Source organism: Mycobacterium gordonae, assembly GCF_001417955.2.
Classification (GTDB): Bacteria; Actinomycetota; Actinomycetes; order Mycobacteriales; family Mycobacteriaceae; genus Mycobacterium; species Mycobacterium gordonae_B.
The window spans coordinates 113118-170788 of record NZ_LKTM01000350.1; the positions used below are offsets into that span (position 1 = coordinate 113118).

Sequence of the window (57671 nt, forward strand, 5' to 3'; positions counted from 1 at the left end):
GGCCGGGCGATTCAGGGGCTTGACCGAACGGGTGAGGAAGCGGTCGTCTGGGAAGAGCAAGTGGTCGGGCAAGCTCGGTGCCGCCCTGGTGGCACTGGTTGTCGTGACCTCACTTTTGGTTCTGGGATTGTCGTTCTGGTTCTATTACCGCCCGGACCGCGCGGTCGACGCCGAGGCAGCCAAGTCGGCCATCGCGGCCGCCAGCGACGGAACGATCGCCATCCTCTCGTATTCACCGGACACCCTCGACCGCGATTTCTCCAGCGCACGATCTCATCTGACGGGTGACTTTCTCTCCTACTACGACCAATTCACCCAGCAGATCGTCGCACCGGCCGCCAAGCAGAAGGCGGTGAAGACGACTGCCGTGGTGTTGCGCGGCGCGCTTACGGAGTTCCATCCTGAATCGGCCACCGTGCTGCTGTTCATCAACCAGAGCACGCAGAGCCGCGACCGCCCGGAGCCGACGACGACGTCCAGCAGCGTGCTGGTCACGCTGACGAAAGCCGATGGGAAGTGGCTCATTTCGCAGTTCAATCCGGCTTAAGGAGTGCGATGACCGACGGCGACATTCACTCGATGGTGATCGCGTCGGACTACCGGATCCCGGATCCGACGCGGGTGTGGCCGTTGCTCGAGCGAAACAAGGCGGCTCTGGCGGACATCGGCGCACACCACGTCCTGGTCTATGTCTCGACGCACGACTACGGCCGCGTCCTGGTCATGATCGGCGTGCACAGCCGCGAGCCGATCGTGGAGTTGCTGCGCTCACGGGTGTTCTTCGACTGGTTCGACGAGGCCGGTGTCGAGGACATACCGGCGGTGTTCGCCGGGGAGATCGTCGAAAGATTCATCACCACCCCGCCCGCCGCACCCAAGGCTCCGGGAGTAGTGCTGGCCGCATTCGCATCGGTAGACGACGTGTCCGCCCTCACCGCCCGGGTCGGGCACGCGATGGACCGATTCTCCTCAGCTGGTGTCCGAAAGACGTGGGTGTTCCAGGCTTTTGACGATTCCCACGAAGTGCTGATCCTGCAGGAGTTTCCCGACGAGGAAAGTGCGCGTCAGTGGATCGATCACCCGGACGCGACCGCCCAATGGATGGGGGGCGGTGCGGGGGTGGGCGCTTACCCGCCGTTGTTCGTCGGCCGCTATTTCGACATGATGCGGATCGACGTGGAGTGATCGGACCACTCGATGTTCGTGTGCCTGTGTAACGGCATCACCAGCCAGATGGTGGCCGATGCCGTGGCGGCTGGGGCGGCAACCACGAAGCAGGTCGCCGCAGCCTGCGGCGCGGGGGCCGACTGCGGTCGCTGTCGACGCACCGTCCGGGCCATCATCACGTCGCGCACCGCGGACCGGCCTGCCGAAGGCATGACACCGCCGTGTTGCCGCGGCCACGGCTCCTGATCTCCCTGCCGGGGCTTACGCAAAATTTAGAAATTCTGTTCACGCCGGATAGTTGACACGCCCGGATGTGTCCGCAATTCTCCTTGTGATGTTCTCGTTATAAACAAGTTATTGACACGTGATTGAGGAAGATGGGCATGTCATATCTGACCACAACGCCGGACGCACTGGTAGCGGCTGCAAATTCTATTTCAGAAATCAGTTCTAATTTAGGTGTCGTGAATAATGCCGCCGCGATTCCTACGGCGAAGATACTGGCGGCTGCCGCCGATGAGGTCTCAGGGGCGATCGCGGGGCTGTTCAGTTCGCACGCGCACGAGTATCAGGTGCTCAGCGCTCAGGCCTCGGCGTTCCAGGCGCGGGTGGTGCAAGGGCTCACTGCGGCGGCCGGGGCGTACGCCGGCGCCGAGGCGAGCGGTGCCGCTCTGCTGCGGAGTGCCGGTCAGCAGGTGGCCGGCGCGGTGAACGCCGCCAGCGGCCGGGCCGGCAGTGGTGGCGCTGCGGCCGCTTCGACGCCCGGTGACTCAGCGAAAGCCCAGCTGAGGCCCAGTGCTGCCGACGCAACTACCGCCGCGACGGTGCCGGCCCAGTCTGCCGCGGGGCCAGCTGCGGGCGCGGCCACGGCGACTGGCGGTACGGCCGCTTCGGCCGGCGCGACGGGAAGCACGGCTGCGCCATCGGTGCCGGCCGCGACCGGCGCCGCGACGACCACGGCCGGCGGTGCCGGTACCGGCCTGACGGCCACGTATGCGACCTCGTCGCAATGGAGCAATGGGTTCGTCGCCCATTACACGATCACAAATACCGGCACCGCGCCCATGAGCAACTGGCAGCTGCAATTCAACCTGCCGGGAAATGAATCCATCACGAATCTGTGGAACGGGCAAGTTTCGCAGTCGGGCACCCAGTACACGGTGACCCCGGAAAGTTATAACAGCACCATTGCGCCGGGCAGCTCGGTCACCGTCGGCTTTCAAGGGGCGCATTCCGGGGACTACTCGGCTCCCACCAATCTTCTGGTGAATGGACACCCTTTCGGTGACACCGGCGCCGGTTCCGGACCCGGCAGCACGGGAACCGGGACGGGAAGCACGGGCAGCGCCGCCACCGGTGGCACCGGTAGCACCGGTGGCACCGGGACCGGCTCCGGCGCCGGAACCGGAAGCACGGGCACCAGCGGTGGGACGGGGACGGGGACCGGCGGCGGTACCGGGACCGTCCCCACCGGGGGCGCCGGGACCGGCGCGAGTACCGGCGGCAGTGGCCTGACCGCGACGTACACGCCGACGTCGCGCTGGGACAGCGGTTTCGTGGCCGACCTCAAGATCACCAACGCGGGCACGGCGCCGGTGACGAACTGGAATCTCCAATTCGATCTGCCGGCAAATGAATCCATCACCGGCGCCTGGAGTGGGCAGCTGGCTCACTCAGGTACGCATTACACGGTGACACCGGAGTCCTGGACGCAGACCATCGCTCCCGGTGGCTCGGTCACCGTCGGCATCCAGGCGACGCAGACCGGTGCCTACGCCGGGCCCACCAATCTGCTGCTCAACGGGCAGCCGACGGCCGGCGCCGGCGGCACCTCGACGGGGGGCACGTCGACCGGCGGCACGTCGACCGGTGGCACCTCCACGGGCGGCACGTCGACCGGCGGCACGGCCACCGGAGGCACCGGCACGGGAACCGGAGGCACCAGCACGACCGGGTCCGGCGTGTACTCGCCCTATGTCGACATCACGCTGTGGCCCGGCCCCAACGGATACGACTTCGCCACCGCCGCACAGAACGGGGTCACACACGCCACGCTCGCCTTCGTCAACGCCGACCCCGCCGGCCACCCGGCCTGGGGTGGCTACTCGGCGTACGACGTCACGGGCGGATCGCAGAGTGCCTTCATCGACAACCAGATCGCCGGCATGCGCAACGCCGGCATCAGCGGGACCATCTCGTTCGGCGGCGCATTCGGCACCGACCTGTCCGCGGTGAGCGGGCAGACCCCGGCCGCACTGGCGCAGCAGTACGCGTCGGTGGTGAACACCTACCACATCTACAACCTCGACTTCGATGTCGAGGGCGCGCTGCAGGGCAACACGCAGGCAATGTCGACACAGTCGAAGGCCATCGCCCTGCTACAGCAGCAGATGGCGGCAAACGGCACACCCGTCTCCGTCTCCTACACCCTTCCGGTGCTTCCGACCGGCTTGGTCCCGGGGCAGGGTGGGGGCTTGAACGTGCTGCAGACCGCTACGGCCAACGGCGTGAACATCTCACACGTGAACATCATGGCGATGGACTACGGCCCGGGCTTCGATCAGGCCGGCAACCCGGGCATGGGCCAGTACGCGATCGACGCCGCGACGGCCACCCACGGGCAGTTGATGACGTTGTATCCGTCGATGTCGAGCCAGCAGGCCTGGTCGATGCTCGGGGTGACGCCGCTGGTGGGAATCAACGACGACCCGCTGGAGATCTTCACCCTGGCCGACGCGCAGAAGCTGACCACCTTCGCCGTGCAGAACCACATCGGCGAGCTGTCCATGTGGGAGTTGCCCCGCGACATCTCCGGCACGCTGGGCGCTGTCGATGCGGTCGACGGCAGTGGGATCGCGCAAACGCCGTTCCAGTTCTCGAAGATCTTCGAGCAGATCGAAGGCGCGCCCCGGCTATGAGCGGGGCGTGGGGTGCATGTTCCCGACGAGTTGGGCTAGCAGCGGCGGGATTTCGAGCCGCGGCAGCACCACCTCGACGAAGACCATGCGGTCCTGGTTCTCGGCGGCCGCGGTGAGTGCGTCGTCGAGTTCGCCATAGGTCTGCGCCCGGAACGCGAGGTGGTTGGCCACCCCCAGCGTGGCGGGGACCTGGGTCCAGTTCCAGCCGGCGATGTCGTTGTACGGGGCGGTTTCTCCGTGAATCGCGCGTTCGACGGTGTAACCGTCGTTGTTGACCACCACGATGACGGGCGAAAGTCCCTCGCGGGAGAAGGAGCCGAGTTCCTGCACGGTCAGCTGTGCCGCGCCGTCGCCGATCAGCAGCACCGTCCTGCGCTCGGGATGCGCCACCGCCGCGCCGAAGGCCGCGGGCAACGTGTAACCGATTGAGCCCCAGAGGGGTTGGCCGATGAAGGTGACGCCCTGCGGCAGCACGTGGTCGGCCATCCCGTAGAACGACGTGCCCTGATCGGCCAACACCACGTTCCCGGGCGTGAGTGCGGCACAGAGCCTGTCCCACAGCATTCGTTGGGTCAGCGGCTCGTCATGCGCGGGCGTGGGCGCCGGCGGCGGGGCCACCGGTTCCGGGACGGCCGGCGACGCGATCCCGCGTTCGGTGAGAATCGCCGTCAGCGCGGTGAGCGCGGCGGTCATTTCCAGTGGCGCGAACACCTCATCGGCCACGCTGCTCTGGTACTGGCCGATGTCGATGGTTCGAGCCGGGTCGATCCGCTGGCTGAAGAAGCCGCTGACCATGTCGGTGAAGACCACCCCCGCTGTGACCAGTACGGGTGCGTCCTCGACGGCCGTGCGGACCCGTTCGGTGCTGGCCGTGCCCGCGTAGATACCCATGAAGTTCGGCGAGCTTTCATCGAGCAGGCTCTTACCCCACATCAACGTGGCATGTGGCACAACGTCTGCGTCCAGCAGGGATTGAAGTTCTTCGACCGCCTGCAGACGGTGCACCAACAGGTCGGCGAGCACGGTCAATTGGTGGTCACCGATCAGCTTGGTTGCTGCCTCGGTGAACATGGCCAGGGCGCGGGGGCTGGTACCCCCGCTGGTGCCGGGTAACGGGTTCGCGGGAGGTTCGGTGGGGAAGCGCGCCACGTCGGTGGACATCAGGATGTAGCCGGGGCGCTTCTGTTCCCGGACTTCGCACAGCACCCGGTCGATTTCCCGGCATGCTGTCGCCGGCATGAGATTGGTTTGAGCGCAGGTGATTTCGCGACTTATCCGGAGGAAGTGCTCGAAGTCGCCGTCGCCGAGCGAGTGGTGCAGGGCGCGGCGGGTGGCCTGCGCGTCTTTGGACGGTCCGCCGACGATATGGACAACGGGAACGTGTTCGGCGTAACTGCCCGCTATGGCATTGGCGAGTGATAGCTCACCGACACCGAAAGTCGTTACCACAGCTGATAATCCGCGAAGACGCCCGTAACCGTCGGCGGCATAGCCGGCGTTGAGTTCGTTGGCGTTGCCGACCCAGCGCAGCTTCGGGTGGGTCACGATGTGATCGAGGAACGCCAGGTTGTAGTCGCCCGGAACGCCGAAGATCTCCGAGATCCCGAGTTCGGCAAGGCGGTCGAGAAGATAATCACCGACGGTGTAAGCGGGATCTGTCACGAAAACGACGGTACCCCGGCAAAGAGCCTATTCCCGCCGGGCGCTGCCCGCGATATCGTGCGGGCCATGGCAATCAAAGAATCCCGCGAGATCGTCATCGAAGCCAGTCCCGAGGAGATCCTGGATGTCATCGCCGATTTTGAGGCGATGCCCGAGTGGTCCGAGCCGCATCAGAGCGCAGAGATCCTCGAGACGGGCGCCGACGGACGTCCCAGCAAGGTCAAGATGAAGGTCAAAGTCGCCGGGATCACCGACGAACAAGTGGTCGCCTACACGTGGAAAGACAACGAGGTGAGCTGGGAGTTGGTCAGCTCTGCTCAGCAGAAGGCCCAGGACGGGAAATACGTGCTGGTTCCCAAGGGCGACTCCACTCTGGTCAAGTTCGACCTGCTGGCAGATCCGAACGTGCCGCTGCCCGGTTTCGTACTCAAGCGGGCCGTCAAGGGGACGATCGATTCGGCCACCAAGGATCTGCGCGAGCGCGTGCTGAAGGTGAAGAAGGGGAAGTAGCCGGCAGTGGTTGGCGGGGGGCCACTGGCCGGGGTCAGGGTCATCGAACTCGGTGGCATCGGTCCGGGTCCGCACGCGGGCATGGTGCTGGCTGACCTTGGGGCGGACGTGGTCCGGGTGCGCCGGCCTGGCGGCCTGCAGATGCCCGCCGAAGACCGGGATCTGTTACACCGCGGCAAGCGGATCGTCGACCTCGACGTCAAGACGCAGCCCGGAGCGCTGCTGGAGCTGGCGGCCAAGGCAGACGTGTTGCTGGACTGCTTCCGGCCGGGCACCTGCGAGCGCCTCGGCATCGGTCCTGACGAGTGCGCGGCCGTGAACCCGCGCCTGATCTACGCGCGCATCACCGGCTGGGGCCAAGATGGGCCGTTGGCATCCACGGCGGGTCACGACATCAACTATCTGTCGCAGACCGGCGCGATGTCGGCGCTCGGCTACCGCGACCGGCCACCGATGCCGCCGCTGAACCTGGTGGCCGATTTCGGTGGGGGTTCGATGCTGGTGCTGCTGGGCATCGTGACGGCGCTGTATGAGCGGGAGCACTCGGGTCTGGGGCAGGTGATCGACGCCGCCATGGTCGACGGGGTCAGCGTGCTCGCCCAGATGATGTGGACGATGAAGTCGACCGGGTCGCTGCGTGACCAGCGCGAATCGTTCCTGCTCGACGGCGGAGCCCCGTTCTACCGTTGCTACGAGACCGCCGACGGGAAGTACGTCGCAGTCGGTGCCATCGAGCCTCAGTTCTTCGCCGCGCTACTGGCCGGCCTGGGACTGTCGCCCGACGAGGTGCCCGCTCAACTGGACGCCGGCTCCTTCCCCCGGATGCGTGAGTTGTTCACCGAGAAGTTCGCCAGTCGCACCCGCGACGAGTGGTCCGAGGTCTTCGCCGGCACCGATGCCTGCGTGACGCCGGTTCTGACGTGGGCCGAAGCCGCTTGCGATGCTCACCTGACCGGCCGGTCGACGGTGATCACCGCGCACGGCGTCGAGCAGGCCGCGCCGGCGCCGCGGTTCTCCCGCACGCCGGCCCCGCCGGTGGGGCGGCCGCCGGTGCAGACCACGACCCTCGCCGAAATAGGCTGGTAACAAGGTATTTGCCGGAACCGTGTCCGGGTGCGCGGCGGCGTTGCTAGCTTGAACTCGGTGGCTGTAAAAGCGTCGCGAGAATTCGTCATTGATGCGCCCCAGGAAGTGATCATGGAGGCGCTGGCAGACGTCAGCAATCTGACGTCTTGGTCGTCGCTGCACAAAAGCGTCGAAGTGATCGACTATTACCCCGACGGCCGGCCACACCACGTGCGGGCGACGGTCAAGATTCTGGGCCTGGTCGACAAGGAGATTCTCGAATATCACTGGGGTCCGGACTGGGTGTGCTGGGATGCGGACAAGACCTTCCAGCAGCACGGTCAGCACGTCGAGTACAAGCTCACCCCCGAAGGCCTGGACAAGACCCGGGTGCGGTTCGACGTCACCGTCGAGCCGTCGGGACCCATTCCGGGATTCATCGTCCGACGGGCCAGTGAGCAGATTCTCGACGCCGCGGCCAAGGGCTTACAGAAGCGGGTCATGGGCGACACTTCGGAGCAGGACGAGCAGTGACGTTTTCAGCCGGTCGATGATTGCTAGTTTGAACAACAGTGGCCATTCAAGCTTCCAGTGAAGTCGTTATCGACGCGCCGCCGGACGTCATCATCGACGCGCTTGCCGACATGCAGGCGGTGCCGTCGTGGTCGTCGGTGCACAAGCGGGCCGAGGTCGTCGAAACCTGGCCGGACGGTCGTCCCCGATATGTGAAGGTCGCCATCAAGGTCGTCGGGATCATCGACCGGGAGCTGCTCGAGTATCACTGGGGCCCGGACTGGGTGGTGTGGGATGCCAAGAAGACCAAGCAGCAACACGGTCAGCACGGCGAGTACAACCTGAGCCGCGAGGGCGACGACAAGACGCGGGTGCGGTTCACCATCACCGTCGAACCCTCGGCGCCGCTACCGGAATTCCTGGTCAACCGGGCCCGCAGGAAGATCCTGGACGCGGCCACCGAGGGACTGCGACGCCGGGTGATGGGAAGCCTCGGCTAACTGTCGCGCAGTGCCCCGAGTCGGCTGATCGCCTCGTCCAGGGTGTCCTCCCGTTTGCAGAAAGTGAAGCGCACCAAGTGATTCCACAGGTCGGCGTGCTCCGCGGCCGGATCGCAGAAGGCCGACATCGGGATGGCCGCCACGCCGACTTTCTCAGGTAGTGCCGCGCAGAACGCCGAGCTGTCGTCGTAGCCCAGCGGACGTGGGTCGGCACACAGAAAGTAGGTGCCGAAGCTGTCGTGGACCTCGAAACCGATTCCTTTGAGTCCCGAGGCCAGCCGGTCCCGTCGCGCCTGCAGCGAATCGCGCAGAGCCCTCACCCAGTTGTCTTCGGTATCCAGAGCCAGCGCCACCGCGGGCTGGAACGGTGCCCCGCCGACATAGCTGAGGTACTGCTTGGCCGCGCGCACGCCGGCGATCAGGTGCGCGGGGCCACACGCCCAGCCGATCTTCCAACCGGTGCAGTTGAACATCTTGGCGGCACTGGAGATGGTGACGGTGCGCTGTGCCATGCCGTCGAACCCGGCGAGCGGTACGTGGGTGTGGTCGTCATACACCAGGTGCTCGTAGACCTCGTCGGTGATCACCAGGAGGTCGGCGGCCACCGCGAGTTCGGCGATGGCCTGCAACTCCTGCGGCCTCAGGACTGCGCCGGTGGGGTTGTGGGGTGAGTTGACGATCAGGGCACGTGTTCGCGGGGTTATCGCGCGGCGCAGTGCGTCGGCGTCCAGCGCGAAGCCGCGGCCGTCGGCGACCAGGGGCACCGCGACGCGGTGAGCGCCGGCCATCGCCACCACGGGGGAGTAGGAGTCGTAGAACGGCTCGATCAGCACTACCTCCGAGCCGGGCTCCACCAGGCCCAGCACGGCGCTGGCGATGGCCTCCGTGGCGCCGACCGTCACCAGCACTTCGGTGCCGGGGTCGTAGTCGATGCCGAACTGCCGGTGGCGCTGCGCGGCGATGGCCTCTCGCAGCGGTGCGATGCCCAGCCCGGGTGGGTACTGGTTGACGCCCGCGGCGATCGCGTCCTGGGCGGCCTTCAGCATTGCCGGGGGCCCGTCCTCGTCGGGAAAGCCCTGGCCCAGGTTCACCGCACCGATCCGCGCGGCCAGCGCCGACATCTCGGCGAACACCGTGGTCGCGTAGGGCTGCAGCCGCGTGACCGTCATGGTGGTCGAGCTTAGGGCGCGCCGCCGTCGCCGAGCGTGCGGCCAGCTTCACGTTCGACATCCAACGTGCGGCCAGCTTCACGTTCGCGGTCGAGGTAGGCCGCCTGACCTGCGAACTCCCTCCCAACCAACAGGTTGGCCGAGGCCCCTGTTAGTGTTCCTTTCCTGGACCTACTCTTGAAGACGGATCCAAACCCTCCCTTTTTGGAACAGGAAACCGACATGTCCGAAGAAGCCTTCATCTATGAGGCCATCCGCACGCCGCGCGGCAAGCAACGCAACGGCGCGCTGAACGAAGTCAAGCCCCTCGACCTGGTCGTGGGCCTCATCGAGGAGCTGCGCAAGCGCAACCCTGACCTCGACGAGAACCTGATCAGCGACGTCATCCTGGGGTGCGTCTCACCCGTGGGCGACCAGGGCGGTGACATCGCGCGCGCCGCGGTGCTGGCCTCCGGCATGCCCGTCACCTCGGGCGGCGTTCAGCTCAACCGGTTCTGCGCATCGGGCCTCGAGGCCGTCAACACCGCCGCGCAGAAGGTGCGCTCGGGCTGGGACGACCTGGTGCTGGCCGGTGGTGTGGAGTCGATGAGCCGCGTGCCGATGGGATCCGACGGTGGCGCCATGGGCCTGGACCCGGAGACCAACTACGACGTGATGTTCGTCCCGCAGGGCATCGGCGCCGACCTGATCGCCACGATCGAGGGCTTCACCCGCGACGACGTGGACAACTACGCCCTGCGCAGCCAGGAAAAGGCCGCTGAGGCGTGGTCGGGCGGCTACTTCGCCAAGTCCGTGGTGCCGGTCCGCGACCAGAACGGTCTGCTGATCCTCGACCACGACGAGCACATGCGCCCGGACACCACCAAGGAAGGCCTGGGCAAGCTCAAGCCGGCGTTCGAGGTCCTGGCTGCGATGGGCGGCTTCGACGACGTGGCGCTGCAGAAGTACCACTGGGTCGAGAAGATCAATCACGTGCACACCGGCGGCAACAGCTCCGGCATCGTGGACGGCGCCTCCCTCGTCATGGTCGGTAACGAGAAGGCCGGGGCGGCCATCAACGCGACCCCGCGCGCCCGCATCGTCGCGACCGCGACCAGTGGGGCCGACCCGGTGATCATGCTGACCGGCCCCACCCCGGCCACCCGCAAGGTGCTCGACCGCGCCGGCCTGACCGTCGACGACATCGACCTGTTCGAGCTCAACGAGGCCTTCGCCTCGGTGGTGCTGAAGTTCCAGAAGGACCTGAACATCCCGGACGAGAAGCTCAACGTCAACGGCGGCGCGATCGCCATGGGCCACCCGCTGGGTGCCACCGGCGCGATGATCCTGGGCACCATGGTCGACGAGCTGGAGCGCCGCAATGCCCGGCGCGCCCTGGTGACGCTTTGTATTGGCGGCGGCATGGGTGTCGCGACGATCATCGAGAGGGTTTAAGTACATGACCGACAACACGATTCAGTGGGACAAGGATGACGACGGCATCGTCACGCTGACGCTGGACGACCCGTCGGGGTCGGCCAACGTCATGAACGAGGCGTACATCGAGTCGATGGGCAAGGCGGTGGAACGCCTTGTCGCGGAGAAGGATTCGATCACCGGCGTGGTGATCACCAGCGCGAAGAAGACCTTCTTCGCCGGCGGTGACGTGAAGAGCATGATCCAGATCGGCCCGGAGAACGCCGGCGAGGCTTTTGACCTGGTCGAGAACGTCAAGAAGCAGCTGCGCACGCTCGAGACGCTGGGCAAGCCAGTGGTCGCCGCGCTCAACGGCGCAGCCCTGGGCGGTGGCCTGGAGATTGCCCTGGCCTGCCACCACCGCATCGCGGCCGACGTGAAGGGATCGCAGTTCGGCTTCCCCGAGGCGACGCTGGGTCTGCTGCCGGGCGCGGGTGGTGTCACCCGCTCGGTACGGATGTTCGGTATCCAGAACGCCTTCATGAATGTCCTGTCGCAGGGCACCCGGTTCAAGCCGGCCAAGGCCAAGGAACTCGGTCTGATCGACGAGTTGCTGCCGACGGTCGAGGAGTTGGTGCCCGCCGCCAAGGCGTGGATCAAGGCCAACCCCGACAGCCACGAGCAGCCGTGGGACAAGAAGGGCTACAAGATGCCCGGCGGCACCCCGTCGTCGCCCGCGCTCGCGTCCATTCTGCCGTCGTTCCCGGCGTTGCTGCGCAAGCAGATCAAGGGTGCGCCGATGCCGGCGCCGAAGGCCATTCTGGCCGCCGCGGTCGAGGGCGCGCAGGTGGACTTCGACACCGCCAGCCGCATCGAAAGCCGCTACTTCACCACGCTGGTCACCGGCCAGGTCTCGAAGAACATGATCCAGGCGTTCTTCTTCGACCTGCAGGCCATCAACGCCGGCAAGTCCCGCCCGGACGGCATCGAGCCGGTCAAGATCAACAAGATCGGCGTGCTCGGCGCCGGCATGATGGGTGCGGGCATCGCCTACGTCTCGGCCAAGGCCGGCTACGACGTGGTCCTCAAGGATGTCAGCATCGAGGCCGCGCAGAAGGGCAAGGGCTACTCCGAGAAGCTGGAAGCCAAGGCGCTGGAGCGGGGCCGCACCACGCAGGAGAAGAGTGACGCCCTGCTGGCGCGCATCACTCCGACGGCCGACCCCGCTGACTTCAAGGGCGTCGACTTCGTCATCGAGGCGGTGTTCGAGAGCCAGGACCTCAAGCACAAGGTCTTCCAGGAGATCGAGGACATCGTCGAGCCCAACGCGCTGCTCGGCTCCAACACCTCGACGCTGCCGATCACCGGTCTGGCGACCGGCGTCAAGCGGCAGGAGGACTTCATCGGGATCCACTTCTTCTCGCCGGTCGACAAGATGCCGCTGGTGGAGATCATCAAGGGCGAGAAGACTTCTGACGAGGCGCTGGCCCGCGTGTTCGACTACACGCTGGCCATCGGCAAGACCCCGATCGTGGTCAACGACAGCCGCGGCTTCTTCACGTCCCGGGTCATCGGCACCTTCGTCAACGAGGCGCTGGCCATGCTGGGCGAGGGTGTCGAGCCGGCCAGCATCGAGCAGGCGGGTTCGCAGGCCGGTTACCCGGCGCCGCCGCTGCAGCTGTCCGACGAGCTCAACCTGGAGCTGATGCACAAGATCGCCGTCGCCACCCGCAAGGGTGTCGAGGACGCGGGCGGCAAGTACGAGCCGCACCCGGCAGAAGCCGTGGTGGAGAAGATGATTGAGGTCGGCCGCTCGGGCCGTCTGAAGGGCGCCGGCTTCTACGAGTACCCCGAGGGCAAGCGTTCCGGCTTGTGGCCGGGTCTGCGGGAGACCTTCAAGTCGGGTAGCTCGGAGCCGCCGCTGCAGGACATGATCGACCGGATGCTGTTCGCCGAGGCGCTGGAAACCCAGAAGTGCCTCGACGAGAACGTGCTGATGACCACGGCCGACGCGAACATCGGGTCGATCATGGGCATCGGGTTCCCGCCGTGGACCGGTGGTAGCGCGCAGTACATCGTCGGTTACGAGGGTCCGCTCGGCCGGGGCAAGGAAGCCTTCGTGGCCCGCGCCCGCGAGCTGGCCAAGAAGTACGGCGACCGTTTCCTGCCGCCGGACTCACTCACCTAAGTACTGCCGAGCAGACACAAAATCGCCCTTTCGCCTAGCGAAATGGGCGATTTTGTGTCTGCTCACCCAAGTAGAGTCACCGCTATGCGCTTCGGTCTCTTCATCCCGCAAGGCTGGCGGATGGATCTCGTCGGCATCGAACCCGAGCGGCACTGGGAGGTGATGCGCGATCTGGCCACCTATGCAGACGGCGGCGCCTGGGATTCGCTGTGGGTCTACGACCACTTCCACACCGTCCCGCTGCCCAGCGACCAGGCCACTCACGAGGCATGGTCGCTGATGTCGGCCTACGCGGCCGTGACATCGCGGATCAAGCTGGGCCAGATGTGCACCGCGATGAGCTACCGCAATCCGGTGTATCTCGCCAAGGTCGCGGCCACCGCCGATATCATCTCCGGCGGCCGCGTCCAGATGGGTATCGGCGGTGGTTGGTACGAGCACGAGTGGCGCGCTTACGGTTACGGATTCCCGTCAGCCGGAGTGCGGCTGGCGCGGCTCGACGAAGGCGTGCAGATCATGCGGGACGCCTGGCGCGATGGCAAAGTCAGCTTCGACGGGAAGCACTACCAGGTTGACGGCGCGATCGTGGCACCGAAGCCATTGCAGCGCAATGGTATTCCGCTGTGGATCGCGGGGGGCGGGGAAAAGGTGACGTTGCGCATCGCCGCTGCCTATGCGCAATACACCAACTTCACTCCGGAACTCGAGGCATTCGCCCACAAGTCGCAGTTACTCGCCGAGCACTGCCGCAAGCTGGGCACCGACTTCGACGCGATCGTGCGGTCGGCCAATTTCACCGCCGTGGTCGGCAGCTCTGAAGCCGACGTCGACGACCGCAAGAAGCGGGTGCGTGACCGCCTGGACGGCTATGTGCCGGACGCAGTGGCGGATTCGATGGTGGGTGGCATGCCCGATTCGACGATGGGCACCACGGAGCAGGTGATCGAGCGACTGTCCAAGGTCCGCGATCTCGGCTGTGAATACGCGATCTGCTACTTCCCCGAGGCGGCATACGACCGCTCCGGTATCGAATTGTTTGAACGCGAAGTAATCCCCGCGCTGAGTTAATCGCCGGTGCGGGTGAACGTTTGGTCGAAGGGTGTGTCGACCGCGCACGCGCGGGTTTGCGTCTGGTGCCCGTGCCCACTGAGCCGCTGAATGGGATTCTCCGTCGGCTGCGGCAGCGGAAACTCGGCGATGACATTGAAATGCAGTGTGCCCCCGGCCGGACACGGGTAATCGGCGTCCGAAGTCAATGCCCAGATGCCGTTCTGAAAAACCAGGGGGTTGTCGCCCCCATTGCCGTGGAAATAGCTCATACAGCGATCGCCGGTGCGCAGGCAGGTCGTGACGACGGCGGTATCTACGGGCTCCGTCGGAATGGCTGATGTGGGGTAAGTCCGCAGGACTTGGTACCGGCCGTGTAATGCTTCGGCCGGGGACGCAACCCGCGGTGCGACGGTCGCCGGGTCGACGACCGTGTCGACATCGAGATCGCCTGTGCGCGTGAGGGTTACCGGTCTCTTGTCCCGGCAGTTGGTGGCGCTGGTCCGGGTCATCTCTCCGGTGAGGGTGCCATCGGCGCCCAGCTGCAGGGAGAACGCCAGCCAGAATTCAGACTTCGTCGAAAGGCACTCATCGTTGATCACCGCTACAGCCAGCCACCGGCCGTCGATTTCGTCGAACACCATCGTCTTAGCCAGATCATTGGGCCTACCCAGAGATTCGGCCGTCGCCACACAGGCGGCGCCTCGGCACGCCGAACGGAGCCCGTAGCTGGCGGTGGCCGGCGGCGCGCCGTGGCCGTTGCCATCGAGATCGGTGGCGGCGCCGAAATCCGCTTTGTAGCGGCCATTCAACGGGCCGGGGGTGAGCGGCGCAACGGAGGTGGTGGTCGGAGCGCTGACCGGCGTCGCCGATGTGGTGGCGGAGGTGGTGCTGGTGGGCGCGGGCGCTGCGACCGGCTTGTGCGTGAGCTTGAAACCGGCGAAGATCCCGCCGCCGACCAGGAGCGCAACACCCACGAGTGCGGCGATCAGCAGACGGGAACGTCTGCGGGGCGCGCGGGCGACGGGCGCGGTGAGGAGGTGGTCCGGCGCGGTGATCGGGGCGCCGCCTTCGAGGTGCCTGCGCAGTTGAGAGGCAAACTCGCTGCAGGTGGCGAACCGGTCGGCTGGTTCCTTGGCCATGGCCCGGCTAAATACCGGGTCAAGACTCCGCAGCTCGTCATGGTGTTCTCCCACCGACGGCGGCGGAGCGTACAGATGATGGGTGATGACGACGGCGGGGTTGTCGTCCGGATACGGCGGCGCGCCGGTCAGCAGATGAAAGGCCGTGCACGCCAACGCATACTGGTCGGCGCGTCCGTCGATCGGATCACCTCGGAGTTGTTCGGGCGCGGCGTAGGCAACGGTGCCGACCGCCACGTCGGTCTCGGTCAGACCGGCAGAATCGTCGATGCGCCGCGCGATGCCGAAATCGGCCAGGTACACGCGGCGGTCCTGCCCGTCGGGATCGGCCAGCAGGATGTTGGCCGGTTTGACGTCGCGGTGTAGCAACCCGCGGTCATGGGCGTAATCCAGCGCGGCTGCGACCGCGGCGACGATGGACAGCACCTCCTCGGCGGGCATGCCCGACGGATACTGCTCTTTGAGCAATCGGGAGGCGTCGGTGCCGGCCACGTAATCCATCGAGATCCAGAATTGGCCGTCGAATTCGCCCCGGTCCTGAACCCCGACGATGTGCTGATGGGACAAACCGGCGGCCAGTTCCGCCTCGCGATTGAACCGCGCCCGGTACTCGGCATCGTTGGTGAACTCCGCGGGCAGCACTTTGAGCGCGTCCTCGCGCGGCAGCCGCGGATGCGTCGCCAGATACACCGTGCCCATGCCGCCCGCACCCAGCACGCGCAGGATCGTGTACCCGGCAAAAGCTTGTCCAACATCCAGCGGCACGGGGCTAATCGCCTGTTCGAGTGAACGTGTCGTCAAGATCTACGTTGACCGAGCACGTCCCCGTTTGCGCCCAGTGCCCGTGGCCGGTCAGCGACGGCAGCGGATCCGCAGCCGGTTGTGGCAGCGGGTACGTGGCGCTGATCCGCAGCGTCGTCGGGCTCCCGTCTGGACACTTTCCGCTGCTCACTTCATCCCACGTCCAGCTGCCGCCCGCGAATATCAGGGGAGCATCGCCTGAATCAAAGTGAAAGAAGCTCATGCACCGATCACCGGTACGCAAGCAATTGGTGACGCCCGGGGAATCGCCCTCCGGCTGGGAGCCCCGGCCCGCCACCGTGAGGGTCCGCGCATAGCGGCCGTGAAACGCCTCGGCCACTGACGGCACCCGCGGCGGCAGGGTCGCCGGGTCGGGAAGGCCGGCCGGGGCATCGCCGGTGCGGGTGAAGGTCACGGTCCGCCGCTCTTCGCAATTGTTGCGGGCGGTGCGCGTTTGTTCGCCGACCAGAGTCCCGTCTGGACGTGCCTCCAACGTGAAGACCTCCCAGATCTCACTGGTCGTGTCATTGCACGGTTGGGTGGACAGCGCCACCGCCACCCAGCTGCTGCCCAGCTGATCGAAAACCATGCTCGCGGCGAAAAATCTTTCGCCTTTAAGGCGCGAACCCGTTGCCACGCAACCGGTGCCCCCGCACATCGAGCGCATGCCATAGGTGCCCGTGGTGGGTTGCGCATTTGGAACTTGCTTGCCGTTGATCAACGTAACCGGGCCGAAGTCGGCGCGGTAGGTGCCGGTGAACGGGCCCTGCGCCGCTGGGGGCGTGGCCTGCGGCGCCGCAGTGGACGACCCGAGCGGCGCGGCGGTGTGCTTGCCGGAATGCCTGAATTTGGTGCCGGCGAAGACGCCGCCGACGACCAGCAACGCGACGGCCACCAGCACACTGAAGAGGACGGCCGGCCGCCGCGCCCAGCCTCTGGGGTCCGGCTCGCTCGACTTGATCAGCGAGATCGAGGGCTGAGTTTGCCGGGCGTGCAAATCGACCGGGGTGTCGTAGTTTTGCGTGGCGAGGTGTTTGGTCAACTCCAGGGCGAAGTCGCTGCAGCTGCTGTAGCGGCCGTCCGGGTCCTTGGCCATGGCGATGGCGAAAACCGGGTCCAATGACGACAATTCGGGTCGACGTGTGCCGATCGGCGGCGGCGGGGAACTGATCTGCTGGGTGATGACCACCGTCGGACTGCTGTCGGTGAACGGGGGGGCGCCGGTCAACAGGTGATAAGCCGTGCAGGCCAACGCATATTGGTCAACGCGCCCGTCAACCGGCGCGCCCTTGAGTTGTTCGGGTGCGGCATAGGCGACGGTGCCTACCGCGACGTTTATGTCCGTGATGGACGACGCGTCATCGATGCGGCGCGCGATGCCGAAGTCCGCCAGATATATCCGGCGCGCCTGCCCGCCGTCGGGTTCGGTGAGCAGGATGTTGGCGGGCTTGACGTCGCGGTGCAACAGGCCGCGGTGGTGGGCGTAGTCCAGCGCGGAGGCGACCGCGGAGATGATGGCGACCACTTCGTCGACAGGCATGCCGCGCTGGTAGCGCTCGGACAACAAATGGGACGCGTCGGTGCCGGCCACATAGTCCATCGAGATCCACAGCTGGCCGTCGGTCTCACCGCGGTCGTAGATCCGCACGATGTGGGGATGGGACAGGCCGGCGGCCACGTCGGCTTCGCGCGCGAACCGCTTCCGGTATTCGGGGTCGTCGGTGTACTCCGCGGGCAGCACTTTGAGCGCGTCCTCGCGGGGCAGGCGCGGATGTGTTGCCAGATAAACCCTGCCCATGCCGCCTGCACCCAGCACGCGCAGGATCGTGTATCCGGCGAATACCTGGCCAACGACGAGGGACATGGCCAAATCGTAATTGCTGGCAATTTTCCACGACACCGAACGACTCGTCCGTGTCGAGTCGCACGAGAATGCGATTTCCATTTTTGCGGAACGCTGTTGTACCGTTCAGTGAGTCGGACTTTTCCCGTGCTCCACGGAGGTTTGTCGATGCAGAAGGCGCTGGCCCCTGAAATCTCTACCTGGCCGGACGCGAATCCCCAGCTGATCGGCAGCCGATGCGGCAGTTGTGAGGCCACGACGTTCCCGGTGCAGCGGTACTGTCCGCGCTGCAGCCGCAGCGAGATGACCGAGGTGTTGCTGCCGCGGCGCGGCACGCTGGTCGCATGGACCACCCAGGGGTTCCCGCCGGGCGCCCCTTACGCCGGACCTGTCGGCAAGGACTTCGTGCCGTTCGGAGTCGGCCTGGTTCAACTCGGTGACGTGATCCGGGTGGAAGGCAGGCTCACCGAGAGCGATCCGGCCAAGCTGGAGTTCGGTCAGGAGGTCGAACTCACCATGGTGCCGCTGAATCGCGACGGCGACGGCGCCGAAATCATGACCTTCGCGTTCCAGCCGGTCGCAGCGACAGGAGCATGAGATGACCAACGATGTCGCCATCATCGGCGTCGGCCTGCACCCCTTCGGCAGGTTCGAGAAGACCGCGATGGAGATGGGTGCCGAGGCGATCCAATCCGCCCTGACCGACGCCGGCGTGGACTGGAAGGACATCCAGTTCGGCTTCGGCGGCAGTCATGAGGTGTCCAACCCGGACGCCGTGACGCGCCTGGTCGGGCTCACCGGGATCACGTTCACCAACGTGTTCAACGCCTGCGCCACGGCGGCGAGCGCCATCCAGCAGACCGCCGACACCATCCGGTTGGGCAAGTACGACCTCGGAATCGCGATCGGGCTGGACAAGCATCCCCGCGGCGCGTTCACCGACGATCCCGCCAAACTCGCGCTGCCGCAGTGGTATGCGCAGAACGGGCAGTTCGTCACCACGAAGTTCTTCGGCATGAAGGCCAACAAGTATCTGCACGACCACAACATCTCTCAGGCGACGCTGGCCAAGGTGGCAGCCAAGAACTTCCGCAACGGCGCGATGAACCCGAACGCGTTCCGCCGCAAGGCAATTCCGGAGGAAGAGATCCTCAAATCGGCGGTGCTCAACTATCCGCTGACGCAGTACATGTTCTGCGCGCCGGACGAGGGGGCGGCGGCGGTGATCATGTGCCGCGCCGACCTGGCGCCTAAGTACACCGACAAGCCGGTGTACGTGCGCGCCTGCGAGATTCGCACCCGCCGTTACGGCGCCTACGAGGTGCACGCCACGTTCGCTCCGCTGGACGGTGACGCCTCGCCGACGGTGTACGCGGCCAAAGCCGCCTACGAGGCCGCGGGCATCGGGCCTGAGGACGTCGACGTGGCCCAGTTGCAGGACACCGATGCCGGCAACGAGGTGATCCACATGGCCGAGACGGGTCTGTGCGCTGACGGCGAACAGGAGAAGTTGGTGGCCGACGGCGCCACCGAGATTCACGGTTCGATTCCGGTCAACACCGACGGCGGTCTCATCGCCAACGGCGAGCCGATCGGCGCGTCCGGGTTGCGTCAGATGCATGAGTTGGTGCGGCAGTTGCGCGGTGAGGCAGGCGAACGGCAGGTGCCGGGCAACCCGCGGGTGGGTCTGGCGCAGGTCTACGGCGCGCCGGGCACCGCCTCGGCGACCATCCTGTCGCTCTAGCTTCCTGCCGAGCAGACGCAAAATCCCCAAGGAGCACGTGTTCCGAGGTGATTTTGCGTCTGCTCGCGGTCCTAGATCGCCGGGCCCAGCAGGTCGTCGGCGTCGCGAATGATGTACCCGTAGCCCTGCTCAGCCAGAAAACGCTGCCGGTGCGCGGCATATTCGGCGTCCAGGCTGTCGCGCGCCACCACCGAATAGAAGATGGCGCCGCCACCGTCAGCCTTGGGCCGCAGTAGCCGGCCCAGGCGCTGGGCCTCCTCCTGTCGCGACCCGAAGGTGCCCGAAACCTGAACCGCAACAGAGGCTTCCGGCAGGTCAATGGAAAAGTTGGCCACCTTGGACACCACCAGGGTCGCGATCTCGCCACGCCGAAACTGGTCGAACAGGTCCTCGCGTTCCCGGGTCTTGGTCGACCCCTGGATCACCGGGGCGCCCAGCTCGGCACCCAGCTCGTCGAGCTGATCGAGGTATGCGCCGATCACCAGGGTCTGCTCGCCAGGGTGATTCTTCAGGATCGACTTCACCACAGCAATTTTGGTGTGCACGGTCGAACACAGCTTGTAGCGTTCCTCGGGCTCGGCGGTGGCGTAGATCATCCGCTCGTTGTCGGTCATGGTGACCCGGACTTCCACGCACTCAGCAGGTGCGATCCAGCCCTGGGCCTCGATGTCCTTCCACGGGGCGTCATATCGCTTCGGCCCGATCAGCGAGAACACATCGCCCTCCCGGCCGTCCTCGCGGATCAGCGTGGCGGTGAGGCCAAGGCGCCGCTTGGACTGCAGGTCGGCGGTCATCCGGAACACCGGTGCCGGCAGCAGGTGCACCTCGTCATAGACAATCAGGCCCCAGTCGCGGCTGTCGAACAGCTCCAGATGCCGGTACTCGCCCTTGGTGCGTCGCGTGATCATCTGGTACGTCGAGATGGTGACGGGCCGGATCTCCTTGCGCTCGCCGGAGTATTCGCCGATCTCCTCCTCGGTGAGCGAGGTCCGTGCCACCAGCTCGCGCTTCCACTGCCGGGCCGCCACGATGTTGGTGACCAGAATCAGCGTCGTGGCCTGCGCTTTTGCCATGGCGGCCGCGCCGACCAGCGTCTTGCCGGCGCCGCAGGGCAGTACCACCACTCCCGAGCCGCCGGCCCAGAACGAGTCCGCGGCGAGCTGCTGGTAGTCGCGCAGCTCCCACCCGTCGGGTTCCAGACTGATCGGGTGGGCCTCGCCGTCCACGTAGCCGGCGAGATCCTCCGCCGGCCAGCCGATCTTGAGCAGCATCTGCTTGACCCGGCCGCGCTCGCTGGGGTGAACGGCGACGGTGTCGTCGTCGATGCGGGCGCCGAGCATCGGCGCGATCTTCTTGTTGCGCAGCACTTCTTCGAGGACGGCGCGATCGAAGCTCAGCAGCGTCAGGCCGTGCGCGGGGTGCTTGACCAGTTGCAGGCGGCCGTACCGCGCCATGGTGTCGACGATGTCGACCAGCAGGGGTTGCGGTACCGCGTAGCGGGAGAAGCTGACCAGCGCGTCGACCACCTGCTCAGCGTCGTGTCCGGCGGCGCGGGCATTCCACAGCGCCAGCGGTGTGATGCGGTAGGTGTGGATGTGCTCGGGTGCGCGTTCCAGCTCGGCGAACGGCGCGATGGCGGCGCGCGCCGCCCCGGCCTGCTCATGGTCGACTTCGAGCAGCACCGTTTTATCGGACTGCACGATCAACGGCCCGTCTGTCATGGGCGCTGCTCCTCCAATCGTTGCTCCCCGGCAAGCGGTCGGCGGGGAGCAACGTCCATTATCCTTCGTCCGCCGACATCACCGATGTGATGCGGTGGATGGCGAAGTCCCGCATCCGCCCGGACCCTGAATCGAAAGCCACCAGCTGGCCACCCCGGACGACGATCGGGGACACCACGCGCTGGGTGGCCACCCCTGCGGCGTCGAGGTAGCCGATGAGCACCGTGTCCTGGTCTTTGGCGGCGCGCTGCAGCAGCGACATCGACACCGCGGGATCGACGCGGATGTTGCCGAACGGGGCCGCGGTGACCTTGCGCAGCACACCGACCACGGCGTTCAGCGTTTCACTACTGGGCCGGGGGACCGGCCGATACGCCCGGCGCTGGGGCGGAGCGGCGACTCGGGCGCCGCGGGTCCGCACGTCGACGATCGCGCCGGTGGAGTCTTCAGCGGCCGGGGCGAACCCCGCGGTTCGCAAGGCGGCGAGCACTTCGGCGATGGTCGCCGGCGACACCGCCACCGTGGGGGCCAGCGCCCGCAGCTGCAGTCCCTCGGTAGCCGGTGCCGCCACCGCCTGCGCAAGTAGGGCGGGATCTTCGCAGCGCACGAATGAGGATGCCATCCCGATACGGAGTTGACCGTGCCGACGTGCCACGTCGTCGATCAGGTAGGTGAGACCCTGAGGCACCGGGGTTTTGGAGTGCTCGGCGAAAAAGGCCTGCATCCAGTCGCGCGTCTTGCCGATGTCGAGTGCATGCCGGATGGACTGTTCGCTGACCCGGTAAACCATTGCCGCACCGGCCGATTCGACGGTCGCGACGGTGGCGAGGTCGTCGGCCAGGTCGCGTTCCAGCGGACCCGGCACCACCACCGTCAGGTCGGCCTGGACCAGGAAGTGGTCGATCGGTTTGGGCAGCGCCCGAGTCATCGCGTCGACGACGACGTCCGGGCTCTCGTCACCGAGCAGTGCGCGGCCCGGCGTGCTGATCGCCCCGCGACCGATCAGTCCCACTGCCTGGCCCTCGGCCAGCAGGTCGGCGACCGGCTCGGGCTGCAACCGCCGGGCCCAGCGCGGGCGTCGCCAGATCAAGGCCGCGGACGCCGTTCTCGCATCGACGCCGGCGCCGCCCGGTAGGCCGGCGAGCAGTGTCAGGAGAAGCCGCCGGTCCAGTGGGGCCGCCGTGGAGAACAGTGAATTGGAAAGCGCGCCAAACGGTTTGCCGTCCGGACCGCGGCTGCCGATCAGCGTCGGGCGGCAGGTCAGGTCGAGCCAGGTGATGGCCAGCAGATACCAACGGTCGGCGGCGGCCAGCGTGCTGAACCGATCGGCTGTCGCCGTGGGCGCCCAGTAGGGTCCGTCCCCGTAGGCCGGGTCGGGATCGGGCATGCCACTGGCGATCAACCCCGCCGCCGCGGCAATCTCCAGGATCAGGCCCAGTCGGGCCTCGTCGATCCCGGTCACTTTGGCCAGCCGCTTGAGTTCGCGGATACCCAGGCCGCCGCTGCGCAGCTCGGAAACCGGTGCGGTGCCGAGGTTCTCGAGCAGCACATCGACGTGCCGCAGCAGGTCGATGGCGGCGCCGGCGGCCGCGGCGTCGGCATCGGCGGCTGAGACGGTCGACACCACCGGATCGGGTTCGGTCAGTTGCACCGGGCCGGGCGACTCGCCGCGCAACACCTGCGCGACGTGGCGGGGCAGTATCACCGTCTCGGCGTCGACGCGTCGCAGCAGGCCAGACGCGAGCAGTTGCGGGACGGGCCGGTCCACCGGAGCTCCGGGTGCCGCGTCGCGGGTGCGTCCCATCGGCGACCCTTCGAGCAGCTTCTCCAGGACGTCGCGCTGTGCGTCGTCGGCGTCGGCGATCAGCGCGGCGATCTGCTCGCCGGTGTGGGTGCGGTCGTCGAGGGTGACCTGCCCGGGATGCCACGGCAGGGCGCTGCCGGTGTCGGCGGCCACCCGCACCGCCGTAGCGCCCCACACCAGGGCGCGGTTCTTGAGGTCATCCAGTGCCGCCGCCACGTCGGCGTCCGGAGCCAGCTCGGCGATCAGGGCCGTCAACTTCGTCACCGGGACGGGTTCGGTGTCGGCCTGCAGCACCAACAGGGCGTCCAGCACCGCCAACCGCAGGAAGTCCAGGTCGTCGGTGGCAGCCTTGACCGACTGACGCGCCTGTGCGCGGGCGGCCAGTGCCGCGATGCTGCCGGGAGGCGGCTGGGCAAGGTCCGGCCGCAGCTCCAACAGCAGGATCAGCCGCTCGTCGGGCAGGTCGGCCAGCCAGGACCCCAGCGGGATATCCGGGGTGTGTTCGGTCATTGCTGATCAAGCCTAGGCGTGAGCTTCAACCTTCCGCCGCGGACGGTTGCCGGACCTGTCAGAATAGAGCGCGTGGCTGACTCGAAGGCGCGCAAAGAGAAGTATGTGGACCCCGGCTGGCCGACCACGGACCCGGACGACCATGCGGTGAGCGAACTCGTGACCGACCGCACGGGCGCACTCTCGCCGTTCGGCGAAGTGGTGTTTCCGGTGCCCGCCGAGGAGTTGCCCTACGTCCATCCGGTGACGGTCGCCACCTGGTAGGGCACGGGATGTCGGGGGCCGGGGCCTTTGACGAACGCCCTGACGCCCCCGGGTCGGCGCTGTCGCACCTGGATGAGCGCGGAGCCGCGCACATGGTCGACGTCACCGACAAAGGGACGACGCGGCGCACCGCCGCGGCCGTCGGCGTGCTGTGCACCTCTGCCGAGGTTGTGGCGCTGATATCGGCCGGCGGCCTGCCCAAAGGCGATGCGCTGGCGACCGCGCGGGTGGCGGGCATCCTGGCTGCGAAACGCACCAGCGACCTGATCCCGCTGTGCCATCAGCTCGCACTCACCAAGGTCGATGTTGACTTCACCGTCGGGGAGTCAGATGTTGAGATCAGAGCGACGGTGCGCAGCACCGACCGAACGGGGGTGGAGATGGAAGCGCTGACCGCTGTAAGTGTGGCGGCCCTGACCCTTTACGACATGATCAAAGCGGTCGACCCGGCCGCCCGCATCGACGGCATCCGGGTGGTCAGCAAAGAAGGCGGTCGCAGCGGAAGTTGGACGCGACCGTGAGCCGCACCGCCCGGATCATCATCGCCTCCACCCGCGCATCCAAGGGTGTGTATGCCGATGAATGCGGACCCATCATCGCCGAATGGCTGGAGCAGCGCGGGTTTCTGCCGACCCAGCCCCGGGTGGTGGCGGACGGAAACGAGGTTGGTGACGCGCTGCACGATTCGCTCGAGGCCGACGTCGACGTGATCATCACCTCGGGCGGCACCGGCATCGCGCCGACCGACACGACCCCCGAACAGACTGTGGCGGTGCTGGACTACCTGATCCCCGGCTTGGCCGACGCGATTCGCCAGTCGGGTTTGCCGAAGGTGCCGACGTCGGTGTTGTCGCGTGGCGTGTGCGGGGTGGCGGGCAAGACGCTGATCGTCAATCTGCCGGGATCGCCGGGTGGGGTGCGCGACGGCCTCGGGGTGCTCGACGGCGTGCTCATCCACGCACTCGAGCAGCTTGCCGGCGGAGATCACCCGCGATGACGACGGTCCTGCGCGCCGCAGTGACCGATCAGCCGATTTCCCTCGCCGAGCACGAGGCTCTGGTGAATCATCAGTCCGCCGGGGCCGTCGTGGGCTTTGTCGGCATGATCCGCGACCACGACGGCGGCCGTCAGGTGGTGCGGCTGGAATACTCCGCGCACCCGTCGGCTCCGGATGTCTTCGCGGAGGTGGTGGCGGAGGTCGCCGGTCACGCCGAAGGGGTGCGGGCGGTGGCAGCCAGCCACCGCGTCGGCGTTCTGCACATCGGAGAAGCCGCACTGGTGGCCGCGGTGGCCGCTGATCATCGCCAGGCGGCGTTCGCCACCTGCGCGCTGCTGGTGGACGCGATCAAGGAGCGGTTACCGGTGTGGAAACACCAGTTCTTCGACGACGGGTCCGAAGAATGGGTGGGTTCGGCCTGAGCCCGGCGGGCTCAGGCCTCAACCACTAACTCAGCTGACGGGACCCGCGACGAGCGCGTCGAGCGCGTCGTTGCCGGCGATGTCCTGGCCGACGATCGCCTGCCACAACTGCTGGTGGTAGCCGACCTCTGCGACCTGGTGGATCTCGACCGGCGGGTTCTCGACGTCGCCCGGAGCCGGTGCCGGAACATCGGCGGGCGCGGGCTGGAAGCCGGTGTCGACCACCGCGGGGGCCGGGGGAGCCGGCACGTCGCCGGGAGCGGGCGGCAGGTCGGCGGGCGCCGGAGGCAGGTCAGCCGCGGGCGCCGGAGGCAGCTCGGCCGGAGCCGGCGGCAGGTCAGCGGGCGCCGGAGGCAGCTCGGCCGGAGCCGGCGGCAGGTCAGCCGGGGCGGGCGCCAGCGCGAGGTCGTTGCCGGCCATCTGCACCTCGGGTGCGGGGGCCTCGACCGGCGGCGGCGCGTCGGGGATCTGCTCGCCGTTGAGTGCGGGAGCGTCCATCGGCTGGCGGTCCCAGGCGGCCGCCTCGGGAGCCGGGTTGTGCGGCGACGGGCCGGACAGGCCGGTGCCACACACCGGCCAGGCGCCGCGGCCCTGAGAGGCCAGCACGCGCTCGGCGATGGCGATCTGTTGGTCTTTGGTGGCCAGCTGGGCCGAGGGGGCGTACTCGCCGCCTCCGTGCGAGGCCCAGGTACCGGCCGCGAACTGCACGCCGCCGTAGAACCCGTTACCTGTGTTGATCGCCCAGTTGCCGCCAGATTCGCAACGGGCTACCTGGTCCCATTCGGCGTCGGTGGCAGCCGCGGCCTGACCGGCCATGGCGATGCCGCCGCCACCCAGGACCGCACCGGTGAAGGCGATCTTGGCGACGCTGACGCTCGAGGTAGTGGGCTTGCGGTGACGTCCAGTCATACGCGAGTAGTTCCTCTCGGTAACACGCTTGCGAGGTCAGCTGTCGGGTTCGGATGGGAGAGGTCACCCGGCCGCGTCGTTCACCGTTGATACGACGCCGGCTTCACCCCCAAGGGGCCGCAAGGCCCCGGTCCGATCGGCGGACCTGGTGGGTCCCCCGCCTCCATCCGCGGGTCGGAATCCCTCGCCTACACGGATGGAGCTAAGCGCGCTGTAGGTGAAGGAGGGCTCATCGCTCGGGTTGGGTTTGACGAGCCTCCCGAGACGGTAGCGGTTTCTGGCGGTCCCGTCACGTGTGCAATTGATCGGCGTTTTCGTCACACCGGCGCCGCAAAACGCCAGGATTTGACTGCGTTTGCGCAGCTCATAGCACCCGACACCGGAGCGTGGCCGGGTTGTTATCGTTCCGTTACGTGAGATAACTCACAGTTTTCATCCGCCTGCGAACGGTGGGAGTACGTCAACCGTGTCGCCGGCGGATAACGCCGAGGCCTCATCTCGCACTGCAATTCCGTCGCGCAGATAGGAGCATCGGCTCAAGATCGTCGCCAGGTGTGTACCCCGGTTGGCCAGCTTTTCAACCAGGTCGGCCACCGTCGTACCAGTCGGCAACACCAGCGTTTCCGACTCGAGACCTGCTGCTGCGCGGGCGGCGGCGAAATAGCGGACGGTCACCGCGACGCCGGTGGCCTGCCGGGGAACCTCAGCCACCGATGGCGCTCATCGGGCGGGCGGGCTGGATGAAACCCGGTTCGTTGATTCCGTGGCCGGCGGGCTTGGCCCACATCGCGGCGCGCCAGGCCATCTCGATGGCATCGTCGTCGGCGCCGCCGCGAAGAAGGCCGCGGAGGTCCGTCTCCTCGCTCGAGAACAGGCAGCTGCGGATCTGGCCGTCGGCCGTCAGCCGGGTGCGGTCACAGGTGGAACAGAACGCGTGCGACACCGACGCGATGATCCCGACCTTGCCGCGCGGTGTGTCCGGTCCCGAATCGACCAGCCAGAGCTGCGCCGGCGCCGAACCGCGCGGTGCCGGGTCGGGTTGGAGACGGAAGTGCGGGCGCAGGGCCTCGAGGACGTCGTCGGCACTCAGCGCGGTGCCGGGACGCCACCGGTGCCCGGCGTCGAGCGGCATCTGCTCGATGACACGCAGCTGGTAGCCGTGCACCAGGCAGTAACGCAGCAGTTCCACGACGTCCTGCCGGCCGGTGGCGGGATCCAGGACCGCATTGACCTTGACCGGCCGCAGTCCGGCGGCGTCAGCGGCGGCCAGGCCGGCCAGTACATCATCAAGGCGGTCCCGGCGGGTGATCGCAGCGAAGTGGGCGGGGTTGACGCTGTCCAGCGAGATATTGACCCGGTCCAGCCCGGCCGCGGCCAGGGCCGCCGCCCGCCTCGCCAGCCCCACCCCATTGGTGGTCAGCGAGATTTCCGGACGTGGGGTCAGCCCGGCCGCCGCGGCGATCACCTCTTCGAGATGCCGGGCCAGCAATGGTTCGCCACCGGTGAACCGGACGCTGGTGACTCCCAGCCGGGCGACGGCGATGCGCAGCAGCCGGGCCAGCTCGTCGGGCTGCAGCAACTGGTGGCCGGGCAGCCAGTTCAGACCCTCCTCGGGCATGCAGTAGTTGCATCGCAGATTGCAGCGGTCGGTGAGCGAGACCCGCAGATCGGTGGCGACGCGGCCGTAGCTGTCCAGCAGAGGCCCGTCCATGGGCTCCCGAGCGGCGCCCTGCCGGGGCACGGTCGGTAAGCCCAGAGCGGTCAGCGTCATGCGGTCATCCGTGCGTCGGCCGGGACGATTTCTTTACCGAGCGGGACCAGTGACACCGGGATCAGCTTCAGATTTGCCAGCGCCAGGGGAATGCCGATGATCGTGGCGGCCATGGCGATGGCGCTCGCCAGGTGTCCGATCGCCAGCCACAACCCGAACAGCAGGATCCAGATGACGTTGCCGATCAGCGCGCCCGTCCCGGTGCCGGGCTTCTCGACGATGGTGCGGCCGAACGGCCACAGCGCATATGAGGCGATACGCAGCGCGGCGAAACCGAACGGGATGGTGACGATCAGCAGGAAGCACACCAGCGCTGCCAGGAGATAGCCGAGAGCCAGCCAGAGGCCACCGAAAATCAACCAGATAACGTTCAGGATCAGGCGCATCTTTCCTCCAGCGGTAATGCAAGCCTACCGAGTACCCGCTAAACCGGGGTGCTCGGCGGTCGGGCATCCGAGTAGGATCTGTGATCGTCAACGCGTCCTGCGCAGGCGGGACGCGTCTTCTATGTCGCATACCAGTGATCCGTCAGACAAGCAGGTGAGAGCAGTGCCGACCGGCAAAGTGAAGTGGTACGACTCCGAGAAGGGGTTCGGCTTCCTGTCGCAGGAGGATGGCGAGGACGTCTACGTCCGCTCCTCGGCGTTGCCCGCGGGTGTCGAAGGGCTCAAAGCGGGGCAGAAGGTCGAGTTCGGCATCGCGTCCGGCCGGCGCGGACCGCAGGCGTTGAGCCTGAAGCTGATCGACCCGCCGCCGAGCCTGGCGCGGTCGGCCGCCCGCCCGCGTCGCGAGGCGCCGGCCGAACACAAGCACAGTCCCGACGAGCTGCACGGCATGGTCGAGGACATGATCACGCTGCTGGAGAGCACCGTCCAGCCCGAGTTGCGCAAGGGCCGCTACCCCGATCGCAAGACCGCCCGCCAGATCTCCGAGGTGGTCAAGGCCGTCGCGCGGGAGTTCGAGGCCTGATCGACCGTCGTCCGTGCGGCAGGATGGAGGAATGGGCTCCTACGTTGCCGGCAAGGGCGAATTCAACCGCGACACCAACTACATCACCACCCGCATCACCGCCGACGGGCGTGACGGCTATCCGGTGGAGCCGGGCCGATACCGGCTCGTGGTCGCCCGCGCGTGCCCCTGGGCCAATCGCACCATCATCGTGCGCAGACTGCTCGGCCTGGAATCCGTTCTCTCCATTGGTTTTTGCGGTCCGACCCATGACGAGCGCAGCTGGACGTTCGACCTCGATCCGGGAGGCGTGGACCCGGTACTGAAGATTCCGCGTTTGCAGGACGCCTATTTCAAGCGTGATCCCGATTACCCCAAGGGCATCACGGTCCCGGCAATCGTCGACATACCGACCGGCGCCGTCGTGACCAACGACTTCGCGCAGATCACCCTCGACTTTACCACCGAGTGGACGGCCTACCACCGGGAGGGGGCGCCGCAGCTCTACCCCGAGAAGTTGCGCGACGAGATTGACGAAGTGAGCAAGCGCATCTACACCGAGATCAACAATGGGGTGTACCGCTGCGGATTCGCCGGCTCGCAGGAGTCCTACGAGGCGGCGTACGACCGGTTGTTCACCGCGCTGGATTGGGTCAGCGACCGGCTGGCGCAGCAGCGATATCTGGTGGGAGACACCATCACCGAGGCTGACGTCCGGCTGTTCACCACGCTGGCCCGCTTCGACCCGGTGTATCACGGGCACTTCAAATGCAATCGGTCCAAGCTGTCAGAGCTGCCGGTGCTGTGGGCGTATGCGCGAGACCTGTTCCAGACACCGGGTTTCGGCGACACCACCGACTTCGTTCAGATCAAGCAGCACTATTACATCGTGCACGCCGACATCAACCCCACCCGCATCGTGCCCAAGGGCCCTGACCTGTCCGGCTGGCTCACACCGCACGGCCGGGAAGCGTTGGGCGGCAGGCCGTTCGGCGACGGCACTCCACCCGGGCCGCCGGCCGACGGGGAACGGGTGCCAGCCGGTCACGGCGCGTGAGTTCGGCGTAGGTCAAAAGGTCACGCGGACAGACCATTCCGCATGCGGTGCTTCGCGCAGTTCGCCGTCGTCGACCACCAGGGTCAACAGCTGCACCACGACCCCGGTCAGCCGTCCCCGGTGTGGGTCGACGGTGGGAATGGTGACCGCGAGGCGCGTGTCCGGCCGGAAGAAGGTGGTCGCGGTGTTGGTCGGGTCCTCATAGATCTGCAGCAACCGCCACGGGGCCCGGCCGATGGCCTCGGGCACCGACAGCTGCACCGGAAAGCGTTCGCTCACCTGCAATTCGCCCTGCGACTGTGGCGTCTGGCAGTCGTTGAGGTTCAGCACGTTGCAATACAGGTAGGGACCCACCCGGACGGTATGGCCACGCGAGTAGGCGCTGATCTCCGGGAAGTGCGGGCCTCGATCACGGGACAGTAGCCAGATCCCGAGACCGGCTCCGGCAGCCAGCGCCACCACGACGGCCGCGACCAGAGCGGCCACTGTGCGTTTCACCGCGGCATCACTCCGGGCGTCGGGGCGCCGGGGCGCCGGCCCTCCTGCTCGACCATGACAGGTCGGTTGCCACCGAGACCGGGGATCAGCGAGTCGCCCCGGAAGCTGACGATCGTCTGGGCCAGGCCAAGAATCAGCAGGGCACTGACGACGGTGAAGCCGACCCACAGTTCGGTGTAGACCAACACGCCGACCGCGCCTCCCAGTACCCACGCCAACTGCAAGGTGGACTCTGAACGCCCGAATCCTGAAGCGCGGGACTCCTCAGGTAGGTCGTCCTGCAGCGACGCGTCCAGCGAGGCCTTGGCGATGGCGCTTGAACCCGAGGTGACCAGCGTGGCGACCGCGACCACGATCAGGTTCCCGCCGACCGCGGCGGCGATGGCGAACGCAGTCACCGCCAGGGTGCACCGCACCACCAGAACGGCCGGCCGGCCCAGCTTCAGACGCGCGCTGGCGAAGTTGCCGGCGAAGTTACCGATGGCGGCGGCGGCACCGATCATGCCCAGCATGGCCAGCTGCACCCACCCGTCGGCGTCGTGCGCCTTGGCCACGAACGCCGGGTACAAGAACAGGAAGCCGACCATGACCTTGATGGTGCAGTTGCCCCACAGCGAGGTGATGATGTTGCGGCCCAGGGGTTGTCGCAGCTTGCCGCCGACCTTCGCGCCTTCCTCCTGCCAGCTCTGGTGCAGGTGGTCGCTGTGACGGTGGTAGCTCAAGGTGGCGGGGACCTCGCCCGCGGTCACCTCCACCCAACTCGGGATGCGCATGGAGAGCAGGGCGCCGGCGATCGTGATGCCTACGACGACGAACAGCGCGCCGGGCAGTTTGAACATGTGGGTGCATGCGAACTCGACGCCCGCCGCGATTGCGCCGCCGGCAATGGTGCCGCCCAGTAGCCCGAACACCGTCAGCCGGGAGTTGACCCGGACCAGATCGATGGTCGGCGGCATGACGCGCGGCGTCACGGCGCTGCGCAGCACGCTGAACGACTTGGAGAACACCATCATCGCCAGGGCGCAGGGATACAGCACCCACGGCGGGAAGCTGCCGCTGGCGCCGTCGTAATTCATGATCAGCACCAGAGCCAGCGCGGTGCGCAGCGCGAACGACAACGCCAAGGCGACCCTTCGGCCGTGCTGCAGCTTGTCCAGCGCCGGGCCGATCAGCGGCGCGATGACGGCGAACGGTGCGATGGTGATCAACAGGTACAGCGCGACCTTGGACTTGCTCTCACCGCTGGCCGCCGCGAAGAACAGGGTGTTGGCCAGGGCGACCGCCATCGCGGAGTCGACGGCGAAGTTCGCCATCACCGGCCAGGTCAGCGCGGTGAGCCCGGACTTGTCGGCACCGTCAGCGGTGGCGGCGCGCTGCACCATCCAGTACATCCGGGAACCCATTTCACGGCTGCGCATGGCGGCGGCGCGGGTGACGGTGATGCGTTCACCGGCAGCGCGCGGCGACTCGGGCTCGGCGTCGCGCGCCCGGGGCGGCTCGTGGTCCAGCGGTGGCAGGTAACGGTTGGCGCTCGGCGGCGGTGGCGGCCGGCGCGACCGGCGATAGTCGGCGTCATCTGCCGGATAGTTGGCCATGCCCGGATGCTGGTTGGTCGATCGGGTCCGGTGGCCCGGGGGTGGGGCCATCCGGCCCGCATCATCACCTCGCCGTCCGGACACCATTCAATTCTGTCCTATGACCGAGTCACCGCGGAGTAAACCGGTGTGGCTCGGTCATCGTGTCTTCCGGCAGTATGGGGGCGCACGAAAGAACGCCATCGACAAGGTGACATTAAGGTGACACTGTGACCGGACCCATGGAGGACTCCTCCGTAGCGACCGTGGCTGAGTGGCCCGACGAGCTCGCGGGGGTGCTCACGGGTGCGGCTGAGCAGGCCAGGGAAGCGGTGGCCGAGTTCAGCGGGGCCGACGCCGTCGGCGATTACCTGGGTGTCAGCTACGAGGACCCGAACGCCGCCACCCACCGGTTCCTGGCCCACGTGCCGGGATATCAGGGCTGGCAGTGGGCCGTCGTCGTCGCCGGCTACCCCGGTGCCGACCACGCCACGATCAGCGAGGTGGTGCTGATCCCCGGTCCGACCGCCCTGCTCGCGCCGGACTGGGTTCCGTGGGACCAGCGGGTGCGGCCGGGAGACCTGGGCCCCGGGGACCTGTTGGCGCCGGTGAAGGACGATCCGCGGCTGGTCCCCGGATACAGCGCCAGCGGGGATCCCTACATTGATGAGGTCGCCGTCGAACTCGGCCTGGGCCGGCGCTGGGTGATGAGCCCCTGGGGCCGCGCCGACGCCGCGGAGCGCTGGCACGAAGGTGACTACGGACCCGACTCGGCGATGTCGCGCGCGACCAAGCGCGTGTGCCGTGACTGCGGATTTTTCCTGCCGCTCGCCGGATCGCTCGGGGAGATGTTCGGTGTCTGCGGCAATGAACTGTCCGCCGACGGGCACGTCGTCGACAAGTTCTACGGGTGCGGCGCGCATTCCGATACTCCCGCCCCGGCGGGTACCGGTTCGCCGATGTACGAACCGTACGACGACGGGGTGCTCGACGTGGCAGCGAAGCCGCCTGTCGAGGTCGTCGAGGCTCTGGACGCCGCGGCTGACACGCCCGCCGAACCTGAGGCGCTGGTTGAGGCTGACGCACCGGTTGAGGCTGACGCGCCGGTGGAGACCGACGCGCCCGCCGAGCCCGAGGCGCCTGTCGAGGTTGCCGAACCCGACGCGCCCGTGGAGGCCGTCGCGCCCGCCGAGACCCCCGAGCCGACGGAGCCGGAGCCCTCCGCACCGGCTGAGCCGGCGGGGCCGGCAGACCTCACGGACCCTGTGCAACCGCAGGTGCCCGACGCCCCCAGCAATGGTCCGGAGTCCGGCTAACGCCGTCCGATCGATCTTGTAATACGCTGCGGCTCAGCAGGTTTGACTGCCACGCCGCTATGCTGTCCGCTGCGCCCGGCGCCTCAGCGCCCCTCGGCGGCGGACTTGATCCGTTCCAGCGATGCGTTCATGCCCTCGACCAACTCCCGCTCGAAGCTGTCGGTTCCGCCCAGGAGTGCATTCACCGTGAGGTTGGACACCGCGCTGGTGCCGTTTTCGGCGTGGCGGCTCTCCGTTACGCGAGTGCCCGCCCCTTGGGGCTCGAGCTCGTAGCTCCAGATGGTGCGATTGGTATCGACCCGGAATGCCAACTTCTTCTCCGGAACGACCTCCACGACCGTAGACGTCGTCGGCCAGAACAGGCGGTTGCGCCGGTTGAGGTTCAGCGTGCGGGTCCCGTTGCGCAGCGGTCCGAACTGCCGCATCCACCGGCACTGGGGACTCCACTGCGGCATGCGCCGGAAGTCAGAGATCAGCTCCCACACTTTGGCGGGCGGCGCGTCGATGTCGATCGAAGCCTGTAGCAGCGGGGCGGCCATGCGTCCTCCTTGAGTTATCGGTGATCGAGCAGGGTTTCCAGACCGGCCTGCGCACCCCGGGCGCCGCGGCGGGCGGCGGCAAGTTGCCACCCGAAAATGCTGGTTCCCAGCACCCCCACGCCGAGGCCGGCGATAGCAACCGGGCGCCACGTCTCGAGACCGGGTACGAGGAACGCGACGGCTACGGCCACCAGCCAACCCAGCGCACCGACCAGGATGATCGGCCACACCGCAAGCAGCGCCGGTGGCAGCGGCGGTGGTTCGGGCGCAGGCTGGTCAGTCATTTCGCGTCTCAACATACCGCCGACGATCCCGGCGGTGATCGCCGTGGTGAGCCGGCGGTGTGTGGTTCGCCGTTTCTGATTCCCGTCCCTGGCGTTTGGTTGTAACCTCGCGCTGTGCCTGACAGCGATGCGCGGTTGGCAGCAGACTTGTCGTTGGCGGTCATGCGGCTGGCTCGCCAACTCCGGTTTCGGAACGCTTCGTCACCGGTATCGCTGACCCAGCTTTCGGCACTGACGACGCTGGCCAACGAGGGTGCGATGACGCCCGGCGCCCTGGCGATCCGGGAACGGGTCCGGCCGCCGTCGATGACCCGGGTGATCGCGTCCCTGGCCGACGAGGGACTGGTCGACCGCGCCCCGCATCCCGTCGACGGCCGGCAGGTGCTGGTTTCGGTCTCCGAGGCCGGCGCCGAATTGGTCAGAGCAGCCCGTCAGGCCCGCCAGGAGTGGCTGGCCGAGCGGCTCGCGACTCTGGACGATGCCCAGCTCGACATCCTGCGCAACGCGTCGGACCTGATTTCGGCACTGGTCGACGAAAGCCCGTGACCGCGCCGGACATCGATGTTCAGGACGTCACCGATCCCGACGACCCGCGCCTGGACGATTTCCGCGACCTGAACAGCGTTGACCGCCGTCCCGACCTTCCCACCGGCAAGGGTCTGGTGATCGCCGAGGGCGTCCTGGTGGTGCAACGCATGCTGGCTTCGAGGTTCGCCCCGCGCGCGCTGCTGGGTACCGACCGGAGGCTGGCCGAGCTGAGAGACGACCTGACAGCCACCACGGCGCCGTACTACCGGGCCTCTGCCGAGGTGATGGCGCAGGCGGTGGGGTTCCATCTCAACCGTGGGGTGCTGGCCAGCGCCAGCCGGGTTCCCGAGCCGACCGTCGCCCAAGTGGTCCACGGCGCGCGCACCGTGGCGGTGCTCGAAGGCGTCAACGACCACGAAAACCTCGGCTCCATCTTCCGAAACGCGGCGGGCCTGGGGGTGGACGCGGTGGTTTTCGGCAGCGGCTGCGCCGACCCGCTCTACCGTCGCGCGGTCCGGGTCTCCATGGGCCACGCGCTGCTGGTGCCCTATGCGCGGGCCACCGACTGGCCGGCCGACCTGGTGCGACTCCGCGAGCTCGGCTTCCGGCTGTTGGCGATGACGCCGCACGGCGACGCACGTGACCTGCGGGAGGCGATGACGACGGTGCGTCAGGAACGGATCGCGGTGCTCGTTGGTGCCGAGGGGCCCGGACTGACGGCGGCCGCGCTGCGGATCAGCGACCTGCGGGTGCGCATCCCGATGTCGCGTGGCACCGACTCGCTCAACGTGGCGACGGCAGCCGCGGTGGCTTTCTACGAGCGGGTGTGCTCGGGCTAGGCTCGCGACGTGAACGATGAGTCCGTGCCCTGGGCAACGGGTTTGGCGGTGGCCGGTTTCGTCGCCGCCGTCACAGGTGCCGCGATCGTGGTGCTCAGCCTCGGGCTGATCCGCGTGCATCCGCTGTTGGCCGTGGGCCTCAATGTGGTGGCGGTCGGCGGACTTGCACCCACGCTGTGGGGCTGGCGACGCACCCTGGTGTTGCGGTGGTTCGTGCTCGGGGCGGCGATCGGGGTGGCCGGGGCGTGGGTGTCACTGCTGGCCGTGACGCTGATGGGTGCCAGTTAGGCGGCTGCCGACGCGCGTGATGCTGCGCCGGCTTGCGATCGACTCAGCGTTGGCCGCTTGAGCGCACCCCGAGGAGGACGTCCTCCCAGGCGGGGATGGTCGGCTTGCCGCGCCTGCTGCCGGCCGGCTGCTCGGCCGGCGTGTCCGGGGCGCTCGGTTGCGCGGGCGGTGGGGCTTGGGCCGGTTCTGCGGCGGCCTCGAACGCCAGGCGCGCCACCGGGGCAAGCTGGCGTGGCTTGAACTCAGGGTCGATGAGCTCGCTGGCCGCGTCGTCGATAGCGGTGACGGTGCCGCCGTGCGCTCCGGGCGTGAAGCGGAAATGGGCGACGTTGTCCGAGCGGCCGGCCTGCCAGCCGAGTTGCACGGTCCAGCGGCTGTCTTCGTTGCGCCAGGCGTCCCAGGTGAGCTTCTCCGGGCTCAGGCCCCGTCCGACCAACGCCGCCGTGACAGTCTCCAACAGACTCAGCACCGCAGGTCCGTCGGCCAGGACCGGGTGCGCGGCAGTCGCCAGCTCCGCGGCGCGGAAGCGCTCCAGCAGCACCGGATTGGCGAACCGCTGAATCCGTGCCACGTCGGATCCGGACGCCGCGGCGACCTGCTCGACGGACGCACCGGCGCGGATTCGGGCCTGAATCTCCTTGGGGCTCAACATGTTCGTGACGACGATGTCGAGCGCCGGCTGCTCCGGTGGAATCGGCTCCCCGTCGAGCACGGCTCGCAGACGCTCATCGGCCGGCAGTCGGAACTTCTCGGCCGAGCTGGCGCCCTCGCAGAGGACGAATTTGCCGTCGGGGTCAAGCCCAACCACTTTGAGTTCCCGCATGGCTTCTCCTCGCAGACTCCGTGCACGTCAGCAGCGGAATCGTTACGTGCGAACTCTAGTGCAGCGAACTCCGGTAACCGGGTACTGACACGCTGGGCGGTTGTCAGAGCCGCTCGACCACCCAGTCGATGCAATTGGTGAGCGCGCTGATGTCGTCGGGGTCCACGGCCGGGAACATCGCGATCCGCAGCTGGTTGCGGCCGAGTTTGCGGTAGGGCTCGGTGTCGACGATCCCGTTGGCCCGTAGCGTCTTGGCCACCGCTGCCGCATCGACGTCGTCCACGAAGTCGATGGTGCCCACCACCTGCGAGCGCAGCGCCGGGTCGGCGACGAATGGGGTGGTGTAGGCGCGCTCTTCGGCCCACGAGTACAACCGCTGCGACGAATCCGCGGTGCGCTTGACCGCCCAATCGAGTCCGCCATTGCCCAGCAGCCAGTCGAGTTGCTCGGCCAGCAGCACCAGCGTGGCGATCGCCGGGGTGTTGTAGGTCTGGTTCTTGAGACTGTTCTCCACGGCGATGGGTAGCGACAGGAAGTCGGGGACCCAGCGACCCGAGCCGGCGATAGCCTCGACGCGGGCCAGGGCGGCCGGGCTCATGACGGCAAGCCACAGGCCGCCGTCGCTGGCAAAGTTTTTCTGCGGCGCGAAGTAGTAGGCGTCGACGTCGTTGATGTCGACGGGCAGACCGCCGGCTCCCGAGGTGGCGTCGATGAGGACGAGGGCGTCCCCGGAGTCGGCGGGACGCCGCACCGGCACCGCGACACCGGTCGAGGTCTCGTTGTGGGCCCAGCCGATCACATCGACCGAGGGGTCGGACTGAGGCTCGGGCGCGGAACCGGCGTCGGCCTTGATGATGATCGGGTCGCCGACAAACGGGTTCTTGGCGACGCAGGAAGCGAACTTCGAGCTGAATTCGCCGTAGGTCAGGTGCAGCGACCGCTTTTCGATCAAGCCGAACGCAGCGGCATCCCAGAACGCCGTGGCGCCGCCGTTGCCCAGAATGACTTCGTATCCGTCCGGCAGCGAAAAAAGCTCCGACAGGCCCGAACGCACCCGTCCCACCAGATTCTTCACCGGCGCCTGGCGGTGCGAGGTGCCGAACAGCGCCGCGGCGCTGGTGCTCAGTGCCTGTAGCTGCTCGGGCCGTACCTTCGACGGTCCACAGCCGAAGCGGCCGTCGCGCGGTTTGAGGTCGGCGGGTATCTCGAGGGAAGTCGTGAGCTGGTCAGCCATGGTGAACAGGGTAGTGAGCGGCCGGGAACCGAAAACCAAGCGGTCGGCATAACGCCTGGTCGCGGCGCGGCATGTGAGCCAGGACACACTCCGGGTGCGACGCGGCTTGGGTCACAGCCCGCAGAACCGCCCTGGAGAATTCCCAGTACCGGCGGTACCGTGTTCTTTATTCGTCCGGATCTCAACCTCGCTGGGGAGGCTTCTGATGGTTGCTACGACTGCCAGGACGCGCATGGTTCGACGTTGGCGCCGCAACATGGAGGTGCGGGACGACGCGGAGTACGTGGAAATGCTCGCCACACTGTCCGAGGGGTCTGTGCGGCGCAATTTCAACCCGTACACCGATATCGATTGGGAGTCACCGGAGTTCGCCGTCACCGACAATGATCCCCGGTGGATCCTCCCGACGACCGACCCGTTGGGCCGGCACCCGTGGTATCAGGCGCAGCCTGAGGAGAAACAGATCAAGATCGGCATGTGGCGCCAGGCCAATGTCGCCAAGGTGGGCCTGCACTTCGAGTCCATCCTGATCCGCGGGCTGATGAACTACACCTTCTGGGTGCCCAACGGTTCGCCTGAATACCGCTACTGCCTGCACGAGTCGGTCGAAGAGTGCAACCACACCATGATGTTCCAGGAGATGGTGAACCGGGTGGGCGCGGACGTCCCGGGGATGCCACGGCGGCTGCGCTGGATCTCCCCGCTGGTCCCACTGGTGGCCGGTCCGCTGCCGGTGGCGTTCTTCATCGGGGTGCTGGCCGGTGAGGAGCCGATCGACCACACCCAGAAGCAGGTGCTGCGGGAGGGCAAGGCGCTGCACCCGGTCATGGAACGGGTGATGGCCATTCACGTGGCCGAGGAGGCCCGACACATCTCGTTCGCTCACGAGTTCCTGCGCCGGCGTCTGCCGAATCTGAACCGTCGCCAACGCTTCTGGACCTCGTTGTTCTTCCCGCTGACCATGCGGACGTTGTGCAACGCGATCCTGATCCCGCCGAAGGCTTTCTGGCAGGAGTTCGACATCCCGCGTTCGGTGAAGAAGGAGCTGTTCTTCCGCTCGCCTGAGTCGCGAAAGTGGTTGCGCGACATGTTCGCCGACGTTCGGATGCTGGCCTACGACACCGGGCTGATGGAAAACCGCTCGGCTCGGCTGATGTGGCGGATCTGCAGGATCAACGGCAAGCCGTCGCGCTACCGCAGTGAGCCGCAGCGCCAACACCTGACCACGGCGCCGGCTGCCTGATCAGTCTGCGAGTTGCCTTATGCCGCACGTTATTACTCAGTCGTGCTGCAATGACGGGTCCTGCGTCTTCGCGTGTCCGGTCAATTGCATCCACCCGTCGCCCGACGAGCCGGGCTATGCGACATCGGAGATGCTCTACATCGACCCGGTGGCCTGTGTGGACTGTGGTGCCTGCGTCAGTGCCTGCCCGGTCGGCGCAATCGTCCCGGACAGGAAGCTGGATGCCGGCCAATTGCCGTTCGTCGAGATCAACGCGTCGTTCTACCCGGAACGAGCCGCCGATGTGAAGTTGCCGCCGACGTCGAAGCTGGCGCCGGTGATCCCGGCCGCGCAGGTGCGTAGCCGCCGCCGGCCACTGACGGTCGCCATCGTGGGATCGGGCCCCGCGGCGATGTACGCAGCGGACGAACTCCTGGTGCAGCAGGGCGTCCGGGTGAACGTCTTCGAAAAGTTGCCCACGCCTTATGGTCTGGTGCGTGCCGGGGTGGCGCCCGATCACCAGCACACCAAGAAGGTCACCCGGTTGTTCGATCGGGTTGCCGAGCACCGCGGTTTCCGGTTCTATCTCAACGTCGAGGTCGGCCGGCATGTCAGCCACGCCGAATTGCTGGAGCACCACCACGCGGTGCTTTATGCGGTCGGCGCACCCGATGACCGTCGGCTCGATATTGACGGAATGGGGCTGCCGGGCACCGGCACGGCCACCGAATTGGTGGCGTGGATCAATGGCCATCCCCAATATGCCGATCTGCCAATCGATCTCAGTCACGAGCGGGTCGTGATAATCGGTAACGGCAATGTCGCGCTCGACGTGGCGCGGGTGCTCACCGCCAACCCGGACGAATTGGCCCGCACCGACATCGCCGACCATGCGCTGAGGGCATTCCGCAAGTCGGCTGTCCGCGAGGTGGTGATCGCCGCCCGTCGCGGACCGGCGGATTCTGCCTTCACCCTGCCCGAGTTGATCGGGCTCACGGGCGCCTGTGAGGTCGTGCTCGATCCCGAGGACCAGCGCTGGGTGCGTGCGGATCTGGACTCGGTCTCGGATCCGTTGACCCGGCACAAGCTCGAGATCCTGAGCACCCTGGGTGATGGTTCGGAATCGGCCTCGCGCCCGCGTATCCGGCTGGCTTACGGGCTGACGCCGCAACGTATCCCCGGTTCGCAACGGGCCGCCGGGGTCGAATTCTCGGTCACCACCACCGGCGCATCCCACCGACTCGACGCGGGCCTGGTTCTTACGTCAATCGGATACCGTGGCAAAGAGATTCGCGATCTGCCGTTCGACGCCGCGGCGGCCGTCGTGCCGAACGACGACGGGCGGGTCGTCGACCCGAAGTCCGGGCTGCCGGTCACCGGCGCCTATGTCGCGGGCTGGATCAAGCGCGGGCCCACCGGCTTCATCGGCACCAACAAGTCGTGCTCGTTACAAACCGTGCAGGCACTGGTGGCCGACTTCAACGCCGGAAAACTGACCGACCCGGCGGCCGGCCCCTCGGTGCTGACCGGGCTGGTTGCCGCGCGCCAGCCCGACGTCGTCGACTCCGCGGGTTGGCGCGCGATCGATGCGGCCGAGGTGGCGCGCGGCAGTGCTCACGGTCGTCCGCGCAGCAAGTTCACCGACGTCGCCGATATGCTCGCCGCCGCCGCCACCGCGCCGCAGGAGCCGTCCCGGGGACGGCGCCTGCTGGCCCGGTTGCGGGACTCGCGTTAGCCGCCGGCGGGAGCCGACATCATCTCCTTGATCTCCTCCGGGCTGACCTCGCGTACCGGTTGGCCCAGCGACCAGTTGTGCCCGAAGGGGTCGGCGACGACTCCGTAGCGGTCGCCCCAGAACTGGTCCTCCAATGGCATCACCACGGTGGCGCCGGCGTCGAGTGCTCGCTGGAACTTGGTCTCAACGTCGGTGACCGTGAGGTGAATGGTCACCGGGGTGCCGCCCAACGATTTCGGAGTCATCGACTGGTCGTTGCACATCTCCGGGAAGTCGTCGTTGAGCATCACCATCGACCCGTTGATCTGCACCGCGGCGTGGATCAGCCGGCCGTCCGGGCCGGGGATGCGGGCCAGTTCGACGGCGTCGAACGCCTTGACGTAGAAGTCGATCGCGGCAGCGGCGTCGTCGACGACAAGATGCGGCGTCACTGCTGGTTCAACCTTGATGGCCATGGGTCACTCCTAGGGTTGGTGGTATCGCCCGCCCGGGCTCACACATACTGACCGGCCCGGGCGGCAGATCTCATCGCGAACCGTAACCGGAGGCCCCGACATTGACGGCCGGCGCCGATCGGGGGAGGCGCGCGCCCCCGATCGGTTGACGCCCGATTCGTCCTCGACTGTCCGATCGGTGGATTCTGGACAACCGCCACCGTCTTTAGGTTGAGTGTCATGTCGCTTACCCCACCTATCTTGACCGGGACGCCGCCCGCGGATCTGCCCAAACTTTTCCTGGTCATGGACGCGGGGTCGGACGCCGGTTACTTCGCCGCACGGGCCTTGCTGGCGGCCGGCTACTCCGTCGCGGTTTCCGGGCCGCACGTCGGCCAGCTGACCCGCGTCGTGCACGGCTATCCCGCGTCACGGGTGTTTGCGGTCGCGGCAGACAGCACCGATCAAGACCAGGTGATGAAGCTGATCAGCTCCGTGGAACGCCGTTTCGGGCGCGCCATCACCTCGGTCATCCGCGGTTCCTCCTATAACCGAACGGCGATCTGACCTCGCTGGCACTCGATCTCCGCCCTTGTACTCCGAGACGGCTGCTGATACAGTCGTCTCAAATCCACGTGAGACACCTGTAACAGCAACTGTCTCAGTATGTCCGACGGCAAAGGATGATCGGGTGGGCTCAACGACCTTGACGATTCACCGCACGATGGACGCGCGTCAGCGTGACGTGCGTGAGCGATTGCTCGCGGCCGCTCGGCAGTTGATTCGCGAGCACGGTCACGAATCCGTGGGTATGGAGCAGATCGCCACCACCGCCGGAGTTTCCAGGGCGACCACCTACCGCTACTTCGCGTCCAAGGAGCACGTGGTGTGCGAAGCCGCGCTGGCCTGGGGTCATGATGTGGCGCAACGCATTCCGCATGCCATTGCCGCCGCGGCTGTAGTGCCGGCCGACGCCGTCGACGTCGCGATCGAACAGGTGGTCCGGGAAGCGGCATCGGACCTGCCGATGGTGCGGGCCACCATGGCCTCGGTGCTGGCCCAGGGTCCGGTCGCTGACGAGTTCCGTCTCGGCGTTCGCCAGATGTTCCTGGACCTGTTGGGCGGGGCCGTCGAAAACGTGCCGGAGTCGCTGTCGCTCGACCCGGCGATGACGGTGCTCGGGCGGGTGTTCTTCGCCGATCTGGCGCTGCTCGGGGTCGGTGATATCACCGTCGAGCAGTGCATCACCGAACTGCGACTCGCCGCCCGGCGGCTACTGACCGACACCTCGCACGAATAGGAGCGACACCATGAATCACAATGCATTGCAGCCTATTTGGGACTGGATGTTGCAGCATCTGGGCGTCGGCTTCTTCGAGTTCCCATTGTATTTCCTGCCGGTTGTCGTCGCGGTCGTGCTGGTGACCGGTGTCGTCTACTCGATCTTCGACGTCGTTGTCTACCAGAGGATCTCGGCCAGAGCGGCTACCAAGCTGGGGTTACGGATCATGTCGACCTACGTCGGCGCAGCGGTGGCGTTCTTCGTGCTGCATCGCATATTCCATCCCTGGGTGGCCGAAGTGCCCACCGCAGCACCGACATTGGTGGCATTCGTAACCCAGCTCGGGTGCTTCATGGTGATCGGGGAGTTCCTGACCTATTGGTGGCACCGACTCGAGCATGGCAACCGTTTCGTATTTCAGAAGGTGCACTTCCTGCACCACCGGGTGCAATCGCCGCTGACCATCTGGACCAACTTCGTGGTGCACCCGGTCGAGGGGCTGATGGTGATGCTCTGCCTCTATGTGCCGCCGTTGGTGTTCGGGGCGCATCCGATGATCGTGGTCGCATATGCGGTGGCGAACACCACCGCCATGGTGATCACGCACAGCGGTTACGACATGACGTTCTATCCCCGTTGGCTGTTGCCCGCGGCGTCGGGGCACGAACTGCATCACTCCGAAAAGCGACCTACCAACCTGTCGGTCGTTATGACCTACGGCGACAAGCTTTTTGGTACGTATAAGAAGCCGGTGACCGCCGCGGCGCCGGTGGCCCCGTAATCGGCGGCCTCGCTAAGCGTTGGTGAGCACTCGGTCCCAGCCCGTGACCGACTCCGGGCTGCGCGGCCCCGGCCCTACGTAGATCGCCGACGGGCGCACCAATTTGCCCAGCCGCTTCTGTTCGAGAATGTGGGCACACCAGCCCGCGGTGCGGCCGCAGGTGAACATCGCCGGCATCATGTTGGCCGGAACTTCGGCGAAGTCCAGGATGACCGCCGCCCAGAACTCCACGTTGGTCTCGATCGCCCGGTCCGGCCGGCGCTCCCGCAGCTCGGCCAGCGCCGCCTGCTCGAGCGCGACGGCAACCTCGTAGCGAGGGGCTTTCAGCCGTTCGGCGGTCGCCCGCAGCACCCGCGCCCGCGGGTCTTCGGCGCGGTAGACCCGGTGTCCGAAGCCCATCAGCTTCTCGCGGCGGTCCAGGATGCCCTTGACCAGACCGCGGGCGTCGTCGGTGCGTTCCACCTCTTCGATCATCGGCAGCACGCGGGCCGGCGCACCGCCGTGCAGGGGACCGCTCATTGCCCCGATCGCGCCAGAGAGCGCCGCGGCCACATCCGCGCCGGTCGAAGCGATCACCCGGGCGGTGAAGGTCGATGCATTCAGGCCGTGTTCGGCGGCCGAGACCCAGTACGCGTCGATCGCCTCGACATGTCTGGGGTCCGGCTCGCCCTGCCAACGGGTCATGAAACGTGCGGTGACGGTGGAACATTCGTCGATCACGCGTTGCGGTACGGCTGGCTGGTAGATGCCGCGGGCCGACTGCGCGACGTAGGACAGTGCCATGACCGAGGCCCGCGCCAACTGGTCGCGCGCGACCGATTCCTCGGTGTCCAGCAGCGGCTGGTACCCCCAGATCGGGGCCAGCATCGCGAGGCCGGCCTGCACGTCGACCCGCACGTCACCGGTGTGGATCGGCAGCGGGAACGGCTCGGCCGGCGGCAACCCGCGACCGAACTCACCGTCGACCAACAGCGCCCAGACGTCTCCGAACGTGACCCGCTGGCTCACCAGATCCTGAATGTCGACGCCGCGGTAGCGCAATGCGCCGCCGTCTTTGTCGGGTTCGGCGATTTCGGTGGTGAAGGCCACGACGCCTTCCAGGCCTGGGACAAAATCCTCCGGAACCACAGTCATAGGGCAAATTCTTGCACCTGCGCCCGCACCGCTTACTACCGGCCGGTAACTGCCGCCGAGTAGCGTTGGGGCCGTGACCGAACCTCATGGGCAGCACCTGGCCGGGATGCGGGTGGAGTACGGCTCCGTCGAAAAGGACGGCAGTCCGGACCTTGATGCGGACTGGCTCGCCGATGGGTGGCTTGCGTTGTTCCACAAGTGGATTGACGACGCGGCGCAAGCCGGCATCGCCGAGCCGAACGCCATGGTGGTGGCAACTGTCGCCGACGGCAGGCCCGTCAGCCGCACCGTGTTGTGTAAGAGCGCCGACGAGGCGGGGATCACGTTCTTCACCAACTATGACTCGGCCAAAGGGCTGGATCTGGCGGCGACGCCGTACGCGTCGGCGACGTTCCCCTGGTACCTCTTGGGCCGGCAGATCCACCTCCGCGGCGCGGTGAGCAAGGTCGGCCAGCGGGACACCGAGGATTACTGGTCCAAGCGGCCGCGCGGCTCGCAGCTGGGAGCGTGGGCTTCGCGCCAGTCGCAGCCCATCGAGTCGCGCGCGGCATTGCTCAACCAGCTCGCCGAGGTGACCGAGCGCTTCGCCGACACCGAACAGATCCCGGTGCCCCCGAACTGGGGCGGCTACCTGATCGCCCCGGAGGTCGTGGAATTCTGGCAGGGTCGGGAAAACCGGCTGCACAACCGGATTCGGGTGATTGACGGTCGGGTCGAACGGCTGCAGCCCTAGCGGTCATTTCGCCCAGCGTGACGTCAGGGCGTGATTTCGCGCCGAAACGCGCCATGACGTCACGCTCGCGGCACGTTTATGCGTGATGTGTTCCGGCTACGCTCGGCGACGATGCCCCTCTTCGCGGACACCACGCCCCTGCGCACCACTGATTTCCGCAGACTGTGGGTGGCCGGTATTCCGACCGTCATCGGGGCCAACCTGACCGTCTTCGCTGTCCCGGTGCAGATCTATGCGCTGACGCGAAACTCCGCGTATGTCGGCTTGGCCGGGTTGTTCGCGCTAGTGCCCCTGATCGTGTTCGGTCTGCTCGGCGGTGCCTGGTCAGACGCCATGGACCGGCGGCTGCTGCTGATCATCTCCGCGTGCGGGCTCGCGGCGGGGTCGCTGTTGTTGTGGTTGCAGGCCGCATTGGCCCTGCACAACGTGTGGGTGGTGCTTTGTCTGCTGGCGCTGCAGCAGGGATTCTTCGCCGTCAACTCACCCGCCCGGTCGGCCGCGATCCCGCGGATGCTGCCGGGCGAGCAACTGCCGGCGGCCAATGCCCTGAACATGACGGTCGGACAGTTCGGAGCAATCGTTGGTCCGCTGCTGGCGGGTCTGCTGCTGAACTGGGTCGACCTGTCCACCCTCTATCTGGTTGACGCGCTGGCCTGCCTGGCGCCGATCTGGGCAACGATCCGACTGTCGCCGATGCCGTCGCTGGAGCCGTCCGGCGAGGCGCGTTGGGGGATCGGCGCCGTGCTGCAGGGCTTCCGCTATCTGGCGGGGAACACGGTGGTGCTGATGTCCTTCGTCGTCGACCTGGTAGCCATGATCTTCGGCATGCCGCGTGCGCTGTTCCCGCAGATCGCTCACGAAAGCTTCGGCGGTCCCATCGAGGGTGGGTCGGCGATGGGGTTGCTGGCTGCGGCGATATCGGTCGGGGCGGTGGCCGGCGGTGTGTTCTCGGGCTGGTTGCCCGGCATCAGGCGTCAGGGGCTGACGATCGTCGCCGCAATCATCGTGTGGGGCCTGGCCATGGTGGGGTTCGGGTTGGTGTGCGGCATCGCGCACGGGCACGCGGGCGCGATGCTGTGGGCGGCGGTGGCGTTCCTTGCCGTGGGCGGTGCGGCGGACATGGTGTCGGCCGCGTTCCGGCAGACGATCCTGCAGGAGGCGGCCTCCGACGAGTTGGTTGGACGACTGCAGGGGGTGTTCACCGTGGTGGTCGGTGGAGGCCCTCGGCTGGCCGACACGCTGCACGGGGCCGCGGCAGCGGTGGTGGGCACCACCGCAACCGCGGCAGGCGGGGGTGCGCTTGCGATCGTGGGTGTCGTCGTCGCAGCGCTCGTCGCTCCGGTGTTCATCCGGTATCGCGCGCCCAACCGGAGCGTTGAGCGGTAAGCCCTTCGAACCTGGCGGAGGTGGCGCCGAAATCATCCACCGGACATGCAGACTTTTCCGCGAATCTTGCGCAACGAGGTACGCGACTACGCAAGCTCGAAGTGTCGGTATGCGGTGCTCACCAAGGTCATTCGCAGCTGATCGTGTCACTCCTCGGAATTTCCCGAGCTCACAGGCGACCGAGGCCGAACAGGCCCGCGATGCCCGTGCCGAAGTTGAAAAAGCCCGAGTCGTAGCCGCTCACCTTGCCGATCGGTTGGCCCCCGATCGCCGCGGTGAAGGCAGTGTTGAAGAAGCCCGACATCCGGCCGTTGATGTCTGACCCGCCGGTGGCCAAATTCGACATACCCGAAATTCCGTGATTCACGATGCCGCCGCCTTTGGCGGTATTGAGCAGACCCGACATCTGTGAGCCGGTGTTGTTGAAGCCCGACACATTGGTTCCCGTGTTGTTGAAGCCCGAGCTGGAAAGGCCGGTGTCGAAGGTGGATCCGATGCCAGTGTTGGCGTTACCCGAATTCCCCAGACCGGTGTTCGTGTCGCCCGAATTCCCGTTACCCGTGTTGTAGTCCCCGGCGTTCCAGAAGCCGCTGTTGACGGTGCCGGCGTTTCCGATACCGGTGTTGTAGTTGCCGGAGTTCCCGAAGCCGGTGTTGACGACGCCGGCGTTCCCGATACCGGTGTTCAGGGCCCCGGTGTTGCCGAGGCCGAAACCGCCGGCGCCTGAATTTCCGATGCCGATGTTGTTGTGGATGCCCGGCAGTTGTCCGAGGTTAGTGCCCGCGTTGAAAAGCCCGATGTTGCCGCTGCCGGAGTTGAAGAGCCCGATGTTATTGGTACCGGAGTTTCCGAATCCGATGTTGCCGCTGCCTGAGTTCAGCAGGCCCGCCAGGTTGATGCCCACCTGATTGTTGCCGGTGAGGCCGATCCCGATGTTGTTGTTTCCGGTATTGCCGAATCCGGTGTTGTTGTTGCCGGTGTTGCCGGCACCGCTGTTGAAATTGCCGGTGTTTCCGCCGCCCCGGTTTCCGTTGCCGCTGTTTCCCAGGCCGATGTTGTCGTTACCGGTATTGCCCAGCCCCACGTTATTAGCGCCCGGGCCGTAAAGGTTGTTGCCGACGTTCCCGAAGCCGAAGTTGCCGTCTCCGATGTTTCCGGAGCCGAAGTTTCGGCTGCCGGTGTTGCCGCTGCCGATGTTGGCGTTGCCGGAGTTGCCGCCGCCGAAATTCGCATCACCGGAGTTGCCGCTGCCGAAGTTGCCGTTGCCAGTGTTGCCGTTGCCGACGTTGGCGGTCCCCTTGTTGCCCAGGCCCAGGTTGGCCAGCAGCTCCTGCACACTGGCCGCGGGTCCGGGCCGCGCGGTGACGTCGGCGCCGCTGGCGATCAGCGGACGCCCGGTCAGGGTCACGAAAGGCGCGTTGACGAGGTCGAGCAGGGTCTGCAGGGGCCGGGCGGCGGCGGCCTCCGCGCCGGCGTACGAGGTGGCGCCGGTTGCCAGGATGCGCACGAACTGATCGTGGAACCGCGTCGCCTGGGCGCTCAGCGCCTGGTACTGCCGGCCGTGGTTTGAGAACAAGGCGGCGACGGCTGCCGACACCTCATCGGCTCCCGCGGCGAGGACGGCCGTAGTCTGGGCCGTCACGGCTGTGTTGGCCGCGGTGAGCGTCGACTCGATAGCGGCCAAATCCGTTGCGGCCGCGGTTATCAGCTCCGGTACTGCCGTCACGTACGACATGTCTGTCCCCCAACTGCTTATCGTGGCGCACCGGACCGGCCGGGGCGTTCAGCCAAGCCTCAAGTGAACTGGCGGCTGGGGATTAGGTAGTCGGGTACTTAAATGGATGTGGCATCAGGACCGGATGCTGAACTCACCCAAGCCCGGTGTTGGCCCGATAAGCCGGTGAATTCGCGGTGCTTACCCGTACGCTACGGACGTGCGCTTGTCGTGGCCGCTGGTGGGCCGCTTGGAGCAGCTGCGGATCATCAAAGCTGCCCTTGCGGCCTCGGACACCCCCGGCGTCGTCGTCTGCGGTCCAGCGGGGGTCGGTAAGAGTCGGATCGCTCGTGAAGCGCTGTCTGCAGCCGTTTCCAGGGGTTGCGAGGGCCGATGGGCCGTCGGCACCTCGGCGGCCCGGGCGATTCCGCTGGGCGCCTTCACCGAGTGGGCGCAGCCAGGAGTCAACGACGTCGTGCAGTTGCCCCGCGCCGTGATGGAAGCCCTGACGGCCGCGCCGCCGGGTGTTCCCGTGGTACTGGCCGTCGACGACGTCCAATTGCTGGACGAGCTCTCGATTTTCGTGCTTCACCAGGTCGTGCAGCGGGGAGCCGCGAAGGTGTTGCTCACCGTTCGCGGAGGTGACCCCATTCCAGCTGCGGTGCAGGAGATCTGGGGGATCGGCCAATTCGAACGAATCGACCTGCAGCCGTTGTCGCTCGAGGAAACCGGTTCGCTGCTCTCAGCCACTCTGAGCGGGTCCGTGGATCCGATTGCCACTCAGCGACTTTGGCGGCTCACCCGCGGCAACCTGTTGTATCTGCGCAATATCGTCGAGCAGGAGGTCGCAGATCGGCGAATCGTCCGCCGGGACGGCTACTGGCGCTGGCTGGGCGATCCCGTCATGCCGCCGGGACTGGTCGAGTTGATCGAAGCCCGCATCGGAGCCCTGCCGGCGCCGGTCAGCGACGTGGTTGACGTGGTCGCTGTCGGGGAGCCAGTCGAGCTGTCGCACCTGAGGCGCATCGCTGACCCGGCAGCGATAGAGGAGGCCGACACGCGTGCCCTTATCACTCTCGAGTCGTCCGACGGCGGTGTGCAGGTGCGCTTGGCGCACCCGCTTTACGGTGAGGTGCGCCGACGGCGCGCGCCGTCGACCCGGCTGAGGCGATTGCGCGGACTCGTAGCCGCTGAACTCGCCACGTGCGAGGGCAGCGACGACATCCAGGTCGTGGTGCGCCGCGCCGCCCTGAGTCTGGAGTCCGATCTCACTCCCGACCCGGAACTCCTCGTCAGCGCGGCGCACGGCGCCGTCTGGTTGGCGGATTTGCCGCTGGCGGATCGACTTGGCGACGCCGCGGTCCGTGCCGGTGCGGGTGCCGAAGCAAGTTTTGTTCGCGCGCATGCACTTTCCTGGTTGGGCCGGGGCACCGACGCCGACGCGGTGCTGGCCGGTATCGACGTCAGCCTGTTAACCGACGTAGAGCGCGCCCGACTGGCGTTCCTGCGGGCCAGCAACGTGCTGTGGGCGCTGGGTGACCCGGCGCGCGCGAAAGCGATCATCGACGACGCGGCGCGGACCGCAGCATCACAGGTGCGTAGCTATATCGATGCCTTCCTCACGGTCTACTGGTTCGCGACCGACGAACCGGATGCCGCGCTGCGCGCCTCGAAGAGCCTGGTACTGACCGAGCTACCCGCGGTCGTCGGCGCCGAGATCGCCTGGGTCCTGGCCACGATAAGCGCGGACGCGGGACGAGCCGGGGAAGCATCGGCTCTCGCGGAGGCCGGATATGCCAGTGCGGCTCGCTCTTTCGACGCACCGCAGATGGCGTTCAACATCGCGGATTCGCACGTGAGCGCGCTGTTGTTGGCGGGCCGAATTTCGGAGGCCCTTGAGGTGGCCGAGTGGGTGAGCCGCCGGGCGGCCGACATGCCGGGGGCTGCTCAATTACTGGGCGCCGCGATCAGGGGTAGGGCCGCACTCGGAGCGGGAAATATGCAATCCGCGGGTCCGTTGCTGGAAAGTGCAGTGGTAGGACTGACCGCCACGCACGCGCTGGGCTGGGGATACCGCTATGACATCTGCCGGGTCACTGGCCTGGCTGTCGGCGGATCCGTGGAGCAGGCGACTGCCGAGCTCGCCGCGTTGGACAAACAGCATCGCCCTTTCCGGTCGCTGGACTACGAGCGCGGTTTGGCGCGGGCGTGGGTGGCTGCGGTCCAGGGCGCCGTCTCCGAGGCGATCTCGATCGCGTTGGCTACGGCCCAAAAGGCCTCGGCGAAAGGGCAATTCGGGGCGGAAGTGCTGTGTCTGCAGACCGCCGCCCAGTTTGGCGACCGATCGGGCGCAGCCAGGTTGAATGAGCTCGAAGCGGTCGTCGAGGGACCGCGGGCCGGCATCGCGGCGCGCTTCTCGGCCGCTCTCAATTCGGGCGACGCGGGTGGGCTCGCCGCGGCCTCAGACGAGTTCGAACAGGTCGGTGACCACATTGCCGCGATCGACGCGGCCGCCCATGCCGCCGTCGCGTACCGCAACCAGGGGTTACGGGGCTCGGCCCTGGGTAGTGCGGCCAGGGCGGATGCCTTGGCCGAACAGTGCGGCGGGGTGTCGACTCCAGCGCGTCGCCAGGCAAGCGAACCGCTGCCGTTCACCGATCGGGAGCGGGAGATCGTGATGCTCATCGGTGCGGGTTTGTCCAACCGGGCGGTCGCTGACCGGCTGACACTTTCGGTACGCACCGTGGAAAGCCACATCTACCGGGCGATGTCGAAAACCGGCACCACCACCCGCGAGGAACTCGCCGCGCTGGTGTCGCATCGCCGATTTGAGTAGCGGAATACTGCTTGAGTTCGACGCTGACCTTCACATGATGGCCGAGTGACCCGCCGGCTGAGTCCTGTGATCGCTGCGACCTTCGCCGCCCGTAGGGGCGTTCGTACCGAAGATCTTGTCGCGAAGGCCATCGCGACCGGCGGGACGGTGTTCGTGTTCCCCGGACAGAGTTCGTGCCTGACTGGCGGTGCGCTCGCGGCCGTCGAATGCGCGCATGCGTTCCGGGCGCAGTTGCGGCTCTGCGACGACGCTTTCGCCGAGTTCGTCGATTGGTCGCTGCTCGGGACGGTGCTGTGCGGCGCCGGGTGTCCCAGGCCGGATCGCCCCGACGTCGCGCCATCGGTGCTGTTTGCGGTGACGGTGTCGCTTGCTGCGCAGTGGCGTGCGATGGGAATCCATCCGGATGCGGTGATAGGCCTGGCCCTGGGTGAAGTCGCGGCGGCATACGTCTGCGGTGCCTTGTCGCTGCGAGACGCCGCGCGAGTGGTGACGTTGTGCGGCAACGCGATCGGGGCGGTCCCGGACACCCACTGTGCCGAGGTGGACACGCTGCGCCAACGGTTACGCGTCTCGCTCGGCGGAATGCGGCCGCGATGCGCGGATGTTCCGTTCATCTCCTCGGTCACCGGCGCCGGACTGGACACGTCGATCCTCGACGCCGATTACTGGTTCGCCAACTTGCAACAAACCGGCTTGTTCAACGAAGCCGTCCGATGGTCGTGCGAACGCGGTTACGGGACTTTCATCGAATGCAGCCCGTGCCCGGTTTTGATCCCCGGCATCCAGAAGTTCTTAGGGGAGATTGCGTCAAGTACCTGACTTGTGCGGGGCCGGGCGATCGGCAGTGTGCTCCACCATGGCCTCGGCCCACGCGGCGTGTCCCTCGAATCCGAGTGCTTCCGCCATAGCCCGATAACGGTCCGATAGATCCCGGTACACGTCGTCGCCGCCGCGGGTGCGGGCCAACAGAGCCCGCAGCCGCACTAGCGTGATCTCGCGCATCGCCCAATCCTGTTGTCCACCAAGGTGAGCCAAGCGTTCTATGGCGTCTTGCGCCTCGACCAGGTCGCCGTCGGTGCCCCGCTCCAGCAGGGTCTCCACCAGCATGCCGCTGGCGAGAACACCGAAGAAGGGGCGACCCGCTCGGTACAGCTCGTCGACCGCACTGCGCATGACCGGGATGGCGGCGTCGTGCTCGCCGCGTCGGGATCTGACCCGGGCGACCCACAGCTCGGCGACCGGAACCAGGAAGGGAATGGGTTCGTTCAGCCAGATGTCGCGGACCTGCAGCATCAGTTGCAGGCCGCGCTCGCGGTCGGCGCCGGCGTCTCGGCGCAGCAGTGCAGCTGCCAGTCCGTACTTGACGATGCTGAGCGCCGCGTTGCTCGATCCTTCGGCGGTATGCAGTGCCTGCTCGAGCTTGTCCAGCGTGGCGTCATCGGCCCGGAGCACTCCGTAGCTGATCGCCAGCCCGTAAGTCCAGCAGGCGATCATCGCCTGAGATGTCGGATCACGCTGCCCGGCCAGGTAGGCGGCATCTAAGTCCTGACGCCAGCCAGGACGGCCCACCCACCAGCCCGCAACGCCGCGCCAGGCCAGCGCTGCCGCCAGCGGCGATCCGAAACCGAACTCAGCCCCCTTGGCGGGGTCGCCGTCGGCCAGGTCGATGACGATGTCCGACCACCGCAGGATCTCGCCGAATTCGCCGGCATCGAACCAGTTGTTGAACGCTATGAACGCCAAACCTACGGTCGGCGCGGGATCGTCGATCGAGAAAAGCAGTGCCATCTGCTCGGATGCCAGCCGCGACCCCTCGCGCGTCCGCGCGGCGAACATGAGCTCGGTTTCCAGCCCGGTCATGCCGATGGCTAGTGACACCTTGTCGCCGGCCGCGGTGCACAACTCCCGCAGTTCCTCGAACAGGCCGCGGGTTTCCTGGATCGCCTGCCAGCTGATCGCGCACAACATGGTGCGGGGGGCGATGCGCATCGACAGCCGGTCGGGGTCGTCGTCGGGCAGCGCGTCGGCGATCCGTCGTGCCCGCTCCCAACTGACCCGGGCCGCGGTGACGTCGCGGGTCGCCGACCACGTTCCCGCGCGCATCTGCCAGCCATAAGCCGCAGGCAGGTCGCCGGCGGCCTCCAGGTGTTCGGCGATGAGCGCGGCATCGGAATCGGCCGATGTCGGGCTACCCGATTGGATGGCCGTGGCCAGTCGCCGGTGCCACTCGGCGCGGTCGGCCTTCAACTGCGATTCATAGGACACTTGGCGGATCAGCGGATGCCTGAAGGCGTACTCGGCGCTCGGTGCCAGCCGCACCTGGTCGATCAGTTCCGCCCGCAGCAGTTCCTCGACCTGCGGCTCGAAGCCCAACGCCGCGAGCAGATCGGCGTCGAAACGGGCACCGATCACCGATGCGGCGCTCAACGTCCGCCGCGCGGCCGAATTTAGTCGGTCGATGCGTGCCGCGATTGCCGCCTGCACCGTGGCCGGCACACTCAGCTCGGCGACTGTCGCAGAACAGACGTAGCTGCCGCGCTCGCCGGTCAGCGTCCCGCGTTGCACCAGTTCCCGCACCATCTCCTCGGTGAAGAACGGGTTGCCCGCGGCGCGCTCGGCAATGATCGGTGCCAGGTCGCCGACCGAGGGATGAGAACCGAGCAGTTCACTGAGGAGTGCCGAGGTATCTGAATCAGCCAGCGGCGCAAGCGCTATCGACTGGGCTCCGAGCACCCGCGTCAGCGCTCCCTGGTACTCCGGGCGGTAGGTGATCAGCACCACGGACGGGGTACCGGCGATGACGGTGAGGAAGTCGGCAAGCATCGACTCGCTGACCGCGTCGATCCAGTGCGCGTCCTCCACGACGAACAGCGCCGGATCGGTGCGTGCCAGCGTTGTGCTGTTGATCAATGAGGTCAACCGGCGCCGCCGGGCCTCCGGGTCTATCTGGGGCAGCGGCACGTCCGGGTCGGCGATGCCGAGCAGATCGTTGAGCATCAGCAGGTCTTGCGGGTTGGCATCGGGAGGCACGGTGTCCCGGACCTGCCTGCGGGCGGCGGGTCCGTCGAGGCCCGTGACGCCGCTGGCGGCGCGCAGCAACCTGGCCACGACGCCGAAGGAAACGTCGCGGGCGTGCGATTCGCAGAACGTCCAGTACACCTCTACGCGGCGTGAGGCGGCCCGCGCCGCGATCTCGCGAGCCACCCGGCTCTTGCCGATGCCTGGCGGTCCCACCACCGTCACGACGCCGCCGCGACCGCCGATCGCGCGGTCGACCATGGCGTCCAGCGCCGCCATCTCCCAGCGCCGGCCCACCAGGCTCGCCTCAGCGCGCGGCACCACACCGTCTGGCCGGCGGACCGCCAGCAACCGGCGGGCAAGCACCGGTTGGTCAGCCCCCTTGATCGACACCCATTCGGGCTCGTCCAGCACGACGACGTGCTCGACCAGCCGTGCGGTCGCCGCTGAGAGCAGCACCCCGCCGGGCGGCGCGGCCGATTCCATTCGTTGGGCCAGCCCGACCGTCTCTCCCGTCGCGGCGTAACCCAACACGATCTCGCCTGCAATGACCCGCCCGGAGTTGAGGCCAACCCGCAGTTGCAGCGCCACGCCGTCGCGGCGGGCGACTTCGGCCGCCAGCCCGGCGGCGTCCTCCTGGATGGCCAGCGCCGCCAGGCATCCGCGGTAGGCGTGGTCCTCTAAAGCCAATGGCGCGCCGAACAGTGCCATCACCCCGTCGCCGGTGTACTCGACGGTCCCGCCGTAGCGCTGCACCACCGCGGCCGAGCGCTGCACCAGCTCGGTCATCACCTCGCGCAGCCGCTCGATGTCCAACGCGGCCGCAATGTCCATGGAGCGCACCACGTCGGCGAACAGCACCGTCACCTGCTTGTACTTTGCGGTGTCGGCCGCAGAGATCCTGGGAGCGCCGCACTGGTCGCAGAACTTGGCGTGCTCACGCAGTTCGTTGCCGCACGACCCGCACGTGGTCACCGCCCAAGGATAGGGCGCTAACCAGCACGTTGCGCGGAGTTTCAGGTGCTCCGCCCGGCGGCCGGCGTGCAGATCCGACCCCGGGAAGGCACGCCGTCGAGATAACGACTACCTTCACCTATACGCACCTAGTGCACCGATGACGGTCCTAGGGCGGGTAGCCATATCAAGCCTGAGCGCAAAGGGGTTCTCGTGGGCGACACCGACGACACCGCAACTCTGAAGTACCCGGGGGGCGAGATCGACCTGAAGGTCGTCCACGCAACAGAAGGTGCCGACGGCATTGCGTTGGGTCCGCTGCTGTCGAAGACCGGGCACACCACCTTCGACAATGGCTTCGTCAATACGGCCTCCTGCAAGAGCGCCATCACTTACATCGACGGCGACGCCGGCATCCTGCGCTACCGCGGATATCCGATCGATCAGCTGGCCGAGAAGTCCACTTTCATCGAGGTCTCCTACCTGCTGATCTACGGCGAGCTGCCCACCACCGATCAGCTGGCCGAATTCACCCAGCGCATCCAGCTGCACACCATGCTGCACGAGGACCTCAAGCGGTTCTTCGACGGATTCCCGCGCAACGCCCACCCGATGCCGGTGTTGTCCAGCACGGTCAACGCGCTGTCGGCCTACTACCCGGATTCGCTGGACCCCACCGACAACACCCAGGTCGAGTTGTCCACCATCCGGCTGCTGGCCAAGCTGCCCACCATCGCCGCCTACGCCTACAAGAAGTCGGTCGGCCAGCCGTTCCTCTACCCGGACAACTCACTGACCCTGGTGGAGAACTTCCTGCGCATGACGTTCGGCCTGCCCGCCGAGCCCTACCAGGCCGACCCCGAGGTGGTTCGGGCCCTGGACATGCTGCTGATCCTGCACGCCGACCACGAGCAGAACTGTTCGACGTCGACCGTGCGGCTGGTCGGCTCCTCCCAGGCCAACCTGTTCACGTCGATCTCCGGCGGGATCAACGCGCTGTGGGGTCCGCTGCACGGCGGCGCGAACCAGGCCGTGCTCGAGATGCTCGAACAGATCCGCGAGAGTGGTGACGACGTGGGCGAGTTCGTTCGCAAGGTCAAGAACCGCGAGGCCGGCGTCAAGCTCATGGGCTTCGGTCACCGCGTCTACAAGAACTACGACCCGCGGGCCCGGATCGTCAAAGAGCAGGCGGACAAGATCCTGGCCAAGCTCGGCGGCGACCCGCTGCTGGACATCGCCAAGCAGCTGGAAGAGGCGGCGCTCACCGACGACTACTTCATCGAGCGCAAGCTCTACCCGAACGTCGACTTCTACACCGGCCTGATCTACCGGGCCCTGGGCTTCCCGGTCCGGATGTTCACCGTGTTGTTCGCGCTGGGCCGGCTCCCGGGCTGGATCGCGCACTGGCGCGAGATGCACGACGAGGGCGACAGCAAGATCGGGCGTCCGCGCCAGATCTACACCGGCTACACCGAGCGCGACTACGCCGGTATCGACGGCCGCTAGTTAGTTAGCGCGAGCAGACACAAAATCGCCCGGGAACGCCGTTCCCAGGGCGATTTTGCGTCTGCTCGCGCAATTGGGACTCGCGCAGCCTAGAGCGAGGCCAGCACCGCCATGGCGGCGTTGTGCCCGCCGATGCCCGAGACCGCCCCGCCGCGGCGGGCACCGGACCCGCACAGCATGATCCGGTCGTGCGCGGTGGCCACGCCCCACCGACGCGCCGGCGTGTCCAGCGGATCGTCGTCCTCAGCAAACGGCCACGACAGCGCCCCGTGGAAGATATTGCCCGCGGTCATTCCCAATCGGTCCTGTAGATCCAGCGTCGTGGTGGTCTCCAGGCAGGGACGTCCATGCGCATCGGGCAGCAGCACGTCCTGAATCGGTTCGGCCAGAACGGAATTCAACGACGCCAGCACGGCATCGGTCAGTTGCTCGCGCAGCCGGTCCGGCTCCGGAGATCCGGAGACCGGGGCTTGGAAGCCGAAGACCGTCATCGTCTGGACGCCGGGCAGGTGGGGCGAGACGATACTGCGATCGGTCAGGGAATGGCAGTACGCCTCACACGGCAACGGATCCGGCAGCTGACCGGCGGCGGCCCGCAGGTATCCGGCATCGAGTTGCGACCATGTCTCGTTGACGTGAAACGTGCCGCCGAAAGCCTTTTCGGGGTTCACGTTCTGATCACGCAGGCGCGGCAACCGACTGAGCACCATGTTGACCTTGACCTGCGGACCCGGCGCCACCGGTGGCGCCGACTCGCCCAACAGGCCGGCCAGCACCGCCGGCCCGACGCCCGCCAGCACAAAACGGCCACGGACCCGGTGCTCGTCCCCGTCGCTGCGGTAGCGCACCTGACCATCCGGATCCAGAGCGAAAACGTCAGCGGCCGTTGTAATTTCGGCTCCATGACGGGTCGCCGCGGCGGCCAGGGCGGCGGACACCGCGCCCA

Annotated in this window: 53 protein-coding genes, 1 pseudogene and 1 riboswitch (1 of these 55 only partly in view); of the genes and pseudogenes, 33 read left to right on the plus strand and 21 right to left on the minus strand. The window is 67.0% G+C overall.

Annotated features, from left to right (window positions below):
* Positions 1–19 precede the first annotated feature (19 nt).
* The 4 genes from AO501_RS26730 (at position 20) to AO501_RS26745 (ending at position 4085) form a co-directional block, all read left to right on the plus strand.
* On the plus strand, positions 20–547 hold the full coding sequence (locus tag AO501_RS26730) for a hypothetical protein (RefSeq protein ID WP_055580668.1): 528 nt from the start codon (positions 20–22) through the stop codon (positions 545–547).
* A gap of 8 nt (positions 548–555) precedes the next feature.
* Complete coding sequence (locus tag AO501_RS26735) at positions 556–1185, plus strand: hypothetical protein (protein WP_055580582.1); 630 nt, start codon at positions 556–558, stop codon at positions 1183–1185.
* A 12-nt stretch (positions 1186–1197) separates the two neighbouring features.
* Positions 1198–1413, plus strand: a complete 216-nt coding sequence (locus tag AO501_RS26740) for a (2Fe-2S)-binding protein (RefSeq protein ID WP_055580583.1) — start codon at positions 1198–1200, stop codon at positions 1411–1413.
* Between the two features lie 137 nt (positions 1414–1550).
* Positions 1551–4085: a cellulose binding domain-containing protein gene (locus AO501_RS26745; RefSeq protein WP_082658864.1), complete on the plus strand. Its 2535-nt coding sequence runs from the start codon at positions 1551–1553 to the stop codon at positions 4083–4085.
* On the opposite strand, the gene AO501_RS26750 is transcribed toward AO501_RS26745, so the two are convergent.
* On the minus strand, positions 4080–5747 hold the full coding sequence (locus AO501_RS26750; RefSeq protein WP_055580585.1) for an alpha-keto acid decarboxylase family protein: 1668 nt from the start codon (positions 5745–5747) through the stop codon (positions 4080–4082). The two genes, AO501_RS26745 and AO501_RS26750, sit on opposite strands and share 6 nt — an antisense overlap.
* 66 nt (positions 5748–5813) lie before the next feature.
* On the opposite strand from AO501_RS26750, the gene AO501_RS26755 reads away from it, so the two are divergent.
* The 4 genes from AO501_RS26755 to AO501_RS26770 are packed head-to-tail and all read left to right on the plus strand — an operon-like array spanning position 5814 to position 8335.
* Positions 5814–6257: an SRPBCC family protein gene (locus tag AO501_RS26755; RefSeq protein ID WP_055580586.1), complete on the plus strand. Its 444-nt coding sequence runs from the start codon at positions 5814–5816 to the stop codon at positions 6255–6257.
* A gap of 6 nt (positions 6258–6263) precedes the next feature.
* Positions 6264–7343: a CaiB/BaiF CoA transferase family protein gene (locus AO501_RS26760; RefSeq protein WP_055580587.1), complete on the plus strand. Its 1080-nt coding sequence runs from the start codon at positions 6264–6266 to the stop codon at positions 7341–7343.
* Positions 7344–7400: 57 nt separating this feature from the next.
* Positions 7401–7856 (plus strand): SRPBCC family protein, encoded by a 456-nt coding sequence (locus AO501_RS26765; RefSeq protein WP_082658865.1) that lies wholly within the window; start codon positions 7401–7403, stop codon positions 7854–7856.
* 38 nt (positions 7857–7894) lie between these two features.
* On the plus strand, positions 7895–8335 hold the full coding sequence (locus tag AO501_RS26770; protein WP_055580588.1) for an SRPBCC family protein: 441 nt from the start codon (positions 7895–7897) through the stop codon (positions 8333–8335).
* On the opposite strand, the gene AO501_RS26775 is transcribed toward AO501_RS26770, so the two are convergent.
* Positions 8332–9504: a pyridoxal phosphate-dependent aminotransferase gene (locus AO501_RS26775; RefSeq protein ID WP_055580589.1), complete on the minus strand. Its 1173-nt coding sequence runs from the start codon at positions 9502–9504 to the stop codon at positions 8332–8334. The two genes, AO501_RS26770 and AO501_RS26775, sit on opposite strands and share 4 nt — an antisense overlap.
* A gap of 222 nt (positions 9505–9726) precedes the next feature.
* Between AO501_RS26775 and AO501_RS26780 the strand changes: the two genes are divergently transcribed.
* The 3 genes from AO501_RS26780 (at position 9727) to AO501_RS26790 (ending at position 14155) form a co-directional block, all read left to right on the plus strand.
* Positions 9727–10938 carry an acetyl-CoA C-acetyltransferase gene (locus AO501_RS26780; RefSeq protein ID WP_055580590.1) on the plus strand — a complete coding sequence of 404 codons (1212 nt, stop codon included), beginning with the start codon at positions 9727–9729 and terminating at the stop codon, positions 10936–10938.
* 4 nt (positions 10939–10942) lie between these two features.
* On the plus strand, positions 10943–13087 hold the full coding sequence (locus AO501_RS26785; RefSeq protein WP_055580591.1) for a 3-hydroxyacyl-CoA dehydrogenase NAD-binding domain-containing protein: 2145 nt from the start codon (positions 10943–10945) through the stop codon (positions 13085–13087).
* An 84-nt stretch (positions 13088–13171) separates the two neighbouring features.
* Positions 13172–14155 (plus strand): LLM class F420-dependent oxidoreductase, encoded by a 984-nt coding sequence (locus AO501_RS26790; protein ID WP_055580592.1) that lies wholly within the window; start codon positions 13172–13174, stop codon positions 14153–14155.
* Here AO501_RS26790 and AO501_RS26795 read toward each other — a convergent pair.
* Both AO501_RS26795 and AO501_RS40385 read right to left on the minus strand, forming a co-directional pair.
* The gene (locus AO501_RS26795; RefSeq protein WP_055580593.1) at positions 14152–16041 is read right to left on the minus strand and encodes a serine/threonine-protein kinase; all 1890 of its coding nucleotides are present in this window, start codon (positions 16039–16041) and stop codon (positions 14152–14154) included. The genes AO501_RS26790 and AO501_RS26795 overlap by 4 nt on opposite strands.
* 4 nt (positions 16042–16045) lie before the next feature.
* Positions 16046–17941, minus strand: a complete 1896-nt coding sequence (locus AO501_RS40385; RefSeq protein ID WP_063892927.1) for a serine/threonine-protein kinase — start codon at positions 17939–17941, stop codon at positions 16046–16048.
* 147 nt (positions 17942–18088) lie between these two features.
* Between AO501_RS40385 and AO501_RS26805 the strand changes: the two genes are divergently transcribed.
* Together AO501_RS26805 and AO501_RS26810 are read left to right on the plus strand one after the other, a co-directional pair.
* A complete protein-coding gene (locus AO501_RS26805; protein ID WP_055580595.1) occupies positions 18089–18517 on the plus strand; it encodes a Zn-ribbon domain-containing OB-fold protein in 429 nt (142 codons plus the stop codon).
* A 1-nt stretch (position 18518) separates the two neighbouring features.
* Positions 18519–19664: a thiolase family protein gene (locus AO501_RS26810; RefSeq protein ID WP_055580596.1), complete on the plus strand. Its 1146-nt coding sequence runs from the start codon at positions 18519–18521 to the stop codon at positions 19662–19664.
* A gap of 71 nt (positions 19665–19735) precedes the next feature.
* On the opposite strand, the gene AO501_RS26815 is transcribed toward AO501_RS26810, so the two are convergent.
* On the minus strand, positions 19736–21385 hold the full coding sequence (locus AO501_RS26815) for a DNA repair helicase XPB (protein WP_055580597.1): 1650 nt from the start codon (positions 21383–21385) through the stop codon (positions 19736–19738).
* Positions 21386–21443: 58 nt separating this feature from the next.
* A complete protein-coding gene (locus AO501_RS26820; protein WP_055580598.1) occupies positions 21444–23699 on the minus strand; it encodes a helicase-associated domain-containing protein in 2256 nt (751 codons plus the stop codon).
* Between the two features lie 63 nt (positions 23700–23762).
* Here AO501_RS26820 and AO501_RS26825 point away from each other — a divergent pair, with 63 nt between their 5' ends.
* The 4 genes from AO501_RS26825 to AO501_RS26840 are packed head-to-tail and all read left to right on the plus strand — an operon-like array spanning position 23763 to position 25382.
* Positions 23763–23963: a hypothetical protein gene (locus AO501_RS26825; RefSeq protein ID WP_055580670.1), complete on the plus strand. Its 201-nt coding sequence runs from the start codon at positions 23763–23765 to the stop codon at positions 23961–23963.
* 8 nt (positions 23964–23971) lie between these two features.
* Positions 23972–24484, plus strand: a complete 513-nt coding sequence (moaC, locus tag AO501_RS26830) for a cyclic pyranopterin monophosphate synthase MoaC (RefSeq protein ID WP_055580599.1) — start codon at positions 23972–23974, stop codon at positions 24482–24484.
* Positions 24481–24960, plus strand: coding sequence for a MogA/MoaB family molybdenum cofactor biosynthesis protein (locus tag AO501_RS26835; protein WP_371934996.1), 480 nt, complete (start codon positions 24481–24483; stop codon positions 24958–24960). Before moaC ends, AO501_RS26835 begins: the two co-directional genes overlap by 4 nt.
* Positions 24957–25382, plus strand: coding sequence for a molybdenum cofactor biosynthesis protein MoaE (locus AO501_RS26840; protein WP_055580601.1), 426 nt, complete (start codon positions 24957–24959; stop codon positions 25380–25382). Before AO501_RS26835 ends, AO501_RS26840 begins: the two co-directional genes overlap by 4 nt.
* Before the next feature lie 30 nt (positions 25383–25412).
* Here the strand turns inward: AO501_RS26840 and AO501_RS26845 are convergent, their stop codons facing one another.
* The 4 genes from AO501_RS26845 to AO501_RS26860 form a co-directional block, all read right to left on the minus strand.
* Complete coding sequence (locus AO501_RS26845) at positions 25413–26291, minus strand: transglycosylase family protein (protein ID WP_055580602.1); 879 nt, start codon at positions 26289–26291, stop codon at positions 25413–25415.
* 8 nt (positions 26292–26299) lie between these two features.
* Positions 26300–26488: riboswitch (cyclic di-AMP (ydaO/yuaA leader) on the minus strand.
* Positions 26489–26723: 235 nt separating this feature from the next.
* Positions 26724–27002: a MoaD/ThiS family protein gene (locus AO501_RS26850; RefSeq protein ID WP_055580603.1), complete on the minus strand. Its 279-nt coding sequence runs from the start codon at positions 27000–27002 to the stop codon at positions 26724–26726.
* Positions 26995–28062 carry a GTP 3',8-cyclase MoaA gene (moaA, locus tag AO501_RS26855; protein ID WP_055580604.1) on the minus strand — a complete coding sequence of 356 codons (1068 nt, stop codon included), beginning with the start codon at positions 28060–28062 and terminating at the stop codon, positions 26995–26997. The genes AO501_RS26850 and moaA overlap by 8 nt, the downstream gene beginning before the upstream one ends.
* Complete coding sequence (locus AO501_RS26860) at positions 28059–28448, minus strand: YccF domain-containing protein (protein ID WP_055580605.1); 390 nt, start codon at positions 28446–28448, stop codon at positions 28059–28061. Before AO501_RS26860 ends, moaA begins: the two co-directional genes overlap by 4 nt.
* 163 nt (positions 28449–28611) lie before the next feature.
* Between AO501_RS26860 and AO501_RS26865 the strand changes: the two genes are divergently transcribed.
* Both AO501_RS26865 and AO501_RS26870 read left to right on the plus strand, forming a co-directional pair.
* Positions 28612–29031 carry a cold-shock protein gene (locus AO501_RS26865; RefSeq protein WP_055580606.1) on the plus strand — a complete coding sequence of 140 codons (420 nt, stop codon included), beginning with the start codon at positions 28612–28614 and terminating at the stop codon, positions 29029–29031.
* Positions 29032–29062: 31 nt separating this feature from the next.
* Positions 29063–30067: a glutathione S-transferase family protein gene (locus AO501_RS26870; protein ID WP_055580607.1), complete on the plus strand. Its 1005-nt coding sequence runs from the start codon at positions 29063–29065 to the stop codon at positions 30065–30067.
* Positions 30068–30079: 12 nt separating this feature from the next.
* Here the strand turns inward: AO501_RS26870 and AO501_RS26875 are convergent, their stop codons facing one another.
* A complete protein-coding gene (locus AO501_RS26875) occupies positions 30080–30565 on the minus strand; it encodes a DUF2771 domain-containing protein (protein ID WP_055580608.1) in 486 nt (161 codons plus the stop codon).
* Entirely contained in the window at positions 30562–32211 is a 1650-nt protein-coding gene (locus tag AO501_RS26880; protein WP_055580671.1) for an MFS transporter, read from the minus strand. The genes AO501_RS26875 and AO501_RS26880 overlap by 4 nt, the downstream gene beginning before the upstream one ends.
* Positions 32212–32369: 158 nt before the next feature.
* Between AO501_RS26880 and AO501_RS26885 the strand changes: the two are divergent.
* A pseudogene (locus AO501_RS26885) lies at positions 32370–33146 on the plus strand (DUF3027 domain-containing protein); the annotation flags it as partial.
* A gap of 392 nt (positions 33147–33538) precedes the next feature.
* Here the strand turns inward: AO501_RS26885 and AO501_RS26890 are convergent.
* Positions 33539–33994 (minus strand): SRPBCC family protein, encoded by a 456-nt coding sequence (locus AO501_RS26890; RefSeq protein WP_055580609.1) that lies wholly within the window; start codon positions 33992–33994, stop codon positions 33539–33541.
* A 14-nt stretch (positions 33995–34008) separates the two neighbouring features.
* Positions 34009–34278 carry a DUF2530 domain-containing protein gene (locus tag AO501_RS26895; RefSeq protein ID WP_055580610.1) on the minus strand — a complete coding sequence of 90 codons (270 nt, stop codon included), beginning with the start codon at positions 34276–34278 and terminating at the stop codon, positions 34009–34011.
* Positions 34279–34392: 114 nt separating this feature from the next.
* Between AO501_RS26895 and AO501_RS26900 the strand changes: the two genes are divergently transcribed.
* The 3 genes from AO501_RS26900 to AO501_RS26910 are packed head-to-tail and all read left to right on the plus strand — an operon-like array spanning position 34393 to position 35933.
* Entirely contained in the window at positions 34393–34824 is a 432-nt protein-coding gene (locus AO501_RS26900; protein ID WP_055580611.1) for a MarR family transcriptional regulator, read from the plus strand.
* Positions 34821–35645, plus strand: a complete 825-nt coding sequence (locus AO501_RS26905) for a TrmH family RNA methyltransferase (RefSeq protein ID WP_055580612.1) — start codon at positions 34821–34823, stop codon at positions 35643–35645. Before AO501_RS26900 ends, AO501_RS26905 begins: the two co-directional genes overlap by 4 nt.
* A gap of 9 nt (positions 35646–35654) precedes the next feature.
* A complete protein-coding gene (locus tag AO501_RS26910) occupies positions 35655–35933 on the plus strand; it encodes a DUF2537 domain-containing protein (RefSeq protein WP_055580613.1) in 279 nt (92 codons plus the stop codon).
* 43 nt (positions 35934–35976) lie between these two features.
* On the opposite strand, the gene sepH is transcribed toward AO501_RS26910, so the two are convergent.
* Positions 35977–36756, minus strand: a complete 780-nt coding sequence (gene sepH / locus AO501_RS26915; RefSeq protein WP_055580614.1) for a septation protein SepH — start codon at positions 36754–36756, stop codon at positions 35977–35979.
* Positions 36757–36859: 103 nt separating this feature from the next.
* On the minus strand, positions 36860–37990 hold the full coding sequence (gene serC, locus AO501_RS26920) for a phosphoserine transaminase (RefSeq protein ID WP_055580615.1): 1131 nt from the start codon (positions 37988–37990) through the stop codon (positions 36860–36862).
* A 205-nt stretch (positions 37991–38195) separates the two neighbouring features.
* Between serC and AO501_RS26925 the strand changes: the two genes are divergently transcribed.
* Positions 38196–39233: an AurF N-oxygenase family protein gene (locus tag AO501_RS26925; RefSeq protein ID WP_156452796.1), complete on the plus strand. Its 1038-nt coding sequence runs from the start codon at positions 38196–38198 to the stop codon at positions 39231–39233.
* A gap of 19 nt (positions 39234–39252) precedes the next feature.
* Entirely contained in the window at positions 39253–40947 is a 1695-nt protein-coding gene (locus AO501_RS26930; RefSeq protein WP_055580617.1) for an FAD-dependent oxidoreductase, read from the plus strand.
* Here the strand turns inward: AO501_RS26930 and AO501_RS26935 are convergent.
* Positions 40944–41402 carry a VOC family protein gene (locus AO501_RS26935; RefSeq protein WP_055580618.1) on the minus strand — a complete coding sequence of 153 codons (459 nt, stop codon included), beginning with the start codon at positions 41400–41402 and terminating at the stop codon, positions 40944–40946. The two genes, AO501_RS26930 and AO501_RS26935, sit on opposite strands and share 4 nt — an antisense overlap.
* Before the next feature lie 219 nt (positions 41403–41621).
* On the opposite strand from AO501_RS26935, the gene AO501_RS26940 reads away from it, so the two are divergent.
* The 3 genes from AO501_RS26940 (at position 41622) to AO501_RS26950 (ending at position 43444) form a co-directional block, all read left to right on the plus strand.
* The gene (locus AO501_RS26940) at positions 41622–41948 is read left to right on the plus strand and encodes a hypothetical protein (RefSeq protein ID WP_063892926.1); all 327 of its coding nucleotides are present in this window, start codon (positions 41622–41624) and stop codon (positions 41946–41948) included.
* A gap of 124 nt (positions 41949–42072) precedes the next feature.
* Positions 42073–42681, plus strand: coding sequence for a TetR/AcrR family transcriptional regulator (locus AO501_RS26945; protein ID WP_156452797.1), 609 nt, complete (start codon positions 42073–42075; stop codon positions 42679–42681).
* Between the two features lie 10 nt (positions 42682–42691).
* Positions 42692–43444: a sterol desaturase family protein gene (locus tag AO501_RS26950; protein ID WP_082658857.1), complete on the plus strand. Its 753-nt coding sequence runs from the start codon at positions 42692–42694 to the stop codon at positions 43442–43444.
* A 12-nt stretch (positions 43445–43456) separates the two neighbouring features.
* Here AO501_RS26950 and AO501_RS26955 read toward each other — a convergent pair whose 3' ends face one another.
* Positions 43457–44578: a citrate synthase 2 gene (locus AO501_RS26955; protein ID WP_055580622.1), complete on the minus strand. Its 1122-nt coding sequence runs from the start codon at positions 44576–44578 to the stop codon at positions 43457–43459.
* A gap of 106 nt (positions 44579–44684) precedes the next feature.
* Between AO501_RS26955 and pdxH the strand changes: the two genes are divergently transcribed.
* Positions 44685–45311 (plus strand): pyridoxamine 5'-phosphate oxidase, encoded by a 627-nt coding sequence (gene pdxH / locus AO501_RS26960; protein WP_055580672.1) that lies wholly within the window; start codon positions 44685–44687, stop codon positions 45309–45311.
* A 111-nt stretch (positions 45312–45422) separates the two neighbouring features.
* On the plus strand, positions 45423–46697 hold the full coding sequence (locus tag AO501_RS26965) for an MFS transporter (protein ID WP_055580673.1): 1275 nt from the start codon (positions 45423–45425) through the stop codon (positions 46695–46697).
* Positions 46698–46866: 169 nt separating this feature from the next.
* Here AO501_RS26965 and AO501_RS26970 read toward each other — a convergent pair whose 3' ends face one another.
* Positions 46867–48432 (minus strand): PE family protein, encoded by a 1566-nt coding sequence (locus tag AO501_RS26970; RefSeq protein WP_055580623.1) that lies wholly within the window; start codon positions 48430–48432, stop codon positions 46867–46869.
* 199 nt (positions 48433–48631) lie between these two features.
* Between AO501_RS26970 and AO501_RS26975 the strand changes: the two genes are divergently transcribed.
* Both AO501_RS26975 and AO501_RS26980 read left to right on the plus strand, forming a co-directional pair.
* A complete protein-coding gene (locus tag AO501_RS26975; protein WP_055580624.1) occupies positions 48632–51247 on the plus strand; it encodes a helix-turn-helix transcriptional regulator in 2616 nt (871 codons plus the stop codon).
* A gap of 45 nt (positions 51248–51292) precedes the next feature.
* Positions 51293–52066 (plus strand): acyltransferase domain-containing protein, encoded by a 774-nt coding sequence (locus AO501_RS26980; RefSeq protein WP_055580625.1) that lies wholly within the window; start codon positions 51293–51295, stop codon positions 52064–52066.
* Here AO501_RS26980 and AO501_RS26985 read toward each other — a convergent pair.
* Entirely contained in the window at positions 52055–55240 is a 3186-nt protein-coding gene (locus AO501_RS26985) for an AAA family ATPase (RefSeq protein ID WP_055580626.1), read from the minus strand. The genes AO501_RS26980 and AO501_RS26985 overlap by 12 nt on opposite strands.
* A gap of 192 nt (positions 55241–55432) precedes the next feature.
* Here AO501_RS26985 and AO501_RS26990 point away from each other — a divergent pair, with 192 nt between their 5' ends.
* The gene (locus AO501_RS26990; protein WP_055580627.1) at positions 55433–56725 is read left to right on the plus strand and encodes a citrate synthase; all 1293 of its coding nucleotides are present in this window, start codon (positions 55433–55435) and stop codon (positions 56723–56725) included.
* Positions 56726–56814: 89 nt separating this feature from the next.
* Here the strand turns inward: AO501_RS26990 and AO501_RS26995 are convergent, their stop codons facing one another.
* Positions 56815–57671, minus strand: partial view of a phytoene desaturase family protein gene (locus AO501_RS26995; RefSeq protein ID WP_055580628.1) — the 3' portion only. 694 nt of this gene lie beyond the right edge of the window; the window shows 857 of its 1551 coding nt (coding positions 695–1551); the start codon falls outside the window, past its right edge — the gene reads right to left on this strand; the stop codon is at positions 56815–56817.

Bases quoted from the DNA above. Each gene is read 5' to 3' on its own strand.
- AO501_RS26735 (WP_055580582.1), top strand. From the start codon at position 556: ATGACCGACGGCGACATTCACTCGATGGTGATCGCGTCGGACTACCGG.
- AO501_RS26740 (WP_055580583.1), top strand. From the start codon at position 1,198: ATGTTCGTGTGCCTGTGTAACGGCATCACCAGCCAGATGGTGGCCGAT.
- AO501_RS26745 (WP_082658864.1), top strand. From the start codon at position 1,551: ATGTCATATCTGACCACAACGCCGGACGCACTGGTAGCGGCTGCAAAT.
- AO501_RS26755 (WP_055580586.1), top strand. From the start codon at position 5,814: ATGGCAATCAAAGAATCCCGCGAGATCGTCATCGAAGCCAGTCCCGAG.
- AO501_RS26775 (WP_055580589.1), bottom strand. From the start codon at position 9,504: ATGACGGTCACGCGGCTGCAGCCCTACGCGACCACGGTGTTCGCCGAG.
- AO501_RS26780 (WP_055580590.1), top strand. From the start codon at position 9,727: ATGTCCGAAGAAGCCTTCATCTATGAGGCCATCCGCACGCCGCGCGGC.
- AO501_RS26785 (WP_055580591.1), top strand. From the start codon at position 10,943: ATGACCGACAACACGATTCAGTGGGACAAGGATGACGACGGCATCGTC.
- AO501_RS26790 (WP_055580592.1), top strand. From the start codon at position 13,172: ATGCGCTTCGGTCTCTTCATCCCGCAAGGCTGGCGGATGGATCTCGTC.
- AO501_RS40385 (WP_063892927.1), bottom strand. From the start codon at position 17,941: ATGTCCCTCGTCGTTGGCCAGGTATTCGCCGGATACACGATCCTGCGC.
- AO501_RS26805 (WP_055580595.1), top strand. From the start codon at position 18,089: ATGCAGAAGGCGCTGGCCCCTGAAATCTCTACCTGGCCGGACGCGAAT.
- AO501_RS26810 (WP_055580596.1), top strand. From the start codon at position 18,519: ATGACCAACGATGTCGCCATCATCGGCGTCGGCCTGCACCCCTTCGGC.
- AO501_RS26815 (WP_055580597.1), bottom strand. From the start codon at position 21,385: ATGACAGACGGGCCGTTGATCGTGCAGTCCGATAAAACGGTGCTGCTC.
- AO501_RS26820 (WP_055580598.1), bottom strand. From the start codon at position 23,699: ATGACCGAACACACCCCGGATATCCCGCTGGGGTCCTGGCTGGCCGAC.
- moaC (WP_055580599.1), top strand. From the start codon at position 23,972: ATGTCGGGGGCCGGGGCCTTTGACGAACGCCCTGACGCCCCCGGGTCG.
- AO501_RS26840 (WP_055580601.1), top strand. From the start codon at position 24,957: ATGACGACGGTCCTGCGCGCCGCAGTGACCGATCAGCCGATTTCCCTC.
- AO501_RS26845 (WP_055580602.1), bottom strand. From the start codon at position 26,291: ATGACTGGACGTCACCGCAAGCCCACTACCTCGAGCGTCAGCGTCGCC.
- moaA (WP_055580604.1), bottom strand. From the start codon at position 28,062: ATGACGCTGACCGCTCTGGGCTTACCGACCGTGCCCCGGCAGGGCGCC.
- AO501_RS26860 (WP_055580605.1), bottom strand. From the start codon at position 28,448: ATGCGCCTGATCCTGAACGTTATCTGGTTGATTTTCGGTGGCCTCTGG.
- AO501_RS26870 (WP_055580607.1), top strand. From the start codon at position 29,063: ATGGGCTCCTACGTTGCCGGCAAGGGCGAATTCAACCGCGACACCAAC.
- AO501_RS26880 (WP_055580671.1), bottom strand. From the start codon at position 32,211: ATGGCCCCACCCCCGGGCCACCGGACCCGATCGACCAACCAGCATCCG.
- AO501_RS26890 (WP_055580609.1), bottom strand. From the start codon at position 33,994: ATGGCCGCCCCGCTGCTACAGGCTTCGATCGACATCGACGCGCCGCCC.
- AO501_RS26895 (WP_055580610.1), bottom strand. From the start codon at position 34,278: ATGACTGACCAGCCTGCGCCCGAACCACCGCCGCTGCCACCGGCGCTG.
- sepH (WP_055580614.1), bottom strand. From the start codon at position 36,756: ATGCGGGAACTCAAAGTGGTTGGGCTTGACCCCGACGGCAAATTCGTC.
- serC (WP_055580615.1), bottom strand. From the start codon at position 37,990: ATGGCTGACCAGCTCACGACTTCCCTCGAGATACCCGCCGACCTCAAA.
- AO501_RS26925 (WP_156452796.1), top strand. From the start codon at position 38,196: ATGGTTGCTACGACTGCCAGGACGCGCATGGTTCGACGTTGGCGCCGC.
- AO501_RS26930 (WP_055580617.1), top strand. From the start codon at position 39,253: ATGCCGCACGTTATTACTCAGTCGTGCTGCAATGACGGGTCCTGCGTC.
- AO501_RS26935 (WP_055580618.1), bottom strand. From the start codon at position 41,402: ATGGCCATCAAGGTTGAACCAGCAGTGACGCCGCATCTTGTCGTCGAC.
- AO501_RS26940 (WP_063892926.1), top strand. From the start codon at position 41,622: ATGTCGCTTACCCCACCTATCTTGACCGGGACGCCGCCCGCGGATCTG.
- AO501_RS26950 (WP_082658857.1), top strand. From the start codon at position 42,692: ATGAATCACAATGCATTGCAGCCTATTTGGGACTGGATGTTGCAGCAT.
- AO501_RS26955 (WP_055580622.1), bottom strand. From the start codon at position 44,578: ATGACTGTGGTTCCGGAGGATTTTGTCCCAGGCCTGGAAGGCGTCGTG.
- pdxH (WP_055580672.1), top strand. From the start codon at position 44,685: ATGCGGGTGGAGTACGGCTCCGTCGAAAAGGACGGCAGTCCGGACCTT.
- AO501_RS26965 (WP_055580673.1), top strand. From the start codon at position 45,423: ATGCCCCTCTTCGCGGACACCACGCCCCTGCGCACCACTGATTTCCGC.
- AO501_RS26970 (WP_055580623.1), bottom strand. From the start codon at position 48,432: ATGTCGTACGTGACGGCAGTACCGGAGCTGATAACCGCGGCCGCAACG.